56 protein-coding genes are annotated in these 55,840 nt (G+C 70.8%); 33 read left to right on the forward strand and 23 right to left on the reverse strand.

Annotation, left to right across the window (positions count from 1 at the left end; translation table 11 throughout):
* Positions 1-310: 310 nt before the first annotated feature.
* The 4 genes from IEZ06_RS23655 to IEZ06_RS23670 all read left to right on the forward strand — a co-directional run bounded on the left by IEZ06_RS23655 (position 311) and on the right by IEZ06_RS23670 (position 4,119).
* Positions 311-1,228, forward strand: coding sequence for a hypothetical protein (locus IEZ06_RS23655; protein ID WP_153054399.1), 918 nt, complete (start codon positions 311-313; stop codon positions 1,226-1,228).
* 551 nt (positions 1,229-1,779) lie between these two features.
* Complete coding sequence (locus IEZ06_RS23660) at positions 1,780-2,511, forward strand: Rv1352/Rv1906c domain-containing protein (RefSeq protein ID WP_189238883.1); 732 nt, start codon at positions 1,780-1,782, stop codon at positions 2,509-2,511.
* A gap of 181 nt (positions 2,512-2,692) precedes the next feature.
* Positions 2,693-3,277, forward strand: coding sequence for an SHOCT domain-containing protein (locus tag IEZ06_RS36565; protein WP_203872096.1), 585 nt, complete (start codon positions 2,693-2,695; stop codon positions 3,275-3,277).
* A gap of 569 nt (positions 3,278-3,846) precedes the next feature.
* Positions 3,847-4,119, forward strand: coding sequence for a hypothetical protein (locus IEZ06_RS23670; protein ID WP_189238884.1), 273 nt, complete (start codon positions 3,847-3,849; stop codon positions 4,117-4,119).
* A 178-nt stretch (positions 4,120-4,297) separates the two neighbouring features.
* Here IEZ06_RS23670 and IEZ06_RS23675 read toward each other — a convergent pair whose 3' ends face one another.
* Both IEZ06_RS23675 and IEZ06_RS23680 read right to left on the reverse strand, forming a co-directional pair.
* Entirely contained in the window at positions 4,298-4,855 is a 558-nt protein-coding gene (locus IEZ06_RS23675; RefSeq protein ID WP_189238885.1) for a hypothetical protein, read from the reverse strand.
* Between the two features lie 219 nt (positions 4,856-5,074).
* Positions 5,075-5,452: a hypothetical protein gene (locus IEZ06_RS23680; protein ID WP_189238886.1), complete on the reverse strand. Its 378-nt coding sequence runs from the start codon at positions 5,450-5,452 to the stop codon at positions 5,075-5,077.
* Positions 5,453-6,048: 596 nt separating this feature from the next.
* On the opposite strand from IEZ06_RS23680, the gene IEZ06_RS23685 reads away from it, so the two are divergent.
* The gene (locus IEZ06_RS23685; protein ID WP_189238887.1) at positions 6,049-6,765 is read left to right on the forward strand and encodes a hypothetical protein; all 717 of its coding nucleotides are present in this window, start codon (positions 6,049-6,051) and stop codon (positions 6,763-6,765) included.
* A gap of 223 nt (positions 6,766-6,988) precedes the next feature.
* Here IEZ06_RS23685 and ltrA read toward each other — a convergent pair whose 3' ends face one another.
* On the reverse strand, positions 6,989-8,380 hold the full coding sequence (ltrA, locus tag IEZ06_RS23690; protein WP_189238888.1) for a group II intron reverse transcriptase/maturase: 1,392 nt from the start codon (positions 8,378-8,380) through the stop codon (positions 6,989-6,991).
* A 680-nt stretch (positions 8,381-9,060) separates the two neighbouring features.
* Complete coding sequence (locus tag IEZ06_RS23695) at positions 9,061-9,264, reverse strand: hypothetical protein (protein WP_189238889.1); 204 nt, start codon at positions 9,262-9,264, stop codon at positions 9,061-9,063.
* 450 nt (positions 9,265-9,714) lie between these two features.
* Here IEZ06_RS23695 and IEZ06_RS23700 point away from each other — a divergent pair, with 450 nt between their 5' ends.
* Together IEZ06_RS23700 and IEZ06_RS37700 are read left to right on the forward strand one after the other, a co-directional pair.
* Positions 9,715-10,629: a thermonuclease family protein gene (locus tag IEZ06_RS23700; protein WP_189238890.1), complete on the forward strand. Its 915-nt coding sequence runs from the start codon at positions 9,715-9,717 to the stop codon at positions 10,627-10,629.
* Positions 10,630-10,664: 35 nt separating this feature from the next.
* Positions 10,665-10,907, forward strand: coding sequence for a hypothetical protein (locus IEZ06_RS37700; RefSeq protein WP_189238891.1), 243 nt, complete (start codon positions 10,665-10,667; stop codon positions 10,905-10,907).
* A gap of 135 nt (positions 10,908-11,042) precedes the next feature.
* On the opposite strand, the gene IEZ06_RS23710 is transcribed toward IEZ06_RS37700, so the two are convergent.
* On the reverse strand, positions 11,043-11,432 hold the full coding sequence (locus IEZ06_RS23710; RefSeq protein WP_189238892.1) for a hypothetical protein: 390 nt from the start codon (positions 11,430-11,432) through the stop codon (positions 11,043-11,045).
* Between the two features lie 621 nt (positions 11,433-12,053).
* On the opposite strand from IEZ06_RS23710, the gene IEZ06_RS23715 reads away from it, so the two are divergent.
* Positions 12,054-12,389, forward strand: coding sequence for a histone-like nucleoid-structuring protein Lsr2 (locus tag IEZ06_RS23715; RefSeq protein ID WP_189238893.1), 336 nt, complete (start codon positions 12,054-12,056; stop codon positions 12,387-12,389).
* Positions 12,390-12,910: 521 nt separating this feature from the next.
* Here IEZ06_RS23715 and mobF read toward each other — a convergent pair.
* A complete protein-coding gene (gene mobF, locus IEZ06_RS23720) occupies positions 12,911-14,443 on the reverse strand; it encodes a MobF family relaxase (protein ID WP_189238894.1) in 1,533 nt (510 codons plus the stop codon).
* Positions 14,444-14,460: 17 nt separating this feature from the next.
* Complete coding sequence (locus tag IEZ06_RS23725; RefSeq protein WP_189238895.1) at positions 14,461-15,318, reverse strand: hypothetical protein; 858 nt, start codon at positions 15,316-15,318, stop codon at positions 14,461-14,463.
* Between the two features lie 835 nt (positions 15,319-16,153).
* On the opposite strand from IEZ06_RS23725, the gene IEZ06_RS23730 reads away from it, so the two are divergent.
* From IEZ06_RS23730 to IEZ06_RS23740, 3 genes are all read left to right on the forward strand, one after another.
* Positions 16,154-16,948 (forward strand): 2,3-dihydro-2,3-dihydroxybenzoate dehydrogenase, encoded by a 795-nt coding sequence (locus tag IEZ06_RS23730; RefSeq protein WP_189238896.1) that lies wholly within the window; start codon positions 16,154-16,156, stop codon positions 16,946-16,948.
* A 103-nt stretch (positions 16,949-17,051) separates the two neighbouring features.
* Positions 17,052-18,215 (forward strand): isochorismate synthase, encoded by a 1,164-nt coding sequence (locus IEZ06_RS23735; RefSeq protein ID WP_189238897.1) that lies wholly within the window; start codon positions 17,052-17,054, stop codon positions 18,213-18,215.
* Between the two features lie 84 nt (positions 18,216-18,299).
* Positions 18,300-18,941: an isochorismatase family protein gene (locus tag IEZ06_RS23740; protein WP_189238898.1), complete on the forward strand. Its 642-nt coding sequence runs from the start codon at positions 18,300-18,302 to the stop codon at positions 18,939-18,941.
* A 401-nt stretch (positions 18,942-19,342) separates the two neighbouring features.
* Here the strand turns inward: IEZ06_RS23740 and IEZ06_RS23745 are convergent, their stop codons facing one another.
* Genes IEZ06_RS23745 through IEZ06_RS23765 form a run of 6 tightly spaced genes read right to left on the reverse strand, consistent with a single transcriptional unit; the run spans position 19,343 to position 24,478 of the window.
* Positions 19,343-20,497, reverse strand: a complete 1,155-nt coding sequence (locus tag IEZ06_RS23745; protein WP_307811740.1) for a cytochrome P450 family protein — start codon at positions 20,495-20,497, stop codon at positions 19,343-19,345.
* The gene (locus IEZ06_RS36575) at positions 20,461-21,891 is read right to left on the reverse strand and encodes a cytochrome P450 (protein WP_229798596.1); all 1,431 of its coding nucleotides are present in this window, start codon (positions 21,889-21,891) and stop codon (positions 20,461-20,463) included. Before IEZ06_RS36575 ends, IEZ06_RS23745 begins: the two co-directional genes overlap by 37 nt.
* The gene (locus IEZ06_RS23750; RefSeq protein WP_189238900.1) at positions 21,888-22,499 is read right to left on the reverse strand and encodes a GTP-binding protein; all 612 of its coding nucleotides are present in this window, start codon (positions 22,497-22,499) and stop codon (positions 21,888-21,890) included. The genes IEZ06_RS36575 and IEZ06_RS23750 overlap by 4 nt, the downstream gene beginning before the upstream one ends.
* A complete protein-coding gene (locus IEZ06_RS23755) occupies positions 22,474-22,842 on the reverse strand; it encodes a DUF742 domain-containing protein (RefSeq protein WP_068899731.1) in 369 nt (122 codons plus the stop codon). Before IEZ06_RS23755 ends, IEZ06_RS23750 begins: the two co-directional genes overlap by 26 nt.
* Positions 22,839-23,240: a roadblock/LC7 domain-containing protein gene (locus IEZ06_RS23760; RefSeq protein WP_189238901.1), complete on the reverse strand. Its 402-nt coding sequence runs from the start codon at positions 23,238-23,240 to the stop codon at positions 22,839-22,841. The genes IEZ06_RS23755 and IEZ06_RS23760 overlap by 4 nt, the downstream gene beginning before the upstream one ends.
* Complete coding sequence (locus tag IEZ06_RS23765; RefSeq protein WP_189238902.1) at positions 23,237-24,478, reverse strand: ATP-binding protein; 1,242 nt, start codon at positions 24,476-24,478, stop codon at positions 23,237-23,239. The genes IEZ06_RS23760 and IEZ06_RS23765 overlap by 4 nt, the downstream gene beginning before the upstream one ends.
* 1,199 nt (positions 24,479-25,677) lie before the next feature.
* Between IEZ06_RS23765 and IEZ06_RS23770 the strand changes: the two genes are divergently transcribed.
* Positions 25,678-25,968 carry a UTRA domain-containing protein gene (locus IEZ06_RS23770; protein ID WP_189238903.1) on the forward strand — a complete coding sequence of 97 codons (291 nt, stop codon included), beginning with the start codon at positions 25,678-25,680 and terminating at the stop codon, positions 25,966-25,968.
* 4 nt (positions 25,969-25,972) lie between these two features.
* On the forward strand, positions 25,973-26,884 hold the full coding sequence (locus tag IEZ06_RS23775; RefSeq protein ID WP_189238904.1) for a 1-aminocyclopropane-1-carboxylate deaminase/D-cysteine desulfhydrase: 912 nt from the start codon (positions 25,973-25,975) through the stop codon (positions 26,882-26,884).
* Between the two features lie 7 nt (positions 26,885-26,891).
* Here the strand turns inward: IEZ06_RS23775 and IEZ06_RS23780 are convergent, their stop codons facing one another.
* The 3 genes from IEZ06_RS23780 to IEZ06_RS23790 form a co-directional block, all read right to left on the reverse strand.
* Positions 26,892-27,161 (reverse strand): hypothetical protein, encoded by a 270-nt coding sequence (locus IEZ06_RS23780; protein ID WP_189238905.1) that lies wholly within the window; start codon positions 27,159-27,161, stop codon positions 26,892-26,894.
* Positions 27,162-27,272: 111 nt separating this feature from the next.
* Entirely contained in the window at positions 27,273-27,896 is a 624-nt protein-coding gene (locus IEZ06_RS23785; protein ID WP_203872097.1) for a 2'-5' RNA ligase family protein, read from the reverse strand.
* A 12-nt stretch (positions 27,897-27,908) separates the two neighbouring features.
* Positions 27,909-29,378 carry an NsdA family TPR-like regulatory protein gene (locus IEZ06_RS23790; RefSeq protein WP_203872098.1) on the reverse strand — a complete coding sequence of 490 codons (1,470 nt, stop codon included), beginning with the start codon at positions 29,376-29,378 and terminating at the stop codon, positions 27,909-27,911.
* A 240-nt stretch (positions 29,379-29,618) separates the two neighbouring features.
* Between IEZ06_RS23790 and IEZ06_RS23795 the strand changes: the two genes are divergently transcribed.
* The 9 genes from IEZ06_RS23795 to IEZ06_RS23835 all read left to right on the forward strand — a co-directional run bounded on the left by IEZ06_RS23795 (position 29,619) and on the right by IEZ06_RS23835 (position 39,056).
* Entirely contained in the window at positions 29,619-29,810 is a 192-nt protein-coding gene (locus IEZ06_RS23795) for a hypothetical protein (RefSeq protein WP_189238906.1), read from the forward strand.
* Positions 29,803-30,180, forward strand: coding sequence for a hypothetical protein (locus IEZ06_RS23800; protein ID WP_189238907.1), 378 nt, complete (start codon positions 29,803-29,805; stop codon positions 30,178-30,180). Before IEZ06_RS23795 ends, IEZ06_RS23800 begins: the two co-directional genes overlap by 8 nt.
* Positions 30,181-30,572: 392 nt before the next feature.
* Complete coding sequence (locus IEZ06_RS23805) at positions 30,573-30,719, forward strand: hypothetical protein (RefSeq protein ID WP_189238908.1); 147 nt, start codon at positions 30,573-30,575, stop codon at positions 30,717-30,719.
* 422 nt (positions 30,720-31,141) lie between these two features.
* Entirely contained in the window at positions 31,142-32,386 is a 1,245-nt protein-coding gene (gene fxlM / locus IEZ06_RS23810; protein ID WP_189238909.1) for a methyltransferase, FxLD system, read from the forward strand.
* A 57-nt stretch (positions 32,387-32,443) separates the two neighbouring features.
* Positions 32,444-32,629 carry an FxLD family lanthipeptide gene (locus IEZ06_RS23815; RefSeq protein WP_189238910.1) on the forward strand — a complete coding sequence of 62 codons (186 nt, stop codon included), beginning with the start codon at positions 32,444-32,446 and terminating at the stop codon, positions 32,627-32,629.
* Between the two features lie 81 nt (positions 32,630-32,710).
* Positions 32,711-35,791 carry a lantibiotic dehydratase gene (locus tag IEZ06_RS23820; RefSeq protein ID WP_189238911.1) on the forward strand — a complete coding sequence of 1,027 codons (3,081 nt, stop codon included), beginning with the start codon at positions 32,711-32,713 and terminating at the stop codon, positions 35,789-35,791.
* A gap of 23 nt (positions 35,792-35,814) precedes the next feature.
* Positions 35,815-36,957 (forward strand): lanthionine synthetase LanC family protein, encoded by a 1,143-nt coding sequence (locus IEZ06_RS23825; protein ID WP_229798597.1) that lies wholly within the window; start codon positions 35,815-35,817, stop codon positions 36,955-36,957.
* Positions 36,939-37,904 (forward strand): thiopeptide-type bacteriocin biosynthesis protein, encoded by a 966-nt coding sequence (locus IEZ06_RS23830; protein WP_189238912.1) that lies wholly within the window; start codon positions 36,939-36,941, stop codon positions 37,902-37,904. Before IEZ06_RS23825 ends, IEZ06_RS23830 begins: the two co-directional genes overlap by 19 nt.
* Before the next feature lie 3 nt (positions 37,905-37,907).
* On the forward strand, positions 37,908-39,056 hold the full coding sequence (locus tag IEZ06_RS23835; protein ID WP_189238913.1) for a hypothetical protein: 1,149 nt from the start codon (positions 37,908-37,910) through the stop codon (positions 39,054-39,056).
* A gap of 274 nt (positions 39,057-39,330) precedes the next feature.
* Here the strand turns inward: IEZ06_RS23835 and IEZ06_RS23840 are convergent, their stop codons facing one another.
* Both IEZ06_RS23840 and IEZ06_RS23845 read right to left on the reverse strand, forming a co-directional pair.
* A complete protein-coding gene (locus IEZ06_RS23840; RefSeq protein WP_189238914.1) occupies positions 39,331-40,257 on the reverse strand; it encodes a hypothetical protein in 927 nt (308 codons plus the stop codon).
* A 14-nt stretch (positions 40,258-40,271) separates the two neighbouring features.
* The gene (locus IEZ06_RS23845) at positions 40,272-40,481 is read right to left on the reverse strand and encodes a hypothetical protein (RefSeq protein ID WP_189238915.1); all 210 of its coding nucleotides are present in this window, start codon (positions 40,479-40,481) and stop codon (positions 40,272-40,274) included.
* Positions 40,482-40,499: 18 nt separating this feature from the next.
* Here IEZ06_RS23845 and IEZ06_RS23850 point away from each other — a divergent pair, with 18 nt between their 5' ends.
* From IEZ06_RS23850 to IEZ06_RS23860, 3 genes are all read left to right on the forward strand, one after another.
* Positions 40,500-40,853 carry a DegT/DnrJ/EryC1/StrS family aminotransferase gene (locus IEZ06_RS23850; protein ID WP_189238916.1) on the forward strand — a complete coding sequence of 118 codons (354 nt, stop codon included), beginning with the start codon at positions 40,500-40,502 and terminating at the stop codon, positions 40,851-40,853.
* A gap of 136 nt (positions 40,854-40,989) precedes the next feature.
* Positions 40,990-41,202: a hypothetical protein gene (locus IEZ06_RS23855; RefSeq protein ID WP_189238917.1), complete on the forward strand. Its 213-nt coding sequence runs from the start codon at positions 40,990-40,992 to the stop codon at positions 41,200-41,202.
* On the forward strand, positions 41,181-41,876 hold the full coding sequence (locus IEZ06_RS23860) for a 3'-5' exonuclease (protein ID WP_189238918.1): 696 nt from the start codon (positions 41,181-41,183) through the stop codon (positions 41,874-41,876). The genes IEZ06_RS23855 and IEZ06_RS23860 overlap by 22 nt, the downstream gene beginning before the upstream one ends.
* 87 nt (positions 41,877-41,963) lie before the next feature.
* On the opposite strand, the gene IEZ06_RS23865 is transcribed toward IEZ06_RS23860, so the two are convergent.
* Positions 41,964-42,458, reverse strand: a complete 495-nt coding sequence (locus IEZ06_RS23865; RefSeq protein ID WP_189238919.1) for an NUDIX domain-containing protein — start codon at positions 42,456-42,458, stop codon at positions 41,964-41,966.
* A 173-nt stretch (positions 42,459-42,631) separates the two neighbouring features.
* On the opposite strand from IEZ06_RS23865, the gene IEZ06_RS23870 reads away from it, so the two are divergent.
* The 5 genes from IEZ06_RS23870 (at position 42,632) to IEZ06_RS23890 (ending at position 49,341) form a co-directional block, all read left to right on the forward strand.
* Entirely contained in the window at positions 42,632-43,453 is an 822-nt protein-coding gene (locus IEZ06_RS23870; protein ID WP_189238920.1) for a hypothetical protein, read from the forward strand.
* The gene (locus tag IEZ06_RS23875; protein WP_189238921.1) at positions 43,450-45,111 is read left to right on the forward strand and encodes a PEP/pyruvate-binding domain-containing protein; all 1,662 of its coding nucleotides are present in this window, start codon (positions 43,450-43,452) and stop codon (positions 45,109-45,111) included. Before IEZ06_RS23870 ends, IEZ06_RS23875 begins: the two co-directional genes overlap by 4 nt.
* 435 nt (positions 45,112-45,546) lie before the next feature.
* Entirely contained in the window at positions 45,547-47,469 is a 1,923-nt protein-coding gene (locus IEZ06_RS23880; protein ID WP_189238922.1) for an ATP-binding cassette domain-containing protein, read from the forward strand.
* Positions 47,466-48,161, forward strand: coding sequence for a class I SAM-dependent methyltransferase (locus IEZ06_RS23885; protein WP_189238923.1), 696 nt, complete (start codon positions 47,466-47,468; stop codon positions 48,159-48,161). The genes IEZ06_RS23880 and IEZ06_RS23885 overlap by 4 nt, the downstream gene beginning before the upstream one ends.
* 136 nt (positions 48,162-48,297) lie before the next feature.
* The gene (locus IEZ06_RS23890; protein WP_189238924.1) at positions 48,298-49,341 is read left to right on the forward strand and encodes an MFS transporter; all 1,044 of its coding nucleotides are present in this window, start codon (positions 48,298-48,300) and stop codon (positions 49,339-49,341) included.
* 76 nt (positions 49,342-49,417) lie between these two features.
* Here the strand turns inward: IEZ06_RS23890 and IEZ06_RS23895 are convergent, their stop codons facing one another.
* From IEZ06_RS23895 to IEZ06_RS23905, 3 genes are all read right to left on the reverse strand, one after another.
* On the reverse strand, positions 49,418-50,284 hold the full coding sequence (locus IEZ06_RS23895) for an MBL fold metallo-hydrolase (protein WP_189238925.1): 867 nt from the start codon (positions 50,282-50,284) through the stop codon (positions 49,418-49,420).
* 105 nt (positions 50,285-50,389) lie between these two features.
* Positions 50,390-51,031 (reverse strand): TetR/AcrR family transcriptional regulator, encoded by a 642-nt coding sequence (locus IEZ06_RS23900; RefSeq protein ID WP_189238926.1) that lies wholly within the window; start codon positions 51,029-51,031, stop codon positions 50,390-50,392.
* 44 nt (positions 51,032-51,075) lie between these two features.
* Complete coding sequence (locus IEZ06_RS23905) at positions 51,076-51,636, reverse strand: DUF4396 domain-containing protein (RefSeq protein ID WP_189238927.1); 561 nt, start codon at positions 51,634-51,636, stop codon at positions 51,076-51,078.
* A gap of 359 nt (positions 51,637-51,995) precedes the next feature.
* Between IEZ06_RS23905 and IEZ06_RS23910 the strand changes: the two genes are divergently transcribed.
* From IEZ06_RS23910 to IEZ06_RS23920, 3 genes are read left to right on the forward strand one after another with little or no spacing between them, the layout of a single operon-like run.
* Entirely contained in the window at positions 51,996-52,364 is a 369-nt protein-coding gene (locus IEZ06_RS23910; protein ID WP_068903782.1) for a BlaI/MecI/CopY family transcriptional regulator, read from the forward strand.
* A gap of 8 nt (positions 52,365-52,372) precedes the next feature.
* Positions 52,373-53,311, forward strand: a complete 939-nt coding sequence (locus IEZ06_RS23915; RefSeq protein ID WP_189238928.1) for a M56 family metallopeptidase — start codon at positions 52,373-52,375, stop codon at positions 53,309-53,311.
* 50 nt (positions 53,312-53,361) lie between these two features.
* Positions 53,362-54,246 carry a F510_1955 family glycosylhydrolase gene (locus tag IEZ06_RS23920; RefSeq protein WP_189238929.1) on the forward strand — a complete coding sequence of 295 codons (885 nt, stop codon included), beginning with the start codon at positions 53,362-53,364 and terminating at the stop codon, positions 54,244-54,246.
* Between the two features lie 94 nt (positions 54,247-54,340).
* Here the strand turns inward: IEZ06_RS23920 and IEZ06_RS23925 are convergent, their stop codons facing one another.
* Entirely contained in the window at positions 54,341-55,141 is an 801-nt protein-coding gene (locus IEZ06_RS23925; RefSeq protein WP_189238930.1) for a ferric iron reductase, read from the reverse strand.
* Positions 55,142-55,840: the final 699 nt, after the last annotated feature.

Consider the following 55,840-nt stretch of genomic DNA (forward strand, 5'->3'; position numbering starts at 1 on the left):
CGCCAATCCCGACCAGGCCACCCTCATTTACCTGCGAAAACAGGATGGAATCAGCTCAATCACGAAATGTGGGCCAGATCCACATTCGGTGCAGGTGACATGATCCCATCGTGACCGGACGGTGGCGGCGTTCCCAGGTACCGGACGGCTACAGCTCCTTCGCCATCACGAAGTGATCACCGCAGCCGGCCGAGGAAGTGCACAGCACCTGGCGGACAGGGAGGCGGTCCCTGCCGTCGCGGTCCGACGGCGGCTCATCCCGTCGGCATAAACCGGGCGTCGACGGCGTGCGGCGGGATACCGTTGCAGGATGGCGAAATCGCGGCGCCGTCGACAACCGCAGCCGAACGCCCGGACGGTCAGCCGCTCCGGTGATCCCCGGCGTCGGGCCCTGGCCGCTACGGTCAACGCGCACACCGACCCGGTGGAGCGCGCCGCGGCGCGGATAGCGGCGACGGTCGCCGGCCTGGATCCGTCCGACCCGATGCAGGTTCCCTCCCTGCCACCGTTGTTCGTCGACGTGGTCGCGGCCGAATACCTGCTCCCGGCCGAGCGCTGCCTCGACGACTGCATGGCGCTGGCTCATGCCTATGCCCAGCTCGGCATCCCCGCCCAGGTCCGCGCCGCAGAGCTCACCGTCACCGACCGCTCGGCCAAGACCAGCATCACCTACGGCACCCTGGCGCCCCGGTGGGAGAACGGCATGATCCACGGTCACACGGTGGTGTGGCTGCCGACCCTGCGGTGCCTGGTCGACGTCACCGCCGAGCAGTTCCCGCAGATCGCCGTGCTTGACGGCGGTCCCGTCATCATCGTCTGCGGTCCGGACGACGGTGCGGCAGGCCGCATTCAGACCCGCCGCCGCAACACGCTGCTGGCCTACGCCCTGGCGCCGCCGGAGACGACCGCCGCCCTGCTGGAGCATCCGGTACCGCGCGCCGCCGCCGATGACTACCGCCGCCGTGGCCTCAACATCGCCTCTGCGGTGATGACCATCGTGGCCGAGTCCCTGCCGCACGACAGCATCGGGCTGATTCCGCACCGGCGGGCCGCCGCGTTGATCGAGGCCATCCGTCCCCTGCCGCAGCATGAGACCTCCGCCGGAGACCGGTGCTTTCTCCTACCGGGCGCAAACGGCACGCCAACCGTCGCGCGACTGGACCAGATCCCGCTTCCCGCAGGGACCCCTGCCGCTGCCGCCTTCCCTGTCGGCCCGTCTTCACGTTGACGCCGCGCGGCTCAGGTCAGGTTGTTGCATCGTTCGGTGACCGCGCATCGATGCCGTGCCCAGCGCGCATTGGACACGGGTTCGTCTCCCCGGTCGCTCTCTGCGATGGTCTGCTGGGGGCGGCTGTCCTTCGTAGCCGACGGGATGCCCGGGCCTGAGCTTCATCGACCGGCCGTTCGACGCCGTTCCCGCCGAAGCCTCCGCCTCGGTATCCCGAGGAGTGATTGTGCGAGCGGCGAGGTGCTCCGGTGACGCCAGGGCGGTTGGGGGACCTACGCCTTGACCAGGCCACCTCCCGCCTTCTTCATCAGGCGCTCGCGCCGTGCGCGATCCCACCGGGACAGACCTGGGCGGTCGGCTGACAGGCGATGCCTGCGGCCTTGACCTCCGCGGCCGGCCCTGAGGTGCCCGGTGAAATAAGGGAAAGACTCCAGGAAAGAGATTTTGGGCCAACTATACGCGAAGTCCGGCTATCCCTCCCGGATGCAATCTTTCATTAAATTTTCCCAACCATGGGACACATTTGCCATATATGGGCATACGGTGGACATATGAATAGATATTTATGCGCGGCGGCCGCTATATTAACGGCATCGACACTTGGGTGCTCTTCAACAAACGAGCCGCTTGAATCTCAGGCATCCGGAACGCTCACTCCATCAATGTCCCCAACATCGCCTCCAACATGGGAGACCACTTCACCAGAACCCGTCGACCCCTTGGAAAGCTTCAGCGCGGAAGAAAGAGAATACCTGAAGGCTCTCGAAAAGAAGAATCCGGACGACTATCCACTTGAACCGGATTATGTAGTGGAAAGCACTTTAGAGTCCGGTCTCGAAATTTGCGGTGAAGTTGCAAAAGATGTTTACGACGAACCCACCAAGGCGCCAGGAGGGCCAAACATAAATCGACTAATAGAAATAGTAGATGAAATGTCCTACGATAGCGGCGGCGTAGATTCCGATGTCGCAGGACCGGCTTTTAAATACCTGTGCCCCGAACACGCGAAAATGTGGAAGAGGGCTCACTCCGGATTCACCGAAGGCGTCCAGACGGTAGGGGAAGACATTAAGCCGGGAATTTATCATACCGCCTCTGGGCTTTTTCCCCACTCTGGCTCCGGGCTTGTAACCGACTGCTACTGGGAACGATCTACCGACAATGGCGATACGATCGCTAATGACTTCATCAAAAATGCCCCAAAGGGTGTAACCGTCACAATCAGAGCGAGCGATGGGGGATTTACAAGCGAGGGGTGTGGGAATTGGTTGAAGATAGGTTGAGCTCTTGGTTCCTCACTTGAGCAATCATTGCCATAATCGGATTGAGCAGCTCAAGCCGGGGCCGTGCTACCACAGCGAGCGGTAAGCGACAACCTGAATCTACGGATATTGGAACCCTCCAAGGGCTTATGGATTGAGAATAAGACCGTAAGCATCCGGATCGTGACAGGCAGAGGCTGAGATGAAGTGGCCCAATAAGGAAGATCGCGCTAAGAAGCAGGCCGCATCAGCGGCCCGCCGTCAGCAAGAGATAACGAAGTTCGGTCGCGAGGTCGCACGGGAGGCCTTCGGCGGAAAGGTCATTGCCGTCCATGAGCGAGGCTTCGTCAAGATAGGAGGCGTGTTCCAGGAGGGCACATTCGAGCGCTTGGTAGCGATCGAGGCAAGCGCAGATGTCGGGAAGAAGAGCGGGCTAGGCCGTGGCGTAGCTGCGGCGATGACCATGGGCGTCAATCTCCTCGGGTCAAATAAGCGGGGCGATGTCTACTTGACCCTCGTGACCGACTCACAGACCTACGCATTGCGCGAGGCTCCCCCTACCGCCGGAAACATGACACGCTCTAAGAAACTGGAGGCAGCCGGAAATTCAGTCCTGAGGGCCGGTGCGGGCACCGGAAATCGCGTCAGCAGCGGCGCTCGCAAGGCTTCGAGCAGCGGGACCAGTGTACGTGAGCGAATGAACGAGCTGAAGAAATTGCTGACTGAAGGCCTTATCACCGAAGACGAGTTTGAGCAGAAGCGAAAGTCGCTACTTAATGAGCTGTGATCGCCCTCGAATTGATCTGCGGACCGGACAAGGAACGTCACTTCATCAATCCAGCCGATACAATAAAATCTTGCCGGTTCCACTTAGTCATAAGGCTGATTTCAGGTAGCCGCCCTTTCCCCACCTTCATACTTCAAGTCGAGACGGACACTTTCGTTCTCCACGCAGGCTCGTTGTCCCACCACGACGGAGGCGATGACAGCCACTCTGCGACCGCGTGAGTGCCTGCGGCACCGCAGCCCCCTGTCCGGCTTCTGCCACGATGATCCGTTCGGCGGACAGCACGGCTACAGGCTGTCTACGCTGGCTCCGCCCCTACTCCCCCATCGGACAGGTGATCCGTGGACGGTCGTCGCACCCGCAGGGCACCTCGCGCTCCCGTGGTCCACGCCCGCACCCAGGCAATGCGGTCCGAGGCCAGCCGGGCCGAGCCGTTCGACGGTGCGGCGTTCGTCCTTGTCGGCGTCGCCGCGTGCGGCGCGTGCGAGAGGGCCCTGACCGGCCAAGAGCATCCATCAGGCCGCTTCTATGCATGCGATGCCGCCGGGGGCGGCTGCGGGATCGTCCGCGTGGCCGCCGGCCCATTGGAGGACCTGGTCGCCGCGCGGGTGCTGACGGTGATGACGGCGCCGCAGACCCGGGCACGGCTCGTTGAGCTGGGCCAGACCAATGGCCTGGACGCGCTGACGGCCGAGGCGTTCACCCGCTGGTGGCAGAGCGCCGACGGCCCGCACCGGCACGCGATGATCGTGCTGCTGCTCGATCAGGTGCGCATCGCCCCGGCCCTGGGCGGGCGGCTCGCGCCGGTCGACGTGAGCCGGGTGACGTTCACCTGGCGCTAGCGGCTGCCGCAGGGCTCTCGAGCGGCCACCCGTGATGTTCTCGCCGCCGTCGTCACGAGTCGGCCGTGACGTGCTGACTGCCACTACGGTCTATCGCTGCCTCGCCCGGCGCGTCGGCAGGCACCGCACGGGCACCTACCTGCGGGCCGGCACGTCGCGCATGGGAGAGAGCTACGGCTTACGCCGCGGCTGGGCGTCGGTCGACCAGCCGAAGGGCTTCCTGCCAGGCAACCGAGCGGGCCGCTTCCGGGCTGAGCGCGCCGCACGTGGTGCGCCGGCAGCGCCACAGCACCTCAACGGCCCGACGGGCGACGCGCACGTGCTCGATGATCAACAAGGTGAGCGCGGTTTCGGCCTCGATGATGGCGGCCATGGTGGCGGCGATCGCAGGATCGGTGCAGTGGCGGGTGATGCCGTCGGCTTCCTCGACCAGTGCCGACCAGTGGAGTTGGCCCCGGACGGCGGCGCATGCGCGGTCGGCGATCTCGTTTTCCGGCGCGGACCGGTCCGGGTTCAGGTGATCTTCGGCGATCGTCAGGGCAGTGTGCACGCTATGGGCATGGCTCTGGCGCAAGTCGGCGCAGGCCAGGTGCAGGAGCCGGAGACGATCGGCGAGGGCTTTGGCGCTCCAGCCCAGCACGGTCAGATGGCCCTGCCCCTGCTCGACCCGCCAGCCGATGCGACGTAACGCCCGGCACACCCGCTCCCGATCCGGCCACGGCACCACGAGCTGCATCGTCCACGCTGTAGCGCTGGACGAAGCGGGATAGACCTCGACATCGCTGTTGCCGGTCTGCAGACAGAGCCTCCTTATGGCGGAGGCCTGATCGGTGTCGCCGTGTTCGGACCGATGGCGTCGCATTGTCACCGTCTCCTCAAAGCACAGGGGCCCGTGGCGCGTTGGTGTGCCCGGCCGGAGTGGAGGCTGGGCACACTGGATGCGTCGGGCCGAAGGTCAGCAGGTCCCCGCGGGCTCGGAGTACATCCGGGACGGCCAGGAGCTGCTGCGGTAGTAGGGGGAGGAGTACGGCAGCGACAGGGTCTTGGAGCGGCCCCCGCACAGGGTCGTGTAGACCAGGCCGCCGTTGCTGAAGTACACGCCGACCCGGGCGCGCGTGCTGGCCCCGCAGGAGTTGTGCACCGTGATCTTCCCGTTGGTGCGGGTGGCCGGGTTGGCGGGCACGTACCCCCAGTACCCGCCGCAGTTGGCGGCCGCGGCGGTGGCCGAAGTGCTGGCGGTCGAGGCCGAGGCGGCCGGGGCGGTGAAGGCAAGGCTGGCGGCCACGGTGGCGGCGAGGGTGAGAGCGAACCCGATGCGGCGCGGCGTCGTCATGGAAACCTCCGGAATGCAGCAGTGATCTTTTCGGGTCCGCAGCGTAGGTTTGCGTCGCCCGGCAGGTAACCGAGCGATATTTACACGTTATCTTGACAAGCAGTTATGTATATCGTTAGTACGCGATGACCGTTTCCCTGAAGCAACAGAGCGGTTTTCATCCGTCCGGATCACAGGGTTATAGCGTGACCCGCGGGAGGTTTCCGCCGTACCGCGCTCGCAGCCACGGGCCGCCATTGGAGGTTGGAGCGCACCGAGAACGCGCTCGCAGCCGAGCGCACCGCCCACGAGCCGGCCGAGGAGGAAGCCGCACGGGCCCGCACCAAGGCCGTCGCCGAGCGACGGCGCGGGGAAGTTCACCGGTCCGCACGCAGGTCGTCCGGTAGGCCACCAAGCCCGCTGAGCATCGAGCAGTCCAGGCGCCGAACACCACTGCACCCGCCCGGAACCCTTTTCATCCTGGCGATGGAAAGGGTTTGATGTTCGTCGGAGGCCTGAGACGGTAAGCGCCGGCCGGGTTCCTTCAGCCGCCTACCGGCGGTATGCGCAGTGCCCGGCCATGTGCCGTTCCCGTACTCTCCGACGCTGGAGATGATGTGAGCAACCTGGATGAGCCGCCCGCCGCCTGGGAGACGCGACTTCAGGACATGAGCCCGGTCGACGGGCGAGACGGGGAGGAGGAACGCGTTGAGACCGGCCGGCTGGTTGCGCAGCGGGCGAGCTGGCCGATGTTGCACGACGTCGAGGACGGCGCCACGGTGGACATGAGCCAGGTGTGGCCTGTCTTGGGCAAGACCGGACCGCCCGAGCGGGCAACCGCGCTCGTGGAGACCTTGGCCCGGCAGGCCGGCGGGGCGGCTCAGCGCCTGCTGTTCGGGGTGCGCTCGCTGTCCGACCGAAGTGACCACGACATGCTGGTGCACGTCGACGTCGTGACGGGCGACCTGCTGGAGATCGCCGCCTGGTCCCCGGGATGCCCGCTGAATCCTGACCGCAGCTGGTGGTTGCGGTGCACCCTGGCCGTGGAGTCCGCGACCGGGTTCGAAGCAGGCGGGATCAACGGTGTCGATCTGCGTCCCCACAGGACCGCCTTCGCCGTCGGCGGCCAAGACGGGGTGACGGTGTTCCAGGAGGACTTCGGCGGACCGCTGGGGGACATCGCGGCGCGCTTCTACCTCGCATGGGAAGGCCGGCGTGCGCTCGCCGACCGGCTGGGGTGGCGGCGACCCGAGCCTCCATCCAGGACGCTGCCGCTGGCGGAGTTCCTGCAACAGGCACGGAAGCGCGTGTGGCCCTCAGCGGACATGCTGTGAGCTTTTACTGGATGCTCGTGCCGCAGGTCATCGAAGCCGATCACCATTCAGGATGTAGGGTCGGGAGCTGGCGCGGTGGCTTCTCCTGGCGGTAGGGCTCGGGGCCTGTCTTCCGCCGGTTTCCCGGTCGGCTGTGCCTTCCCCGATGACCATGACCAGGTTCGTGGCTCCGTTTCCAGCTCCCGCCGCATCGAACCGGGCGTGCGGTTCTCCCGCACCCGGCTCACCGACGCCGTTCACCGGCGGCATTCGGCCTCACCCGCCAGGGCTTGCCCGCCCTGGGTGCGACGGTGATTCCATACAAGCTGATCAGTCCGAGGTCGATCGGCCGGGCATTGAGCAGTACCTGCCAGCCGAACGCCATGCTGCGGCGGTGTCGTCGGCGCATGAAGTGCGCCAGCCGCCACTGCGCATATCGTCTGATCTTGCTGAGGCGCTGGGCCGAGTGTCCATAGCGGAAATAGGCGGCCCAACCGCGAAGGAAGGCGTTCAACCTCTCCACGATCGCCTCCGGCCACAGCAGCATCCACCGCCGGGAGGTGATCTCCCGGATCCGGTCGCGAGCGTGCTGCATGGCCTTGTCCGCGGGCCAGCGAGCCAGGAACGTCACCTTCGGCTTGCCCCGATCCCCTCGGGAGCGCACCAGCCGATGATGAAAGCCCAGGAAATCGAAGCCGTCACCACCGACCTGCAGGTGGATGATGCGGGTCTTGGCCGCTTTCGGTTCCAAGCCGAGCACGGCCAGCAGTTCAGTCAACCGGGCCAGTGCCCGCATCGCCTGGCTGTGTGACCAGCACATCACGACCACGTCGTCGGCGAACCGCACCATCGCCCCATCACCGTCGTCCCACACCCGATCCATCTGGTGCAGGTAGACGTTGCAGAGCAACGGTGAGACCGGACCGCCTTGCGGGGTTCCGGTGACCGGCCGCCGCACCTGCCCATCCTCCATCGCCCCCGCACGCAGGATCGCGCGCAGCAGCGTGAGCACGGACTGGTCACAGACGCGTTCCTCGATCGCGTGCATCAACTTCTCGTGCGGGATCGCCGAAAAGCAATCGGCGATGTCCGTCTCGACCACCCACCGGCGACCCCGCGCGCACTCATCCACGAGCACCTGCAGGGCATCGTGCGCCGACCGCTTCGGACGGAAGCCGAACGAGCAGTCGGCCATGTCGGCCTCGAAGACCGGCTCGAGCACGATCTTCACGGCCGCCTGCACGATCCGATCGCGAACCGCGGGGATCGACAGCGGGCGGTACTGATCCTTCAGCCCCGGCTTGGGGATCAGCACCCGGCGCGTCGGCAGCGGTCGATAGCGCCGCTCCCGCAGTTCGGCGGCCACCTCGTCCAGGAGCCGGTCGACTCCGTACTCCTCGACCTGGGCCAGGGTGGTCTTGTCGATGCCCGGTGCGCCGTTGTTGGTGCGCACCGCCACCCACGCGCGCTGCAGCACGTCTCTGCGGCAGACCTTGTCGAACAGCGCGTGGAACCTCCGTCCGGGATCGGCCTTGGCCGCCCGGTAAAGCGCATGCTGCAGGGCACGGACCGGATCACGCGGAACTCGTGGTTCCCGTAATCCCGACGCGGCGGGACTAGCCTGACCGGCACTCACCGGGCCCCTCCCTGGTCAGTCGCTGCACATCGACGAAGCAGCGGCCCTTCCCATCGCCGCCGGTTGTGTTGTCCGGTCGGCTCGATCGGTACTACGGCCGCCTCCGACGCCCACCCGGCACGCTGCCCACTTCCCGGCTTCGACCGGTTATAGAGCGCGAGGCTCCGGCAACGAAGCCAAGCTTCCGCAGGTTGCCGGGCCGGGGAGGGCCTCCCCAGTTCCCGTCGTCACTATCGATGCGTTCCGCGCCCCATACGCCGGGGAGTCCTTGACGGCTGCGCTTCCAGGGTCTTCACCGCGTCCATGGCCTTCGCCCCGGTTTCGAGAGGCTCGGCACTCCCTTGTCCCACCACAATGGCGGGCTGAGTAACGACGCCGCAGGCTTCGCTTCATGCTACGGACCGCACCGTCGCTCCCCCATTTACAGGGCCTTCGACGCTGGGCTTCGACCCCGCCCGTTTCCAGACGAAGCCGCCAGCCTGCTACCGGGCCTCCTGGCAGCTACCCGGGCCGGACTTACACCGGCAAGCGACGACGAGCTTACGAACAGCAAGATCCACCGCTATGTCACGGCTTCACCTCCTGCTCTGCTGGGCGCACGAAAAAGCCTCATTGGTAATGCCTCGGTGCGCGGGGATGGGAGGCGTGGAAAGGGCCGGGTAACTCAGTTGGCATGCGGCTTAAACGGTGACGTAGGGGCCGAAAGCAAATACGACGAAGAGCAGGCAGGCCAGGAGAAACAGTCCTGTGGCCACACGTGTGCCGCTACGGCGCTCGCTCTCGGTTCGATGAGGCAGGTTGGCGGTGATCAGCCATGTCGAGGAGAAGACGACCAGGGAGATCGCGATCGGGAACAAGGCATGGGCGATCAGCATGGCCAGCATGAAGGAAGCATCTCAGTCTCACGGCGGGATAGGCGGGTGGGAGCGGCTGGTCTGGTGTGTCTTGGCCTTCGCATGGGCCGGGATGGCGTTTTCTCTTGGCAACGGCGGACCCGGGCGGTCAGCCGAACCACGCTGAGCGGCGCAGGCGATGCGCATGCCGTACAGGGCCTCGACGCCCCCCAGCACTCGTTCTTCCTGGGAGAAGGTGCATTCGTCCTCAGGCGCAGACGAGACCGGGGTCAGCGGCCGCCGCGGCGGGACTGTCCCGCGAGGCCCGGACCGGCCTTAGGCCTTGATCGTGCGGCTGCGGTGTCGCCGTGAGCACAGTGCGCTCCCCATACTCCAGTGCAGCCAGGAAGATGGCCGGGCTCGGGAAACGCCTGCGCCGGGCACGAGCGCTCTGCGACGGTGGAAGCCGTCGGCTCTCCAGCCCGCCGCCAGGAGGCAGCCATGGTCGATCTCGGTTTCACCGGCCCCAGCAGGCCCGCCAACGACTACCGGTTCGTCAAGGTCAGCGACGGCGACACCCCCACCGTCGAGATGCCCATCCGCATGGTGTCCATCGACACCCCCGAAACCAGCTACGGCGGCAGTCCCACCACCGCCCAGGCCGCCCTCGAGCGCGCCAAGACCCGGCTGGCCGACGGCACCTACGACGCGCTGCCGCCGGACCTGCGCGACTACCTCATCGCCCGCATCACCCCGGACGCCGCACAGCGCCACCAGGCCGCCGGCAAAGCCGCCGCCCAGGCGCACACCGCGATGGTGGCCGAGCGCCTGACCCGCCCCGACGGCTCGCAGCGCAAGATGGCGGTGCTGGCCACCGGAGAGCTCATCGAACGCAACGGCCGCCTGCTGGCCTACACCGCGCCCTGGTACACCGGCACCGTCTCCGACCCGCTGCCGCCCCGCGACGATCCGCGGCGGCGCACCTTCAACCTCGACATGGTCGCTGCTGGCTGGGCCGCGACCTTCGTCATCTACCCCTCGATCCCGCCCGCCCCGGACCTGAATCTGCTGCTGGCCGAAGCCGAAGCGGCGTGGAGCGAGCAGCGCGGCGCCTGGGCGGCCTTCGGCACCGATCTGCTGCTGGGATACGAGTACCGGGCGTGCATCAAACTCGGCACCGCCGACCTGGTCCTCCCCGGCACCGGCGGCGTTTCGGGCGCGGCCGGTGCGCGGGCCGCGACCCCGGAGCAGGTGATCGGCGAGGCGTTCTCCCGGGTGTGCGTGGACCTGCGGACCCTGACCGAGGTCGGCCTGTACGGCTACCACCGTATCCCGCCCGCGCAGCGGTTGTGGATCTGGGCCACCGACCTGGACCAGGCCCGAAAAGACCTGCCCATCACGTCCGCCACCGGCTGAACGACAACGAAAGGTCCTTGCGACAACGCGACGGCATGACGCTGAACCGTCAGCCAGGAGCGCAGATCCGCCCTACCGTCGTCGGACGCGTCCTGGATGGCATGCTCCTCGGCATCGGCCGGCTGGCCGATGATGCGCCGTACTCCTCCGGAAAACACCACCGGCACGGGGTGAACGTCCGGATCGTATTGCTGCTCGAGCAGGTGCGCGTCGCCCCGGCCCTGGGCGGGCGGCTCGCGCCGGTCGACGTGAGCCGGGTGACGTTCACCTGGCGCTAGCGGCTGCCGCAGGGCTCTCGAGCGGCCACCCGTGATGTTCTCGCCGCCGTCGTCGCGAGCGGCCGTGACGTGCTGACTGCCGCTACGGTCTATCGCTGTCCTCACCTGGCGCGTCAGCGGGCACCGCATGGGCGCCTACCCGCAGGCCGGCCTCGCGGGAGCAGGGCGGTACTGCTGCAGGAACCGCTGGGCCGCCGTACAACCTGGCTGCGTGGCCTGGCATTCCGGGCATCGGCACCGATACTTGGCGTAGGTCCAGGCCCGGCCGTGCCGCAGGTCAGGGTTCCTACCATCCAAGAGCGCACTGTGGAGATGGCGCTCCCAGTCGCCGTCCCAGCGGGCCCGCCCATAGGCCACCTCATCGGATAGGCCGTGCTTTTCCATGGCCTGCTTCAACGGTGTGCCCTGGCTCACCGCGGCGAGGACCTGCGCGCGTACCTCGGGTGGGAAGACCTCGTCCATGACGCCGTGACGCCAGGGGGTGGAGCGGTGCTGATGCATGATGTCCTCGTAGCTGTTGATCACTGTCACTAGGTGACGACCCCTCAAAGGGGCGATGAGTGCTTCGCGCAGCGGTGCCAGCGCATGTGATCGCGACGACCCCTCGAAGGGGCGATGAGGACTACAGGGCACGACGCTACAGCGCAGGTCTCCAGCCGGGCAAGACCATCCGCCCATCGAGTCCGGTCGCTCTACCGGCCGAGCCTCGTCGACGGCGCGATCGGAGGCGGCGGCTGAAGGTGAAAGGCCGGCGCATCGGCGGGGACCGATGGCGAAAGACGCCCAGGCCTCCGGTCCGGTCGCACCCCGATGGCGTGCCGCGCAAGCGGCGTGAGCCATGGCGAGCACGGCCACGATTGCTTCTCCTCGGCTGGGTATGCCGCAGGGACGATCGCGGAGATTTCCGCTGCGTACCGCCGTCGTCGAACGTGACGGGGCAGTCTTCCGGTGTTGCCTGGCAGAGGATGTCCTGCGGCCGCTTCTTCATCACGGTTTAACAGCTCTGCGGCCGGTCAGTCCTCTTTCCCGTTCGCCGCGATGCGGCGTCATCGCATCTCAGTCGGCGAAACACCGGGTTATTTTCACGCCATCGACGCCCGGACCGGCTATCGTGAATCATGTTCGGTTTGATTAAAGGAGTCCATCATGGCAAAGCAGATCCAGGAAATCCTCATCGACGACCTCGACGGAGGTGAGGCTACCCAGACGGTCTCCTTCGCAATTGACGGCACCAGCTATGAAATCGACCTGAGTGATGTCAATGCCAAGAAGCTCCGCGAGCATCTGGCGCCCTTCGTGGCCAGTGCCCGCCGGGATCTGAGCGCCGGCGCGCCCAAGCGCCGACGCGGTGGTGCCACTCGGGCGCTCAGCCGGGAGAAGAGCGCCGACATTCGCGCCTGGGCCAAGCAGCACGGGCACCCTGTCAGCGAGCGGGGCCGCATCGCCAGCAAGATCGTGGAGCAGTACGAGGCCGCGCACTGACCCACCGCGGGAAAGGCCGGTGCGGTCTTGGCTTCCTCGCAAGGGGAGGCACGCGCTGAAGTCCGGCTCTGGTGTTCTCACCGCAACATGGGGAAATGGCGCCAGGAGCCGCGCGGTTGAACCGTGCCCGTCGGCGCTTACCGGCGGGCACCATTGCACACGGCCAGGGAAAGGCAGGGCGTACGCACCGGCGCGTCCATCGCCGGCCGCATCACCGCCCGGGTGCGACGGTCCACCCGGGAGCGTCGATCTCGTGAGCGGGCAATGAAGCCTTCGAACCCCTCGCCGTAGAGAGCCGCGTACCGCTGCCGGAAAAGTCTGCTTTCAACGGCGGTTCAACACCGACTTTGCTCCCTCGGCGGAACCGGTAGTCCGATCGCTGCCAGGGCGGCGACGGCGGCCGACGGGTTCTCCGTCTGGTGATGTCCGGCACGGGTCACCGCGTCGCGCGAGGACTTCGTGCGCGGCTCTGCCGCGGCAGGGGGCACCGAGCGACCCGCAGGGACTGGCGGCGCCTGTGGTCAGAACGCCACCGTATAGCGTTCGTGGTTGGTCAGCGTGCTGGCCGCCGCCGTGGGCAGCGCCACCACGCCCGGGCAGTTCACGACCTGCCGGACGAGGTGCTCGGCATCGCTCACCGCCGCCAAGCCGCCGGGCAGCGCATCGATGACCGCCGCAAGGACCTGCGCGCGGCTCCAGATGCTCGGATCGGTGTCGGTATCGGTGTCCAGTGGAGCAGCGAAGACCTGCGCGGCGAGCTGATCGGCCGGTGGCACCGGCGGCGGCGTGCGGGAGCCGGTCAGGCAGGCGGCGACCAGCGCGCGCGGGTCCACGCCGAGGTCGCGGCTCTGCTGTCGCCAGGCCTGGCGCAGCCGGTGCGGCGCCGCGGACGCGGTCAGCTCCTCCACGGTGTGCAACCGCGCGGCGGCCCGCGCGCCGGTCTCCGCCGTGGCGGGATCATGGCCGTGCTCGTTCAGGTAGGCCGCCACCCGATTGCGGCGTTTGGAAAAACGATCACGCAGGTGCGCGGGGATCCGGCTGATCTCCCACGCTCCGGTCACCGGGGCCACCTCCAAGGTGATGGCGCAGCGCTCGATGAGCAGCCTGCGCAGGCGGGCTTTGACCACTCGGTCGGCGGCCAGGGCATGCCGGTAGACGTCCCTGCCTCCCGATCCCGGGGCCGACCAACGCCCGTCCTGGCCGCGCACCATGTTGGCGATCACGACCCGGGCATGCAGGTGCGGATCAGGGACCTGCCCGTCGACGGCGTGGGCCGTCTGGCCGAAACGCACCCAGCCCAGCAGGCCGGTGCCGGGCATGCGGCGGGCGCGGTGGCCCTCCCCGTTTTTGCCGCGCAGCCCGTACCCGGCCCAGCCGCTCAACGCCTCGACCGCGTCATGGACGGCGATCGTGAAGGCCTCAAGGATCTGCTCGGCCAGCGGCGCATCCGCCAGCCCGTAGAGCACGGAGATGCTTTTCGGCAGGTCGAACAGCAGCTCATAGCCGCGGTTGCCGATGCGGACCCGGCGGGTGCGCTCCCGCAGGGCGCAGGCGATCTGCTGGGCGTCGTACAGCCGCTCCAGGCCGGTGCCGGCCGCCGCGGCCAGTCGGCGAGCCTCGTCGACGGGCAGCCGGAGGCCGGGACCACGGCGTTCCAGGGCGCGCTGCAGCCGCAGCGCGCGCTGCGCCGCCCACTGATTGCCGATGAGGCTGTCGGGCACGGTGAGACCGTGACGTTCGGCGCGCTCGACCAAGACCTGCAGGAGGGGCGCGGCCGGAAGCATCGCATCGGGATGGGTGCGCATCGCCGGGGCGACCAGCTGCCGGCCGGTACGCGGGTCGCGGCCGCTCATCAGGTCCCGGGCCATACCGTGCTGGTCCCAGGTCACGGGGGCACCTGCGGTGAGGCCGACCTCGGCCAGGCCGGAGCCGATCCACCACAGGGCGGCACCGCCCAGCGGCACGACGGGAACCGCGGACGCTGCGAGCTCGGCGGGCGCGGCGGGATCGTCCGGGAACTCCCCGGTGCGCAGCCGCTGGTCGATCGCGCTCATCGCCGGTCCCAGAACCGTCACCCACCCCACGACGGTTCCCCGCTGCCGGTGAGCACGGTGGTGCGGGCGGGCGCCGGCCGTACACCCGGCGGACGAGAGTGCGGCGGGCCCGGCCGTTCGCTGCGCGGGCGCACCATGACCGGCGGGGCCGACTCGATTGGCGGCCGCGCGGCCTGCAGCAGCGCCTGCCAATCCCGGCGCTGGGCGTGGATGGCGGCCAGCTGCTCGGCGCGGTGGCGATGGGCGCCCAGCCGCACCGCCGCCTCATCCAGCGAGCAGGTGCTCCGCTTCCAGCCCGCGGGACCTCGGACGGCCAGTCCCGCGGCCGCCAGGGTGCGCAGCGCCTTGGTCGTAGTGCTGCGCGACAGCAGCGCTTGCCGCGCCAGCTGGCTGGAGCCGACGTCGGTAGCCGACAGCGTCTCGTACAGCAGCGCGGCGGATGCGCCGAGGTAGCTCACCGCGGGATGAACGGTTTCGACATGCGTGGAGCGCCACGCCCACGCGCCGAGGTGGTGCTTGTAGGCCTGCGGTGTCCGCAGGCGGTAGCGGTCGCCGTACTTGCCGCGCCCGACGACCGTGCGCACGAGGAGCGGGTCGTCCTCCTGGCGCAGCAGGGCCAGATTCAGGGCGACGGTGGAGGGATGCAGGCCGGTCATCAGCGACAGCGACCGGACGCCGAACGCCGGCGCCATGGTGGTGCCCAGGCGCGCGGCCACGGCGATGGCCCGCAGCAGCACCCGCACACCTGCCGATCCCTTGCCCCAGCCAGCGCGGCGCTCGGGGTCGGACTCGGCGGTCCACACCACGGTGAGCCACCGGGAGGCGCCGCGGCGCGCAGCGGGGTCGGCCTCCTCAAGAGGGGGCGGCCCGGGCAAGGCCAGCGGTGGGGCGCAGGCCTGCAGCGGGAACGGCGGCAGGGACGCTGCTCGTCGGGGCGCGGGATGAAGCTCCGGGCGCGAGGACGAACTCGCCGCCGTGGGAGGTACCGACGCCAGGGGCATTGCCATATGTCACCTCAAAGGACAGGGGTCGGGAGGCGGTGCGGGGCGGGGTGGGCCCGCGCCGTGAGTGACCTGCCGGGTTCCAGTAGCAGGGGGCCGCCACCTCCAGCGCGCTTACTATGTCATATGACAGATGTCAGGAAAATAGTAAATATTGGAATGAGGGGAACTCGCATTCCTTCGCCACCGGCAGCGAGGGGATTCGGCCGGTCGGCAGCACGTCCCCCTGCCTGCGCCGCCCTGTCGGGCCGCACCGGCCCCTTCTCGCCGGTGCGACGGATGACCGGCGGCAGATTCCGTACCTTTTCACCAGCATGGCGATCGCACCCGGCCCCGCAGACGAGGCCCGCTGCAGGACCTGACAGAACCAGTCAAGGCGACGGTGTCAGGGGTGAAGAATGCCCCGCAGCTTTCAACTCCGCTTTCAGTCGCCCGCTCTGTCCACGTGACGCCCGGCAGGCACCCGGCGCGCGACAGGAGTCAAGGGAGCTGCGATGAGCTGCAGGAATACTCCCGACGTGAGGCTTCTGCATCACCGCCCCGCCCTGCATATAACGAACAGATCACGCTATGGAATCGGGGATGTCACGCCCATTCCGCACACCTCGATCTTGACTCTACATTGACAAGCCTTGTCAATACGATGGCGGTCCACCACCGGACGCCACCACCACCCCGCGCCACCAGATCCCACCCACGGAGCCGCCCCATGCCCACCTCCACCGCCCCCGCCCCCGGTATCGCCGGACAGATCGCGGTCGTCACCGGCGCCGCCCAGGGCATCGGCGCCGCCGTCTGCACCGCCCTGGCCACCGCAGGCGCAAAAATCGCCGCCCTCGACATCGACGCCCGCCTGCAGCAACTCGCCGACAGCCTGCCCGGCACCCACCCCTACCATCTCGACGTCCGCGACGGCCCGGCCGTCACCGCCACGATCGACGCCATCGAACGGGAGATCGGCCCCATCGGCATCCTGGTCAACGTCGCCGGCGTCCTGCACACCGGCCCCGTCGCCACCATCACCGATGAGGACTGGCACCAGACCTTCGCCGTCAACACCGACGGCGTCCTGCACACCTGCCGCGCCACCGCCCCCCACATGATCACCCGCCGCACCGGAGCGATCGTCACCGTCGCCTCCAACGCCGCCTCGGTGCCGCGGATCGGCATGGCCGCCTACGCCGCCTCCAAGGCCGCCAGCGCCGCCTTCACCCGCTGCCTCGGCCTGGAGCTGGCCCCCTACGGCATCCGCTGCAACACCGTCTCCCCCGGCTCCACCGACACCGCCATGCTGCGCGCGCTCGCCGCAGACCGCGATCCCCAGAACGCACGCAACGCCGTCGTCAACGGCGACCCCGCCGCCTTCCGGATCGGCATCCCGCTGGGCCGCATCGCCACCCCCGGCGACATCGCCGACGCCGTCCTCTTCCTGGCCTCCGACCAGGCCCGGCACATCACCCTGCAGGAGCTGTTCGTCGACGGCGGCGCCTCCCTGCGCCCCTGACCCGACCCCACCTCACCTGCCACCCCCCGCGCTCCTACTCCCCGGCCCCTTCTTCTCACCCACCCGGCGTACCACCCGCCGACCCACCTTCCGGAGCATCCCCATGGCCCCCTCCACCCTGTCCACCCGGCGCCGCCTGGCTCCGCCGGCCGCCGCACCCGCAGCAGCGCCCACCCTGACCGGCTACCGGCCCGGCACCTCGGTGCTGTTCACCGCGCCCGGCCAGACCCTGCTCACCCAGGGCCACCGCGACCTCATCACCGCCCCCTTGCCCGACCTACCCGACCGCGTCGCCACCGCCCTGGCCGACGCCCCCGCCGGATCGCTCGCGACCGGCGCCATCACCTTCGACGGCGCCACCTCCCACCTCATCGTCCCCGAGCACGTGACCTGGTCCGGCCCATTTCCCTCGGTCCGGACCCGCCGCTCGCCCGCCGCCTGGACCATCACCCCGGTGCCCACCGCCGAGCACTACCTCACCAGCGTCCAGCGCGCCCTGGACCTCATCACCGGCGGCTCCCTCGACAAGGTCGTGCTCGCCCGCGCCCTGGACCTGCACGCCGACCAGCCCATCGACGTCCGCGACCTGCTCGCGCGCCTGACCGGCCGCGGCCGCCACGTCTTCGCCGTCCCCCTGCCCGACCAGCGCACCCTCCTGGGCGCCAGCCCCGAGCTGCTGATCTCGCGCCACGGCCGCCAGATCACCACCATGCCCCTGGCCGGCTCGGCCGCCCGCTCGACCGACCCGCTCACCGACCGCCAGCGCGCCCAGCAGCTGCAGCGCTCGGTCAAGGACCGCCACGAGCACCGCCTGGTCATCGACGCCATCGCCGACGCCCTCCAGCCGTACTGCACTTACCTGCACGTCCCCTACGAGCCGACGCTGCTGCCCACCCCCACCATGTGGCACCTGGCCACCACCATCACCGGCCGCCTGCGCGACGAGGTCCCCAGCCTCACTCTGGCCGCCGCCCTGCACCCCACCCCCGCCATCTGCGGCACGCCCACCGCCGCCGCCCGCACCGCCCTCACCGACCTCGAACTCCTCGACCGCGGCTTCTACGGCGGACTGGTCGGCTGGACCGACGCGACCGGCGACGGCGAATGGGCCCTGACCATCCGCTGCGCCGAGACCCGAGGCCGCACCCTGCGGCTGTGGGCCGGAGCCGGCATCGTCACCGGCTCCGACCCCGAACACGAGCTCGCCGAGACCTCCGCCAAGTTCCGCACCCTGCTGCAAGGCCTCGGCGTGACCGCCTTCGTCTGACCCGCCGCTTCACCGCCCGACGGCCCGCTCACCCGGGTCGACCGGCGCCACCGCACCCGACCGACCGCACCCAGGAGACCCCTCGTGGCCATTCCCGCCATCACGCCCTACCCCATGCCCACCCACGCCCCGGCCTCGCCGCTGCCCTGGCAGCTGGACCCCCGCCACGCCGCCCTGCTCATCCACGACATGCAGACCTACTTCCTGACCCCCTACCAGGGCCACTCCCCCGCCCCCGACCTGCTCGCCAACATCGCGCGACTCCGCGAACACTGCACCGACCTGCACATCCCGGTCATCTACTCCGCCCAGCCCGCCGCCCAGACCCGCGCCGAGCGCGGCCTGCTGCAGGATCTGTGGGGGCCCGGCATCCGCACCGCCGCCGAGGCCGCCATCACCGGCGCCCTGGCGCCCCGCGACGGCGACATCGTGATCACCAAGCGGCGCTACAGCGCCTTCCAGCGCACGCCCCTGGCCGAACTCCTGATCGAACGCGGTTGCGACCAGCTGATCGTCTGCGGCGTCTACGGCCACATCGGCATCGCGGCCACCGCGACCGAGGCGTTCATGCGCGACGTGCAGCCGTTCCTGGCCGTCGACGCGATCGCCGACTTCACCGCCGCCGACCACGAGCAGACTCTGCGGCATGCCGCCGCCCGCTGCGCCGCCACCCTGACTACCAGCGACATCGTGCACGCGCTGACGGCGGCCGAGTTGCTGCTGTAGGGGCACCGGTGCCGGTGTTGATCTTGCTATGGCTGTTTGTTTTAATCGAAGACATTTCCTTTACGATGTAGATTTATCTCGGGAGCTCTGGAGGCTTGCCACCGGGAAACCCGCCGCACAGCTCCAATCGCACAAGAGGTCTTCCGGGCGACAACGAACGTAAGCGCGCGGACCCGCACGCCTCCCCCCACGATCCGCCACGCGAGGAGAACACCCCTCCCCCGCCCTGCTCCATCAGGCGACGTTCGCCTATCCGCGGATGAGCCATAGCGGCGGGCCGAGTGCCTGGCGGGCGACCCCGCCCACAGAAGCGGCGCCGCCCACCAGGCACCCGGCCCGGACCTATCTGACTCGATGATCAGGCCCGCATCCCACTCACTGCTGAGCGGCGGGCGCTCCACTCAGCCGACGTGGGCCGGTCGCAGGATGACCGGCAGGGTGCGGGGGCCGTTGGCGATGAAGGAGTCCAGCGGTTGCAGGTCCTCGGAGCGAATGGCCAAGGTGAGGTCGGGGAAGCGGCCGAACAGCGCGTCCAGGCCGGTGCTGGCCTCCAATTGGGCCAGGGATGCGCCCAGGCAGTAGTGCACGCCGTAGCCGAACGCCAGGTGTTCGGCGCGGGTGGCGCGGGTGAGGTCGAAGGCGTCGGCGTTCTCGCCGTGCTGGATCGTGTCCCGGCCGGCGGCGGCGTATCCGGCGAGGATCGGCTCCCCCTTGCCGATCGTGATGCCGTGCTCCTGCAGGACGATGTCCTCGACCGCGTACCGCAGGGGCAGACTGGCCACGGGCGCCTGCCAGCGCAGGGTTTCCTCGATCGCGTCCGTCCAGGAGGCGCGGCCGGTGCGGACGGCCTCCAGCTGGTCGGGATGGGTGAGCAGGGCGACCAGGGTGTTGGCGATGAGGTTGACGGTGGTCTCGTGCCCGGCGGCGATCATGAGGAACAGGGTGTCGACGAGCTCGGCCTCGCTCAGCCGCGAATCGCCGTCCTCGTCCCGGGCGGCGATCAGGTCGCTGGTCATGTCGTCGCCGGGCTTCTCCCGTTTGGCGGCGATCAGGCCGGTCAGCAGGGTGTAGGCGTCGCGCTGGGTGGCGAGGATCTCTTCGGGGTCGGCGCTGGTGTGGAAGACGCTGTCGACGACGCGGCGGATGTCGTCGCGGGAGGATTCGGGCAGCCCGAACAGCTCGGCGATGACCTGCATGGGCAGCTGGTAGGCGAAGGCCTCGCGCAGGTCCACGGTCTGGCCGGGCGGGACAGCGGCCAGAGTGTCGAGCAGGCCGGTGGTGATCTGCTCGACACGGGGGCGCAGCGCCTGGATGCGGCGCGGGGTGAACGCCGGGGAGATCAGCCGGCGCAGCCGCCGGTGCTCGGGACCGTAGGCGGTGAACATGTTGGTGACGGCCACCCACGTGTACAGGGGCCAGTCCTGCGGGACCTCACCGGCGGCGAAGGCGGGCCAGTGCTGGCGCGGGTCCTTGGAGACGCGCGGGTCGGCCAGCAGAGTGCGCAACAGCTTGGAGTCGGTCACCGCCCATGCCTGGATGCCGCCCGGAAGTTCCACCAGCGTCGCCGGGCCGGCGGCGCGGAGGCGGGCGGCCTCGCCGTGGATGTCGGCGCCGGTGGCGTCGATGCGGTAGGGGCAGGCGGGGGCGGTGTCCATGCGGGCTCTCCAATGACAGGCGGGCAGACGGGGGTGAAGTGCACGGGCAGGGCGGTCAAGGCGCGATGGAACGGGCCTTGGCGCCATTGCAGGTCGGCGGCGGCCACGGCCGATCGCACGTCGGGCAGGCGGTCCAGGAGCCGTTCGATGGCGACGGTGGCGATCAGACGGGAGGGGTCTTTGGCGGGGCAGGCGTGCGGCCCTGCGGAGAACGCCAGGTGGGCGCGGTTGCCGACCCGGCTGGTGGCGGCGTTCAGCTTCGGGTCGGTGTTGGCGGCGGCCAGGCTGACGACGACCGGGTCACCGGCGCGCAGGGGAACCCCGCGCAGGGCGACGTCGTGCCGGGGGTAGTGGACGGCGTAGTTGGCCATGGGCGGGTCCAGCCACAGCACCTCTTCCAGGGCCGCGTCGACAGGGGTGGTGCCGCCGGACAGGTTGCCGGCGAAGCGGTCATCGGCCAGCAGCAGCCACAGGGCGTTTCCGATCAGGTTCTGCACCGGTTCGGTGCCGGCCGCGATCAGCAACGTGCACTGGTGGATCATCTCCTCGTCGCTCAGCCGGGCCGGGTGGGCCATCAGCCAGGACGTCACGTCCGGGCCCGGCTGGGCGCGTTTGGCGCCGATCAGGTCGACCATGTACCGGGTGAACAGCGCGTCGCCTTCGATGGCGCCGTCGCCGCCCTCGAACATCTTGGCCAGGGCGGCCAGCAGCCGGGTGCCGGCGTCGTCGGCCTGGCCGAACAGGGCGTTGATGGTGAGCACCGGCAGGACGGCGGCGTAGTCGCCCAACAGGTCGGCCTGGCCGCGGGGGGCGAAGGCGTCGATGAGCCGGTCGGCGGTGCGGGCGACGGAGCCGTGCAGGACGTGCGGGTCGACGCGGGCCAGGCTGTCGGTGATCGCCTGGCGGTAGCGGCTGTGCGCCGGTTGATCGGAGAACAAGGCGTTGGGCCGGTAGCCCATCATCGGGACGACGGAGCTGTCGGCGGGAACCTCACCGCAGGCCAGCGCGCGCCAGTTGCGCGGGTCCTTGGAGTACAGGTGCGGGCTGCGCAGCACCTCCAGCGCGGCGTAGTAGTCGAGCACCAGCCAGGCGTACACGCCGGGGGCGAGTTCGACCGGGGCGACGGGTCCGCGGGAGCGGCGCAGCCGGTCGTAGACCTCGTGGGGGTCGGCGGCGAATTCCGGTCCGTACAGCGGCGTGATCGGCGGCTGGCCGACGTCGCGGACGGCCGAAGGCGGGCCGGTGTCGCCCGGTGGGACGGCGGGAGGCGGGATGCGGTGGCGGGCGGAGGTCATGCGGGCTCCTTGGTGGCGCGGGTCAGCAGGTACTGCACGAGGGTGATCAGCGCCTGGGCCGCGGAGGGACGGTGGCGGGCGTCGCAGACGACCAGGGGGGTCTCCTCCAGCAGGTCCAGGGCGCCGCGCAGGGCCGCCAGGTCCACCTCGGGGGCGTCGTCGAACCGGTTGACGGCCACGGCGTAGGGCAGGCCGTGTTCTTCGACCATGTCCATCACCGGGAAGCAGGCCTCCAGGCGGCGCGGGTCGGCCAGGACCAGCGCGCCGAGCGCTCCGTAGGCCAGGTCGCGCCACAGGGGGTGGAAGCGTTGCTGCCCGGGGGCGCCGAACAGGTACAGCACCAGGCTGCGGTTGAGGCTCAGCCGGCCGAAGTCCATCGCCACGGTGGTGGTGTTCTTGCTGCTTGCTCCGGCCAGGTCGTCGACGACGGCGCCGGCCTGCGTCATGATCTCTTCGGTGCGCAGCGGTTCGATCTCCGATATGGCGCCCACCAGGGTGGTCTTGCCGACGCCGAAGTTGCCTGCGATGAGGATCTTCACCGAGCGTTCCACCGCGGCGTCGAGATAGGCCGTCTCGTGGCGTTCAGACGACCAGGGCGCGGAGCCCATCTAATACCTCCTGCAGCAGTTGGATGTCGGGGCCGTGGGTGGTGGACGCGGGCGGGCGGGTGGCCAGGAGCCCGGCGTCGACCAGGTCTGCGAGGAGGACCTTGGTGATGCTGACGGGCAACGCCAGGTGGGCGGCGATCTCGGCCACCGACAGGGCGCCGCCGCGGCACAGTGCCAGCATCCGGCGTTTTTCCGGGCCGGTGGCGGGGTCGCCTCTGCTGGCGGGGGCATCGGCGACGGTGACCACCAGCGTCACCAGGTCGAGGGGGATACGGGGGTGCGCGCGGCCGCCGGTCACCACATACGGCCGTACCAGGTCGCTGTCGCGGCGGGCCCCGGTCATGGGCGAGGTGCGGTGCCGTTGCGGGGCGGATTGGTCATCTCCCGGCCCAGCCGGTCGACGAGCTGGTGCAGGCGGTGGCTGATCATCGGCAGGTCCACGTCGCTCGTGCAGGAGACCGCCAGGTAGGAGCCCGTTCCGGCCGCCGTGGTGAGCAGGTAGCCGGTGTCGAACTCGACCAGGGTCTGCTGCCAGGGGGCGTGCGGGCTGTCGGCGCAGAATTCCGCGGTGCTGCGGCTGAGGGACTGCAGTCCCGCCAGGGCGGCGGCGAACTTGTCGGCCGCGTCCCGGGGGATGCCGGCCGAGTGGACGTCCACCAGGCCGTCGGCGGTCAGCACGATCGCGTGCCGGACACCGGGCAGGTTGACGAGGTCGTTGAGCATCCAGGCAGGGGTGGTCATGAGAGCGGGTTTCCTTCTCGATCGGGCGAGGCGGCGGTGCGGGCGGCGCGCGGGGCCTGCTGGAAGGCGGCCGCGACCGCGGCGGCCTGTTCCGGGCTGCGTGGCGGCGCGCCTGTCACGGCGGGCTGGGGCTGCTGAAGCACCGGATCGGCGGCCCGGCGGCGGCGCTGAGGGTAGAGCCCCGCAGGCGGCGACTGGGCGGGAGCCGAGACCGGCGGTGGAGGCAGGGCGGGGGCGTCCTGAGCGCTCGGGTGGGCCAGCAGCGCGGTGGGCAGCAGGATGACGGCGCGCACGCCCCCGTAGGGGGATTGGGAGTCCACCGTGACCTGGAAGCCGTAGCGGCGGGCCAGTGCCCCGATGACGGGGAACCCGATCTTCGGGGGGTCACCGAGCCGGGTGATGTCCACCGGCTGGGCTCCGGACAGGATCTCGGTGGCCTTCTGCTTGTCCTGCTCGTGCATGCCGATGCCGCCGTCGTCGATCACGATGGCCGCGCCGTTGTGCACCCACTTGATGCTCACCTCGACGCCGGTGGTGGGCGGCGAGTGGCGGGTGGCGTTGTCCAGCAGCTCGGCCACGGCCAGCACCACCGGTTCGACCACCCGGCCGACCACCAGCTGGTCGGTTTGCGCGGCGGTCTGCACCCGCAGGAAGTCACGGACACGCGAGATGGCGCCCCGTACGACGTCCTCCAGCGCGACGTCGCCGCGCTGCTGTCCCGGCCAGGCGCCGCACAGCACCGCGACCGCCTGGGCGCGCCGGCTGATCTGGGCGTTCATGTGATCGATCCCCAGCAGCGCGTCCAGGATGCCCGGATGGTCGTAGCGGCTTTGCATGTCGGAGATGGCGCGGCGCTGCTCGCTGGTCAGGCCCTGCAGGCCCCGCATCGTGGCCTGCAGGGTGGCGCGTGCGGCCTGGTCGGCGCGGGCCAGCGCGGAGCGGACGTGGTGGTCCAGCTGTTGCATCGCCGCCTGCATGCTGTGGCCGTATTCGGTGGCGGCCAGGTGTGCGTGCAGCGGTCCGGGCACCGGTACCAACGGCTGGAACAGGGATTCGGCCAGCGCGGGGAGCCGGACCTCCACCAGGTGGCGGGCTTCCTCATCGCGGGCGCGCAGTTCACCGAGCAGGGCGGTGTGCTGGTGGCGCAGGGCGGCGGCCACGCGCCACTGGTGCACCGCGATCGCCACAGCGGCTACCAGGCACAGCGCGAGGAGCACCTCGATCAGGGGGTGCGGCATGGCAGGTCCTCAAGGGGTCGGGGGCGGCAGGCGCGTCGTGGATGTTCCAGCAAGGGGCGCTCCCTGGCGCTCCGGAGTTGTGCGGACCGACCGGCACCGTGAGGGAGGTACTGGCCGGCCCGCACGCGCACACCCTGAGAGCCGATCCTGTCGGGGGTGTGCGGGTAAGGGGAGCGCGGTGGTCCGCGCCGGTTGGAGAGCTGGTCGCCGCGCTGGTCTGGGGGTCGGGCCAGCGCGGTGCAGCAGACGAACTGGAGGGATCTTCCCCGGGGTGTCCTGGGGCGGACGGCACGGCTCCGGCCTTCCTGACCCCGGGAAACAGGAGCAGGTCCCGATCAGGCGGCCCTCCTTGATTCAGTCCGCAGGGAATCCCCCGGCATTCGTGTGCGTCAGATCGCACCTGAGGGAGATTTCCGGCATGTTTCGGTCAAACGCACGTTTACTGCCATCCGGGCATGGAACAGAGGTTCGCTGTTCGGATGTGCGGTCGTCATTGATGCCTCTATTGCGTCAGGGAGGGAAGTCAAGGACAGAGAAGGGGCGAACCTCGGAGTCCGCAACGCGAACACACGGTGGACAATGTGACTGACTGCGTTCAACGGAACACGCCAGGGCATCGAGACATGCGAACAAGGAGAAGTCATCACCGTCGGGGCTCGGCTGCGTCCGAGGAGGCCCCGCCGCACCCGCACCCTCTTAGGCGTCAATCGGACCTGCGGGCGCACGCTTCGCCGTACTGCACGTTGATTCATGCGAACCCTCCCATGCCTGCACGCACCAGGTGATCATGCTGTCCAGGTAGCGATTATGGACCATACGCAAACCCGCATGAAAGACGAATACACAACAAATATCAGAAAGCTCGCGACATATCTTCTTGCCATGTGGACCGGCAAGCTCCCATCGGCCGGTCACAGCACTACGGCAGCCGCGTTAATCACCGATGGAGGACGCGCTACGACTTGATGGGCGCATAGGGTCAATGACCTGGTCAAGCCGACACAGTGATGCCACGAACTGCGAGATAGCCGGAGCGGTATCGATGGGCCACACGTCACGCGGAGAGGCATCATCCGGATGTGTTGCTATCCAACGCCGCGAACGCGCTCGGGTTTGGGATTGTTCATCGCAGCCGACGCAGGCTTATCGTCGAGCGCACCATCTACATCGAGCGCGTCACCTATCCGTAAGCCCTCGTCGTGGGCACCGAGCTGGCCCTCACCAGCAGATCCACCACCGAAACCCACATCCTGCCGGCCGTGTGCAACCTGATCGACCTCAACACCGCGCGCATCGCTCAGTACGTCAACGCCCGTGCCGCCACTGATGATGAGGCCGAAACGCTGAAGGTCCGTGACACCGTCTCCGTGCTCGAGTTCACCCGCATCACCAGCGCGGCCGACGGCCGACCCGTCGAACTGCTGCACCGCGTCTACAACGGCGACCGGGGCCGCATCGTCACGGAGCCGCCGGGCGCCGTGGCATCCTGAGATCATGACCCGACCCGGGCATGATCTGAGCGAACTCGACTGGATTCCCTACTCCCCTCTGGTCGAGCTGCACGACGCTCGGCTCACCCGCTTCGGCATCCGCGTGCTCCTGAAACGCGACGACCTGATCCATCCCCTGCTGCCGGGCAACAAGTGGCGCAAGCTGAAACACAATCTGACGCGGGCCGCCGCTCTCGGGCACGACACCCTGCTCACCTTCGGCGGCGCCTACTCCAACCATGTGCGGGCCGTCGCAGCCGCCGGCGACCGCTTCGGGTTCAGGACCATCGGCGTCATCCGCGGTGAGGAGCACCTCCCGCTCAACGATGTCCTCACCTTCGCCACCGGCTGCGGGATGAGGCTGACCTACCTGGACCGCACCACCTACCGCACCAAGCACACCACGGCCGTCACCGAGGAGCTTCGACGGTGCTTCGGCTCGTTCTACCTGCTTCCGGAGGGCGGCAGCAACGACCTGGCCGTGCGCGGCTGCGCCGAGCTTCCCGCAGAGATCGACGTGCCGTTCGACATCATCTGCTGCCCGGTCGGCACTGGCGGCACACTGGCCGGGATCGCCGCCGGCCTGGCCTCTGACCAGCGCGCTCTCGGATTCTCCGTGCTGAAAGGCGGCCGGTTCCTCGCGGATGACGTCGCCCGGCTCCAGATGGACGCTTACGGCCGCACCTTCACCAACTGGGAGATCGACCACGGCTTCCACGCCGGCGGCTACGCCAAGCGCAGCGCCGACCTGGAGGTGTTCATCGCCGACTTCGCCGACCGGCACGGGATACTGCTGGACTGGATCTACGCAGCGAAGATGATGCGGGGTATCTTCACCCTCGCCGAGCAGGGCGCGTTTCCTCCCCAGAGCGTGATCGTCGCGGTGATCACCGGGCCGGTGGAGAAAGTACCGTAAGCGCAGTTCAGAGCTTGTGGTGGTACTGGCGCAGGTCGCGGGCCGACAGCGGCCGGTCCACCCACGACAGCTCCCACTCCCCAGAATTGACCTTGAAGTTCTTGCCGAATCCGAGCCACTTGCCGTGCATCGCCCGGCCCATCGGATCCACGAGCATCTGAAGTGTTCCGTGGTAGGTCGCGCCCTTGTAGTAACCGGTCGGCGAGGTCTGCTCCGTCCAGGTGCCGGGGGCGATCATGCCGTTCGCCGACAACTCCAGGCTCAGGCGCGACCTCATCGGGTGTGTCGCGCATCGTTACAGGAAGTTGATCTTCGGTGGACCTACCCGCGGGTCACGGGTACGCCGCTTCGCCCTGGTGGTTTCCAAGGCGAAACGGCGATCACTCGTCTATCTCTGCAGCAGCGGCACGGTGGCGTAGGTCTCCCACTCGTACATGCGCCGATCGCGGTTCAGCACGATCAGCTCCGCGCTGCGGATCTCCGCTACCGCAGGAGCAGCATCAACCGCGTCCAGAGCCGCCGCGACCGGCGAGGCAGGCCCATCCGCGTTGCTGTAGGCGATCGTCACGTGCGGAGCGAACCCTTCGGCCGGTTCAGGGACCTGCTCCCACACCTCGCCGATCGCCTCACGGATCGCCGAACGTACGGCGGCCGCCGGCGCGGCGGGGGTTCCTTCCCAGCGGATCGCCTCGGGGGTGATCTGCGGCCGGTCGAGCGTCAGCTCGAACGCCCGGATCGCGGCCAGGCGGGTGGCGGCCGCGGAAACAATCGCCTGCACGTCGTCCTCGGACACCTCGTCGACGAACCCGAGCCCTTGCATGGTCAGGTGCAGCCACCGATCCGGCACCAGATCCAGGCCGTCCACGCCCTTCAGTCCCTGGCGGTACTGCTCGGCGATCCGATGCACGTCCGGCGCATCGGTGAAGGTCATATGCCAGGTGTAGAAGCGGCGCCTCTGGCTCCAGCCGGGCCGCCACCACCAGTGATCCGCCATCCGCTGTTCATCGCTCATGCGGCCATCCCATCAAATCGCTTCCTCTCCCCGCGAGAGGGCAAGTACCCGCGGGGCTGACTCCAGGCACCATTCCTGAATCGCCGCCTGCAGACCGACCGCCGGCGTGCTGTCGGCCATGGCGGAGCGAGCCAGGGCAGCGCCCAGCTCCTGGACCCGGCGGGTCACCGGCTCCAGTCGTTGCTGCGGGGGCAGCGCGAAGACCGAGCGCAGCACCTCGGCCGCGCCGTCCGGTTGGCGCAACGTCAGGTGCGCGGCTGCCTGGACGATGCGGACCTGCGCGGCGGTGCCGTAGGCGCGCGGTTCCCGGCGGGCGAACGCCGCTTCGGCTTCGCGCAGCGCTTCGTCCGGCGAGCCGATGCGCAGCAGCACCGCCGAGGCGTAGTTCGCGCGGCGGAACTCCGGGCAGGCGAAGATCCCGCCGACCTCGTCGGTGCCGACCGCGTGATCGCGGGCGTCGGCGGCGCGTAGGACCGCCGTGCGGGCCTCCTCGGCGGCGCCCAGCAGGGACCAGGCGTCCGCCTCCTGGGAGGCGAGCATCACGCCCACGCTGCCCTGGGGGTTGTAGGTGGCGCCGCGGCGGGCGTAGGTGATGGCTTCTCGCAGCCGCCCGTCCCACATGGCGATCTTGCTGCGGGTGGACAGCACCCACGCCCGCAGTTCGTTGTTACCGGCGAGCTCGGCACACAGCCAGGCGGTACGGCCCTGGGTGTCGGCCCCTTGCATCTGGCCCAGGTCGGAGCTGATCCACGCCAGCAGCGCGCACAGGTACCCGGCCGCGGCGTACAGCTCGGTGGCCTGCCGCGGGTACTGGTGTCCCTCCAGCAGGGCGAACACCTGGTCACGGAGGCGACGGGCCTGAGTGAACACCGTCAGCGGGTCCTCGCTGAGGTAGGCGGTGGCCAGCGTTCGCGTGTCGGCGAGCAGCTGCTCCAGGGCGAAGTCCCCGACGTTCGTGGTCTCGGCCCAGGCCGCCCACACAGCGGACTCCGATGCCGCGGCGCGCACCAGCTCGGCCCCGGCGGGCGGCGGGCTTTCCGGCTCGGTCTCGGCCGGGGCGGGAGGGGGTCCGGTAGGCGGCTCGGGCCGCTGGAGCAAGAGGAGTTCCTCGGCCGGGAACGCCTGCCGGTCTTCCAGGTCGAGCAGGTCCTCGACCGCGCACCCGTAGACGTCGGCCATCAGGGTGAGCACCCGCAGCGTGGGCCGGCGTCCGGCCCGGTCAGGCCAGCGTTCCCATTTGCCGACCAGGGAGGCGTCACAGGCCAGCGCGCTGCCGGGGCGGGCGGCGGCGGCCGCGTCGATCCGGTCGGCGACCTGCTGGAGGGTCCAGCCGTAGGCGTGGCGCCACGCCTCCCGGGGGCGCATCCGCCAGCGTGTCCGCATCTCGGTGACGATCTCGGCCAGGCTGCACCCGGCCTCCTGCATCTCCTGGCGCAGAGCCTCACGCACGGCCTTGGCGCCGGGCTTGGCACGTGCTGACATCGGCCGCTCCCTGTAGCGGTGGCATCTGGCATCACGGTAACCGGGTACGGCCCGGCGTGACCGGGCCCGCTGAGAACGGAGTGTCCAAACCTCGCGCCGCAGCGCTTGGTTTCCGCAGGTGAAGGCTTCAGCGCGTGTCCAAAAGATATGGACACCACCGTCCGTGACCTTCCGTAGCAGAGATGGAACCGTAGGAGCATCCCCGCTCACGCACTTCCGATCCTCGAGGAAGTCCTCACGATGATCTCCGGCTCCGCCCCTCAGCAGTCCTCCTGCCCGACGCATGTGTCGGGTCACGGCATGTTCATGAGGCTGAACGCCACCGGCAGCGATGCCACGACGGTGTGGGTCAGCGACGGCGGCGTGATCCTCTACGGGCCGGACGGATCGCAGTCGGCGACGTTCACCGGGAGAGGGGGCCGCGATGCCTGAGCGGGACGCCGTCGCCGTGGCGGCCGAACAGACAGCCCGCCAGCTCACCGAGCTCCTGCGGAGCAGCCATCACGTCTCCGCGGATGTGCACCTGCTCGCGTCCGGCCACGCCCTGATCTCGGTATGGCACGGTCTGGTCGCCCGGACAGACGGCCGCGCCATCTGGTGGACCGCCCCCGCGGCCGCCATCCCGGGCAGGGACCGGCCGCTCCTCGTCCTGACCTTCACAGCCCAGGGCGCGGCCGCGCGGCTCACCAAGCACCGCGCCGCGCTCCGGGCCGACATCGTGGCACGTATCCGCGCGGGCACCGCCGGCACCCTCGCTGACCTCTACCTGGAAGAGATGACTTCTCATGCCGCGCCCGTATGACGCCGCCCATGCCGCCACAGCCCGCGAGCTTCAAGCCCGCACCGGAGGCCGCTGGGCGATCATGTGGGGACCATGGAGTGGCCGCTTCACCGCTTGGTATCTCTGCGACCCCGATGACTGCCCCACGGTCCATGACCGCACCCTCGAAGGCCTCTGGGACCGCATGGTCCGGGCCGAGGACGACCTCTGGCAGGCGCGCATGCTCCCCACGGCGCGCCTCCGGCCGACCACACCCATCAGGCCGGTGACGGGCGCCTGCCAGATCACCCCCCGCGGCCTCGGCAGTGACCACTCGGTGAAGGGGAGCGCAGTCCCCCAGCACCGACGCAGGTCTCGCCGAGGCCGCGGGCAAGCTTCATCCGTTTCCGCCGATCACCATGCTGGAGCCTGACATGCCCGAGAACTACATCCCCGCGCCCGTGTCCAGCGACCCCGCCGGCGAGCCCTCCACCGAGAAGGCTCCCCTGCCGCTGTCGGTACACCAGCTCCTCGGCGCGATGCCGGGCTTCGCAGGGATCCCCCCGCAGGCCGATCGGTGATCACACGCCGGAGCTTCCTCACCCTGCGGTGGATCCGTAGGCGCCTCCGGCAGCAGTCCGCGGCGGCCCGGCTCGTACACCGGTGGAACCTGCTGCCGGAAGACCTCACCACGGCGGCCGACCGGCTCAGCGTCCCGGGCCCTCCATGAGCCGGCGCGGCAGCGCGGGAACCCATTCGCCTCCTGCGCTGTCGCGCCGATCCACCCCCTGCGGGCACCGGGAGCCCGCAGGGCGCACAACGGCCGGACGGCACCAGGGCATGGAGCCGTCGAACCACGGCCGCCGGGTGCCTCCGGCAGGCGATTGCCCATCGGAGGCACCCGGACCACCTGAGGTATCTATGCTCGCGGCTCTGGCCGATCGCGAACCCGACCTGAACAACCGCACCGCAGGACCGCACCTACGACCGAAGGAACCCGCAGATGACCATGGAAACGAACGCCGACGTCACCCCCTCCGCCGAGCTGCTGCGCGAGGCCCTCGTCCAGCAGCTCCGCAAGCAGGGGATGATCGTCAGCGACCGGGTCGCTGACGCCTTCTCCACGGTGGAGCGGCACCGGTTCGTGCCAGAGGAAACACCACTGGAGGTCGCGTACAACGCGAACGACGCAGTGGCGACCAAGCGGGACGAACACGGGGCGATCATCTCCTCGGTCTCCGCGCCGTTCATCCAGGCCCAGATGATCGAGCAGGCCGAACTCAAACCTGGCATGAGCGTTCTGGAGATCGGCAGCGGCGGCTACAACGCCGCGCTCCTGGCCGAGGTCGTCGGCACCAAGGGCCGCGTCGTCAGCATGGACATCGACCCGGAGGTGACCGACCGGGCCAGCGCCCTGCTGGACGCGGCCGGATACGGCAGCCGGGTGGAGGTCGTGCTGGCCGACGCCGAGCACGGCGTGCCCGCCTCCGAGCCGTTCGACGCAATCGTGGTCACCGTGGGGGTCTGGGACATTCCCCCAGCGTGGCTGGAGCAGCTCACTCCGGACGGCCGCCTGGTCGTACCGCTGCGCATGAACGGGATCACCCGCTCGATCGGGTTCCGCCGGGAGGGCGACCACCTGGTGAGCACCTCAGCCGAGGTGTGCGGTTTCGTCGCGGTCCAGGGGGACGGCGAACACCCCGACCGGATCTTCCAGCTCCCCGATGGCCATGGCCGCCACATCAGTCTGCGGTTCGACACCGGCGCCCCGGAGGACCCGGCCCTGCTGAACGGGGTGCTGGCGACCGAACGCACGACCGCGTGGTCCGGCGTCACGACCAAGCACGGCGTCTCGTTCGCCGACCTGCACCTGTGGTTCGCGTCCTTCCTGCCCGGCTTCTGCCGGGTCGCCGCCGACGACGGCACCGACCTGGCCGCCGAGCGCGGCACCTGGTTCCCCTACGGGGTCGTACACAAGGACGCGTTCGCCTACCTGGCGGTGCGCCCGGCCCTGGAGGGCCGCGGCGCGGAGTTCGGGGCAGGTGCCTACGGGCCGCCAGCCTCCGCGCAGGAGGCGGCGACCGCGATGGTCGAGCAGATCCAGGCATGGGACCGCCACGCCCGCAGGAGTTCCCCCACGTTCGCTTTCTGGCCGAACGGCAGCGACCCCACCCAGATCCCGAAGGACGCGGTCGTTCTTCCCAAGGCCCACGGCCTGGTCACGATCTCCTGGCCCGCGATGAGCTGACCGCCACGCGAGCCAGGCGCACCACACCCAACCCCCAAGTGAGGAGTGTGATCGGCAATGGCACCACTGACCCTCGACCCCACGGTCGAGGACCCCACCGTCGGCGACGACGAGTTCGTGCTGGACATGCAGGTAGTGGAGTCCACCACCCCGCTCGTCATCATGATGTGCGACACGAGTGACGGCTGCGGCCAGTCGTGCAGCACCACCGCGTGCACCACCAGCTCGCTCGACCCGTCCTGACCCACCCCGTACCGCCGGCGCCTTCACCTCGGGCGCCGGCGGTACGGCTTCCGGCTCGGGGGGACAAGGAGGTGCACCACCATGATCACGTTCACGCGCTACCAGCACACCGGCCTGGCCCTGGTACGCGCAACGACAGACCCCGGCGGCCTGGAACCGCCGACGCACCTGGACCTGTCCGACCCGGCCGTAACCGATCGGGACGGCCGGGAATGGCTAGCGGCGGTGTGGTCGCGCAGAGAGGTCCGTGAGGCCTTGCAGATGGCCAGCCCCGCCCTCGCGGCGCGAACCGCTCAGCTCCTGGGCTCCGGCACCGCATCGGTCAAGGACCTGCGCCGCGCCATCACATCCGTGAGCTCCTACCTGCTGCGCTGGCAGCGCCGCGCCACCCCGTTCGGCCTGTTCGCCGGAGTCGCCGCCGCGACCATCGGGCCCGCGGCGGCGAAGGTCGGCACCGATCACCGCGTCCTGGTCCGCGCGGACGCCGAATGGGTGCAGGAGCTGGTTGACCGGCTCGAATCGCATCCGGGCCTGCGCCCGGCCCTGACGGTGGTGGCCGACAGTACCGCGATCGTCCGCGACGGCCGTATCATCGTGGCCCGGCAGGCGGAGATCGGCGCCCGCACGCCGGGGCCGCCCCGGGAGGTCTCCACCCGCCACACCCGGCCCGTGCAAGTCGCGATGGCTGCCGCCGCCGCGCCGATCCGCTTCGACGCCCTGGCCGCCCACCTGGCCGCATACTTTCCCGCCGCCGCGCTGGAGAAGATCTCCGGCCTGCTGCACGCGCTGGTTGACCAGCGCATCCTGATCACGAGCCTGCGCCCGCCGATGACGGCCGCTGACCCCCTGACCCACCTGATCAGTGCGCTGCGCGCGGCCGGAGCCGCCCACGTGAGTGACGTCGCGGCGGTCCTGGCCGAGCTGGAGGACATCAGCGCCCGCTTGACCCGCCACAACACCAGCCCCGACCCGCAGCAGGCCGTACGGCTTCGGACCTCGGCCGCCGAGCAGATGACCGCGCTGGCCCCCGGCACCGGGCCGGTCCTGGCCGCCGATGTCCTGCTGGACGCCCGCGTCAGCATCCCCGAGCGGGTGCTGGAGGAGGCCGCACTCGCCGCCGGGGTCCTGCTGCGCATCGGCACCAAGCCCTTCGGGACGGCGGCGTGGCTGGACTACCACGCCCGGTTCCGCGCCCGCTACGGGCCCGGCGCCCTGGTGCCGGTGCGGGAACTGGTCGCCGACTCCGGGCTCGGCTACCCCGGCGGGTACCTCGGGGCGCCGCGGGCCCGGCCCACCTGGCGGACGTTGACGGAGCGCGATACCACCATGCTGGCGCTGATCCAGCGGGCCGCCCTGAACGGCGCGCAGGAGATCGCCCTGACCGACGCCGACGTGCAGGCGCTGACCGTGGGCGATCACGGTGACATGGTGCCGCCGCAGCGCATCGAGTTCGGCGCCGCCCTGCATGCCGCTTCCACCGCGGCGATCGACGCCGGACAGTTCGAGCTGTGGGTCACCGCCTCGCCCCGCGCGTACACGAGCATGGCCGGACGGTTCGCGCCGCTGCTCGACGGCGCCGACCGCGACCGGCTGGCCGCCTCCTACGCCGCCGCCGGCGACGATGACGCGGTGGTGGTGCAGGTGTCGTTCCCTCCCCGGCGCCCGCACAACGCCAACGTCACCCGCGTCCCCCGGCTCGTCCCTGCGGTGGTGTCCCTGGCCGAGCACCCGGACGGCGACGGGCAGGTGATCGGTGTGGACGACCTGGCGGTCACCGCGGATGCCGCCCACATGTACCTGGTGCAGCGCTCCACCGGGCGGCGGGTCATCCCCCGGATCCCGCACGCGCTGGACACCGCGGTCCAGAGCCCGCCGTTGGCGCGGTTCATCGCCGAGGTCGCCGACGCCCGCAGCGCGGTGTTCGGCCCGCTCGACTTCGGGGCCGCCCGCGTCCTGCCGTACATCCCGCGCATCCGCTACCGGCGCACCGTGCTGGCTGCTGCCCGCTGGACTCCCACCAGCAGCGACCTGCCGACCTCCCCTACCGGCCGGGACTGGGAGAGCGTGCTCGGGGCTTGGCGGGGCCGGTGGCAGGTGCCGGCGCGGGTCGTATTGTGCGCCGGGGAGCTGCGCCTGCCCCTCGATCTGGACCAGCCGCTCGATCGTGCTCTGCTGCGGGCACGGCTGGAGCGCACCGGCCGGATCGAGCTGACCGAGGACGGCGGGCAGGCCGGGCAGGGATGGATCGGGCGGCCGGCCGAGCTGCTGATCCCGATGACGCTGGTGTCCCCGCCGCCGCGGCGCTTACCGGTGATGGCGGCGCCGGGCGCGCTCCTTCGGCCCGGGGCTTCCCCGCTGGTGCATGCGCAGCTCGTCGGTAACCCGGCGCGGTTCGACGAGCTCCTCACCCGCCGCCTGCCCGCCTTCGTCGCCGGTCTCGACGGCCTGGTGCAGCGCTGGTGGGTGTCTCGGTACCGGAACATGGTCCGCCCGGAAGCCGATCAGTATCTCGCGGTGACCCTGCGGTTGGCCGACCCCGCCCTGTACGGGCCGGTCGCGGAGCGGTTGGCGGCCTTCGCCGCCGACCTGCACGCGCGTGGTCTGCCCGCGCACCTGACCTTGGCGTCTTTGCCGCAGCATCCGGCCCGCTACGGCGACGGTCCGGCTCTGGAGGCGGCCGAGCAGGTGTTCGCCGCTGACACGGCCGCCGCCGTCGCCCAGCTGGCCGTGGCCGGAGCCTCCGGGTTGCCCGCCCAGGCGCTGGCCGCCGCGTCGATGGCGCACCTGGCCGCGCACTTCACCACCGATCCCGTATCCGGGTACCGGGCGCTGCTCGACTGCCTGCCCCAGCAGACCGGGCCGCTGGAACGCGCCCTGCGCGACCACGTCCTTCGCCTGGCCGCCCCGGGCGAGGAGTTCCCGGTGGTGCGGGCCCTGCCCGGCGGTGATGCCGTGGCGGCCGCGTGGCAGGTCCGGCAGGCGGCGCTGGCCGCCTACCATCACGCCCTGGCCGCCCAGCGTGACCCGGCCACCGTGCTGCGCACTCTGCTGCACGAACACCACGTGCGCGCGGTCGGGGTCGATCCCGAAACGGAGAAGGTGACCGGCCGACTGGCGCGTGCCGCAGCGCTGCGCGCCCTGGCCCTGGCCGGTGCCCTGTGACCGGCGCGGCCACCGGCCCAGTGGTGCTCACCGCCCAGGAGACGGCCCGGCAATCCCTGGCGGCCGGGATGGCCGGAACGGCGCTCCTGCCCATCGAGTGCGCCCTGGCCGGGACCGGCGACTGGGCAAGCGCGCACGCCCGCATCCGGCAGGCGACGGCCGGTCCGGTCGATGCCGCCGCGCATGCCGGCCTGTACTACGGGGTGCCCGCCCTCGCGTTCGTGCTGCACGCCGCGGCCTCCGGCGGGCACCCCGGCTACCGGTCGGCGGCCGAAGCCCTGGACGGGCACGTGCACCGCCTGACCCGGCGGCGCCTGACGGCCGCCACCGGCCGGATGCGAAACGCCAAACCGGCGACGTTCCGCGAGTACGACCTGTTCTACGGGTTGGCCGGGCTCGGCGCCCTGTTGCTGCTCCGGGCGCCCGGCAGCGACACGCTCGCCGACGTCTTGGACTACGTCGTCCAGCTGACCGAGCCGCGCCGCGACGGGCTGCCGGGCTGGTGGGTGGATCACAACCCGGACCCGATCCGGCCGACCCCAGGCGGGCACGCGAACTCCGGCATGGCGCACGGCGCGGCCGGGCTGCTCGCTCTGCTCGCCCTCGCCCTGCGCCGCGGCTGCGTGGTCGGCGGCCAACGCGAGGCGATCGAGCACCTGTGCGGTTGGTTCGACCGGTGGGAACAGGAGTCGGTGGACGGTCCGTGGTGGCCGGAGTGGGTCACCCGGCAGGAAATCCGCGCCGGCCGTCCCGCCCAGCCTGGCCCCGGGCGGCCGTCGTGGTGCTACGGGGCGCTCAGCATCGCCCGCGCCCAGCAGCTCGCCGCCCTCGCCACCGGCGACCACGCGCGGCGCACGGCCGCCGAGGAGGCCCTGGCCGCGTGCCTGACCGACCGGCAGCTCAACCGCATCACCGATGCGGGTCTGTGCCACGGCATGGCCGGGGTGTATCAGACCGCCTACCGGGCCGCCCTCGACGCCCAGGGCCCCGCGATCAGCCGGCGGCTCCCCGCGGTGGCCGCCGCACTGGCCCAGCACGCGCAGGCCGCCCCGGACGGTGAGGCCGGGCTGCTGACCGGAGCCACCGGGGTGGGCCTGGCCTTGGAGACCGTACGGCGCAGCGCGCCGCCGCACTCGGGATGGGACGCATGCCTACTGATCACCTGACCACCGCCCCGCCGCACGAGCTCGCCGCCGGGGTGCTCGCCGTCCTGGCGGGCGCGGACCCGGTGGCCACCGCCGCCGACCTCGGCATCGACCGCGCGGATCTCGATGACGCCGTGGAGGCGTACCAGGCGGCCGGGCTCGCCGCGCTGGAGCGACGCGCCGAACGGGAGTGCTACCAGGTGCGGGTCGAGTTCGCCGGCTGGGACACCGCGGAGACGGTCGGCGCCCGGCGGCTCGGGCCGCGCCTGGATGAGCTCCACGCCTCCGGGTCCGTGGCCGGCTGGTGGTTCCTGCGCAAGCATCCCTGCTGGCGGGTGCGGCTGCACGGCGCGGACACCGCAGCAGTGGACCAGGTGCTCGATGAGCTGACCGCCGGCGGGCTGGTAGCCCGCTGGTGGCCGACCGTGTACGAGCCGGAGACCGCGGCCTTCGGCGGACCTGCCGCCATGGACATCACCCACACGCTGTTCTGCGCCGACAGCCACGGCGTGCTGGACTACGCGCGGCAGAAGACGCCGGGCCTGGGCCGCCGCGAGTTGTCCGTCCTGCTGGTCAACGCCCTGCTGGGCGCGGCCGGGCTGGACTTCTTCGAGCGCGGCGACGTCTTCGCCCGGGTGGCGAAGATCCGGCCCGCGCCCTCGGCCGCCGACCACGCCCGCCTCACCGACCTGGTGAGCGGCCTGCGCACCCTGCTGTCCGTCCCGGCGATGGGCAGCGCCCTGTTCGCGCCCGGCGGGCCGGTCGCGTTCGCCGCGCCCTGGCTCGCCGCATTCGAGACGGCCGGCCGCCGGCTCGGTGAGGCGGCGGCCGCGGGCCGCTTGGACCGCGGGGTGCGCGCCCTCCTGGTCCACGTCGTGATCTTCCACTGGAACCGGTTCGGCTTGTCCGCCGCCACCCAAGGCGTCCTCGCTCGCGCGGCGAGTACCGCCGTCCTCCCGAGGAGTTGACCTGTGGACACCACCACGTTGCACGCCGCCGTGCGCCGCTTCCCGCTGCTCGGCCGGCCCCGGCCCGCCTGCCCGGCGCTTGCCGCCCGGGTCACGGAGATCGGCGAGCTTGCCGAACTCGCCGCCACCCCCGGACTGTCGGAGGCGGAGGTGATGGCCGAGGCGGCGCACGCGCTCAACAAGGCCGCGCTGCTGGCCAGCGACTGCGGTCTGCCCGACCTCGCCCGTGACCTGTGCTGGCAGCACATCGACGTCTACCGAGCGGTCGAGCCTCCGCTGACCGTGTTGCAGGCCCGGTACATGCTGGAGCCCGCCCTCAACCTCGCCCGCCTGCAGATCCGCGCCGAGGCCGGGGAGCGGGCGCTGCGGCTGATGGAGGCGATGTATCGGGCCGTCACCTCCGGGACCGACCTGGTCGTCGACGGGCGCACGCTGCCGCTGGCCACCCTCACCGGCACACGGCAGGAGCACCACAAACTCCGGGAATGGGTGTGGCTGCAGTACCTCGCCGATGGGATCCGTGCTCTGGCGCTCGCGGGGCGCTGGGAGGAGGCGGTCGCGCACGCCACCGCGAACAAGGGCATCGGCCTGCACCTCATGGAAGGCCGCCAAGCCATGATCATCTCTCGCTGTCTGAGCGGCGCGCTGCCGGCGGCGCGCGCGGTGCTGGAGGCGAGCGCGGTGACGGAGCCGTGGGAGCGGCAGGTCGCGGCCTGCCTGGCGGTGATGTGCGCGGAGAAGAACAGCACCTCGGCCGATCGGGACATCCCGGCGATGGCGGACGGCTTCCTCGGGCAGCCGCCGGTGCCGGTGCCGGGGTATGCCGTCTTCCGGGCTCGGCTCGGGCTGACCGTGGCGACCCTCGCCGGTGACGTAGATGCGGAAACGGCCGATCGCGTCCTCGCGCAGGCCGCCGTGGAGGTGGTCGAGGCCGGGGACGGGTATGCCGCACGCGAGGTGCTCGGATACCGCAGCCCTGTGACGGAGTTGACCACCGTGCAGCGCAAGGCGCTGTCGACGGTGGTGACCGCCTCCGGCCTGGGAGCCGGGACGATGCCGGAGTCTGCGCTCACCTCTCTCGTCGGGGCGGCGCAGATTGCGGAAGACGCGTTGGCCGCATCGATGCTACGGCCAGAAGCCCTCACCACCTGAAAGCGGCGAGGGCTTCATGACGTCTTCCCGCCGTCGCTACCCTGACGGAGCAGCGGGTACGGACCGTACTGCCGCCCGGTCATGGATTCTTGATGACCGCGCCGCTGTTGAACCATTGCATGATCGGCACCGCGGCGTGCACGGCGACCTCCGCCTCCCCTTGCGTGGTCGGCATGCAGGACATCCCGGTCGGCCGGATGGGCGCTGAGCACGTTGGATCGGCGCCCAGAAGAGTCAGGTGAGGCGATCGGTCAACGTCCGCAGGCCTATGACGTCACCAGCGTTGGATGCGGTAGGCATCCACCAGGTCGTCGCTGTAGGGGTCCCGCCCGGTTCCGACAGTGGCAGGGGCCGAGATGGACGCCTTCACGTCCCAGCTGTACCGGGTGGCGGCGGTGGCCCCCTGCAGCCGGTAACCGGTGCCCAGCCGCCGCCAGGCGGTGATGACCGTCACCGGCACGCCCCTGCGGTCGGTGTGCACGCCCCACATGAAGGAGATCTTGCCGACCTGCGGGTCGAGCCGGCCGCCGAGCATGTCGCGGAACGGCTTGGAGGCACGGAACAGCGCGGCGAAGGTGGTCTCGCCCCGGTAGTCCCAGGACTTGCTGATCCGGCGACCGTCGGCATCGTGCTGCGGGGCGCCGGGCCGGTTGATGGTCGCTGTCCTGACGAGGAACTTCAGGGTGTCCAGGTCGAAGGGGTCGATGATCTGGTCGCCGTAGAGCGCCGCGCCGGCGGGCGCCTTGCCGAGCGTGCGCCACCCGGTGCCGCCGCCGTAGGCGGGTCCCGAAACGTAGAGGCGGCCGCCGACCGTGCGCATCCGGTGCACCGCTGAGGCGATCTTTACCTGGTCGGCCGCCCGCTGGTCGCCGTTGGCGGCGTCCTCCTTCAGGAACCGCAGAGCGCATTCGGAGGTTTCCACCTGGCGTTTCATGTCGGCGGCCACCACGCCGCCCCGGCCCAGCCTGGCCAGACCGGTCACCACGGGCGCGTCGGCCCGCCGCCCGCACCCCCGCATGGGCAGTGCCTCCACGCGTGGGTCCTGCGGCCAGCCTGCACCGGTTCTTTGGGAGATCTTCACCGAGGCCCCCTGGCTCTGGAGCCGCTTGACGGCGGCCACCACATCCACCGCAGTTGCCTGCGCGGGGGCGGGCAGTGCGGTCAGTCCCAGCACTATCACCGGTATCGCTTGCCATCTCATGGTGGGCGATCATGTCACAGCACGACGATAGGCGGCTTCGTGAGGCCCTGCGCGGTGGACGGAGACCGCAACCATTGCTGATGGATCTTGCTGGTCGGGGCGATCAGAGCAAGGGGACCGATCTGGTCGGACAGTTCGACCGGCACCGGCTGTGTCAGTGGGCGTAATGAATGCTCCGCATAGGGTGAGCGAAGCAGATCGGAGTCCCAGAAAAGGATGGGCACGTCAGCAGGGTCCTCTCCTTGCAACTGCGGATGGGCGAGGGTGGGGACGAGGACGTCGTACGGGGCGCCGATCAGGCCCAGGGCGGTCTCCATCACGAGCAGGCCGCCGGAACCGTCGGCGGCGTCGGCTGCTTCAGCCTCAAGGACGGCAAACTCCACGCCGCCGGTGAGGGCGGCTACCTGCTCACCGGCAATCCGATCATCGCCGCCCGCGCGGCGGCCTACCTCACCCACTGGGCCGTCGGTGCGCCCGGGATGCCCGCCCGCAGCCGTCTGGGTCGCAACTACCGGTTGTCGGCCGCCGTGGCCGCCACCGGCTGTCCGGCTTTCCGGCGGCGCTGGCCCGCCGCCGCGCCCAGTCCGCCGCCCTGATCGAATGCGTCAGTGACTTGCCCGGCCTGGACGTGATCGGCCCCGGGCCGAGGAGGAGCCCAACGGCTACAGCCCGCTGTGGTCCATCACCCTGCCCGAACCCCGCGCGTTCGCCCGCCGCCTGGCCGATGCTGGAGTGCCCAACAGCGTCGGCACGTTCGGGCTGTGCGCCGCCCCGCTCCACCCGGCCTGCCGCCTGCTGGACCCGGCGCCCTGCCCGGCCGCCGCCGACCGGCTCGACCGGCTGCTCGCCGTGGTGGTGGGCGCCAAGGACACCGAAGCCGATCTGCGCGCCTACGCGCGGATCATCCAGAAAGAGGCCCTGGCATGGACCGAGCAGAGCACCTGACCCCGCCGGGCGGGGCGGGGCTGGCCGCCGATCCGGATTTTGCCCGCCACACCTACCTGGTCATCGACTTCGAGGCGCTGACCCCGGCCGGTCGCCCGCCGGTGCCGACCGAGGTCGCGGCCCTGGCGTTGGAGGCCAAGAACGGCGAACTGGTGGAGGTCTGGCGGTTTCAGGCGCTGATCCGGCCGCCGTGCGAGGTGCCGGTGACCGACTTCGACGTGCGCCAGACCGGCATCACCGCCGCCATGCTGGCGCAGGCGGCCGGACCCGAGCACGTCATGGCCGCCCTGGACGCCCTGCTGACCGCGCCGCCGTACCGGCTCATCGCCCACCACGCCGCGACCGAAGCGGGGCTGATCGCCCACCAGGGCGCGTACTGCCCGGCGCTGGCGGCCGTCCCGCTGCTGGACACCGTCCGCCTGGCCCGCCTCATCTACCCGGAGCTGTCCTCCCACAGTCTGGACGCGCTGCTGCGCTACCTGCGCATCCCGATCCCGGCCGACCGGCACCGGGCGATGCCCGACGTGGAGGCCACCGCGCAGGTGCTGCGGCGCATGCTGGCCGAGAACGCCACCGCGCGCCGGTGGACCACCCTGCACGCGATGGACGCCGCCGCCGGCCTGCCGCCCAAACGGTTGCCCGCCGCCGAAGGCGCCCAGGAAGGACTCTTCTGACCCCGCCGCCCTCACCCGCGGGAGGCCTCTCCCCTGTGAGGCGGGCCGCCCGCGGGTGAGGGCGGCGGGGATCGGGACGCGCACCCCCTACTGCGGGAGGACCACGTGACCGGAGGCGATCAGCTCGAGGACTTCCTTGGCCTGCAGCCGCGAGTCCTCGGCGACGGCGTCGGCCTCACCGAGCTGGCTGCGGGTGAACCAGCGCACCCGGTGGTCGGCCTCCTGCACCGGCGTACTGTCCGCGGCCCAGGCCAGGAACACGTTGTCGACGTGGACGTGCGGAACGGCAGTGTGATTGTCGGGTCCGGCGTTCATCTCCACGATCCACCAGGGCGCCGCCACCGCGGTGTGCGGGAACCCCGCGGGCAGCGCGACGGCCGGCGCCGGGATCAGCTGCGTCACCAGACCGGTCTCCTCCCGGATCTCCCGGAGCGCGGCCTCGGCCGGGTGCTCCTCGGCCTCCACATGCCCACCGGCGGCCATCCACTCCTCCATCCGCGGATGCCACACCAGCGCGATCTCCACCTCCCCGCGCTCGGTACGGCGCAGCACGAACGCGCTCGCGGTGGCCTCTTTGATCATCTGCGCTCTCTCCTTCGTCTCGGCTCGCACCCCTCACGTGAGGCCCACCGGCCCCAGGCGTCCGAGCCTGGCACACCGCTCCCCGGGCCGACCGGCGATGCGGCGAAACCGGTCCCCGCCTGCCCTGCCCGCCCCCATCCCCGCGAGCACGACCCCGCCGGAAGGACACCCGTATGGACGAGATCTGGAACGGCACCCGCACCGCTGACTACGAACACACCCGCCCCACCGGCACGCTCCTGGAATGGGAGCTGTACACGCGCTCCCTGATCGCCTGGCCCCACGTTCTGATGGACGAGCCGGCCCCCTACGGGCGGCTGCGCCGCCCCGGCATCGTGGACATCGACGAGACCGTCCACCAGCACCTGGTCGGCGCCTGGCACGCCCGCCTGAATGATCCGGTCTACGCCGCCGACCTGATCACCCGCACCGAAGGGGCCCGCGCCCGCACCGCCGCCGCCCTGCAAGGACTGGAGGCGGCGCTGGAGGCCGGTGACCCGGCCGCGGCAGCGGCGGCGCTGACCGAGGCCACCGGCCGCCTGCTGGAGGTGATGTCGACCCACATCGTCAACTGGCTGCTGCCCGAGACCGCCTGGCAGGACCTGCTGACCGACCTGCTGGGCGGCCCGGCGGCAGCGTCGGCGTGCGGCTCGGCCCTGATGACGCCGACCGCTCCCGGGCGGCTGCTGACCACCCACCTGTCCCCCGGCCCCACACCGTCCGCGACCGAGGCGCCCGCCGCCCGCCAGCGGGCCCTGCAGGCCGCCCACGCCTGGGCACTGGCCCTGACCTTGACCGCCGCCGGGGACGCCTCCCGCCTGACCGCGGCCCGACTCGTGATCACCCTCAGCCGGTGGGCCGCCGACAGCGAGGAACGCCGCGCCGAGCTGCGTGACCGCTACCTGGCCGCCGTCCCCCGGTGGGCCGCCCTGACCGGCACCGATCCCACCCGGCTGACCGTGGCCGACCTGACCTGCAGCGGAGCCGCCCGATGACCACCCCACCCGCCGCCTGCCCCCTCATCGCCCTGGCCGACGCCGATGACCCGGCCTCCTGCGGCGGCAAGGCCGCCGCCCTGGCCCGCCTGCACCACGCGGGCCTGCCGGTCCCGGACGGCGTCGTCGTCCCCACCTCTACGAGCACCGGTGACCTTCCCGGCGTACTCGCCGCGATCCTGTCCTGGGCGGCCGGGCGCGCGCCGTACGGGCTGATCGCCCGCTCCTCGGCCCCGCACGAAGACGGGACGCTCGCCTCCTTCGCCGGCCTGTACACCTCCGTCTTCACCCCCGCCGAACCCGCACCGCTCCTGGCCGCCCTGCACCGGGTCCGTACCTCCGCCGCAGGCGCCGCCGCCGCCTACGCCCGCGCCCGCGGCGTCGCCTGCTCACCGGCGATGGCCGTGCTCGTCCAGCCCGCGCTACGCCCGTACGCCTCCGGCGTCCTGGCCATCGAACGAGATGACGACCCGGCGCGCTGGCGCGTCGAGGCCGTCCACGGCCTGGCCGAACCGCTGGTCAGCGGACGGCAGACCGGGGAGATCCACACCGGCCCGCCCCCGGCCCCGCCCCGCCCGTGCGGGCAGAGTGTGATCGCGCTGCCCGGCACGGCCGCAGAACTCCGGCTTCCCCCCGGGGAGTGGACCACTCTGCACGACGCCGACGGCGCCCTCCACCGGGCCAAGGTGCACCTGTCCGGCGACGGCCTCGTCCACCTGCACCGGCCGGCGGCATGGGCCGACCGGCCGGTCCTGACCGCCGAGCAGGTCCACGCCCTGATCACGGTCGGCTCCCGTGCTGCCGCGGCGCTGGGCTGGGATCGCATCGACGTCGAATGGGCGCTGACCCGCGGCGGCTTGCACCTGGTCCAAGCCCGCCCGCTGACCGCCCCGCTGCCGCCCGCCTCCGGCCGGGCGCCCGGCGCCGGGGCGGGCTGGGAGGGGATCGCGGCCGTGCCGGGCACCGGCATCGGCCCGGCGCTGCACCTGGAACCGGCCGCCGCCCACGCCTTGGACCCGCAGGCCGTCACCGGCGCGGTCCTCATCTGCCAGGCACTCGGCCCCCAGACCGTGCACCTGCTGCACCACCGGCCCAGCGCGATCGTCGCCGCCACCGGCGGCCCGCTGTCCCACACCGCGATCCTGGCCCGCGAGTTCGGCATCCCCTGCGTCACCGCCGTCACCGATGCCCTGGCCACCATCGGCCCGGGAACCCGCCTCCTTGTCGATGGCACCGCGGGAACCGTCACCACCGTCACCCCGGCCGCCTCCGGCACGACCCCGGCCGCTGACAGCACCGACCTGCGCGACAGCGCCGTCCTGGTCGCCTCCCCACCGGCCACCCCACCCGGCGACGGCCGGGCCGCGACCCTGCTGCTGTGCGAGCCCACCGCGGCGGATGTCGCCCGCCTGCCGGCCTGGTTCACCGAGCCGGCGGCCGCGCCCGGGGCGGCCCCGGCCGGGCTGCTGCGCCTGGGATCCGACACGCCGCTGCCCGGCCTGCCGGAGGGATACCGCGACATCCCCCTGCCCGGGATGGGCCGGTTGGTCTGGCCGCGGGACGCACCGCTGCCTGCCCGCGTCGTGGTCCTCGGCCCGGACGGCACGGTCCTGCTGGGCCGCGCCACCGATCCACACCCCGGGGAGGCACCCCGATGACCCGCACCTCGATGAACCGCACACCTGAACCCTCTGGTGGCGGCCCGGCCCGCTCCTGCGCCCGCCACGATGATCGGCGCCCTGCCCCGGCACGCCCGCGCACACCGTGCTGCTGGCAGCCGGGAAGACCGCGAGCGGCGGCGCAGCCACCGGACCGGTTCGCAGGAACCGGTCGCGCCCGGTGGCGTAACTGTCAGTGGCGTCTGGGATCGTCACGGAAAGCTCACAAGTGAAAGCCATCCGTCACATCAGGGGGAGGTGGTGCGCCACGTACGCCGACCGGGCACCGCCAGGACGTCGGCCGCTTCCCTCCGCCGGCCCCGGCCCCGCACCAGGCACCACACGCTTCCCGCTTCTCCCCTCGATCAGGACACCCCGCCCCGCCCGCCGAGCCGGCACGCGGGGTGTCCCCGGCCTTGAACAGGAGCCGCCGACGTGGCTGACCAGACCGCCGTCACCGACACCGACGCCACCTCCCGACCGCACAGCGAAGAGCTGGAGTTCGTCTACAACGGCGGCGACAGCGCCGAGCTGGCCCGGCACCTGACCTGGCGCAGCTTGATCAGCCGCCTGCCCAAACTGGTGCGCCGCTCCTTCGCCCTGGCCTGGGCCGTGGACCGGCGCTCGACGATCGCCCTGCTGGCCTGCCAGGTGATCTCCGGCCTGCTGGAGGCACTCGGCCTGTTCGCCACCACCGCGGCGCTCAGCGCACTGATCCAGTCCGCCAGCGATCCCGCGCACCTGACCGCGGCCCTGCCGTCCGTGCTGATGCTGGCCGCAACAGCCGGGCTGCGCGCGATCCTGGGCATCGCGATTCAAGGGTTGTCGAACCGGCTGGGGCCGCGGATCTCCCGGGAGGCCGAATACCGCATGCTCCATGCGGCCACCGGCGCGGAGATGGCCGCCTACGACCACCCCGGATTCGACGACCGCTACGACAAGGCCGACCGGGGCGTCGAGGTCAGCCGGGACATGATCGGCGAGTCGCAGAACCTGGTCTCCTCGGCGGCCACGCTGATCGCCGCGGCCGTGGTCGTCGCCGCGCTGGCGCCGGTCCTGCTGCCGCTGCTGGTGCTGACCGCCCTGCCGCAGGCGCTGGCGTCCGTCGCGGGTGAGCGCGTCACCTACCTGGCGACGCTGCGCACGTTCCGCGACCGCCGGATGCTGAACATGCTGCGCTGGTACCTGTCCCACAAGGACCAGGCCGACCAGATCCGCACCGACACCCTGGCCTCCTACCTGCTGGACAAGTACCGGGCCAGCGGCGTCCGGGTGGACCGCACCGTCGACGAGGCCACCTGGCAGCACGCCAAGATCAGCCTGGTGGGCTCAGCCGTCAGCGGCCTGGCCGCCGCCCTGATGTGGGCCGGGGTGATGGTGCTGCTGGGCACCGGGCACATCGGCGCGGCCGCCGCCGGCACGCTGGTGTTCGCGCTGCGCTCGGCCTCCGGCGGCCTGCACGGCATCGTCGGCTACGGCGCCGACCTGATGCGCACCGGCCGCTACATGGACGACTGGGAGTCCTTCATCGACGAGGCCGCCGGGCAGCGCCTGGACCGCGGTGCCCTCACCCCGGACCGGCCCCGGCAGGTCGCCCTGCACCAGGTCACCTACCGCTATCCCGAGGCCGAGTCCGACACCTTGCGCAAGGTCGACTTCGAGGTCCGCCAAGGTGAGATCGTCGCCGTGGTGGGCGAGAACGGCTCCGGCAAGACCACCCTGATGAAGCTTTTGTGCGGCCTCAACCTGCCCACGGCCGGGGTGGTCACCTGGGACGGGATCAGCACCCGGGATCTGGACCCGTACGCGCTGTGGAAGGAGTGCGCGGTCGTACCGCAGGAGTTCGCCCGCTGGCCGATGACCGCCCGGGAGAACATCACCCTCGGCCAGCCCCAACCGGACGGGGATGCGGCCGTGCACCGCGCGGCGGCCGCCAGCGGCGCCGACGCGGTGATCACGGTGCTGCGCAGCGGCCTGGGCACGCTGCTGGCGCGGGAATGGTGGAACGGCCAGGCCCTGTCCTCGGGCCAGTGGCAGCGCATCGCGGTCGCTCGCGCGATCCATCGCGACGCCGGTCTGCTGGTGATGGACGAACCCACCTCCGACCTGGACGCGCGCGCCGAGCACCTGATCTTCACCGGGCTGCGCGCGCTCGCGAAAGACCGGGCGGTCGTGCTGGTCACCCACAACCTGGCCAACACCGCGGTCGCCGACCGGATCGTCGTCATGGAGGGCGGGCGCGTCACCGCGCAGGGGACGTTCGCCGAGCTGACGGCCCGGCCGGGGCTGTTTCGCGACCTGTGGCTCCTGCAGCAAGATCGCATGACGCCCGCGGCTCAGGAGGACGCGGCGCGATGAGTGAACCTCGAGTGGCCAACGGCCGAGCGTGGGACCGCTACGGCCGCCACCACCTGGCCCAGAGGACGGCCGTCCCGGTTCCGGACACCATCGCCTGGGGCTTCGGCAACCCCGGGCCCGGCACCGCGGTACTCGGGCAGCTGGCCGGCCGCCGGGTGCTGGAGTTGGGCTGCGGCACCGGCCGCTACGCCGCCCACCTGGCCCGCGACCATCACGCCCGCGTCACCGGCGTCGAAAGCTCACCCTCGCAGTACGAGCGCGCCGTCGCCGCCTACGGCACGCTCCCCGGGTTGACGCTGGTGCACGCCGACGCGGTCGACTACCTGCAGCATGCCGGGGACTTCGACGTGATCGTCAGCGTGCACGGGGCGCTCTGCTTCACCTCACCGGATCTCCTGCTTCCAACCGTCTTCGCGGCGCTGCGGCCGGGCGGCCTGCTGGTGGCCTCGGTGCTGCACACCAACTACCTCGGCGACGGACCGTCACAGGTGGTGGAGCCGTCACCGCAGCGGCTGCAGCTCGGCGGCGGTGAACTGGAGACGGTGTACCGGTGGGTGCTGGCGCCCCGGCTGTGGCGGCGTCTGCTCGCCGAGCACGGCTTCACCGGCATCGTCATCGACCGCCTCGACAGCCAGACCGACGGCGATCCGACCTCCTGCTGTCTGATCCGCGCCACCCGGGAGCCGCGATGACCGCACCCACCACCGCCGCACCCGCGGCGGACCACCAGCCGGTGCGGTCGCCGCACGGCCCCTCTGGGTCGGCCACCGTCCTTGTAGCCCGTCGGCGCGGTGCGGCGGGCCGTTCACTCCGGCTGTGGAGGAGAGCGTGATCCCCCGGCGTCTGGCCGGTTCGGTGGAGCTGCTGCGCAGCAACGCGCCCTACCGCCGCTACGCCGCGGCCCGCCTGTCGTCGACCTTGGGCACGACGGTCGCCCCGCTCGGGCTGGCCTTCGCGGTGATCGCCGGAGGGGGCGGCGCCGGAGCTCTCAGCGGTGTCCTGCTGGCCGAACTCCTGGCGTTCCTCGCGGTGACACCGGTGGCCGGGGTGCTGGCCGACCGGCTGCCGCGCAAGAGGATCATCATCGCGGCGCAGGTCGCCAACGCCTGCCTGCAGACGGCGGCGGCGGTGCTGGTGGCCACCGGAACCGCCACGGTGGCGGCGCTGGCCGGACTGGGAGTGATCGCGGGCGCCACCGCGGCCTGTTTCCAGCCGGCGATGAAGAGCGTGCTGGCCGCCCTGGTGGCCCCCGAGGCGCTGGTCGAGGCGAACGCCCTGATCCAGATCGGCAGCAATCTGGTCGCCATCGGCGGACCCGCTCTGGCCGGGCTCGTGATCACGGTCGGCGGGGCGCACTGGGTGCTGGCCTGGGACGCCTTCACGTATGCCGTCGCCGCCGTGGTGTTTCGCACGCTACGGCTTCCTCCCACAGACCGTGCACGGCGTCCGCGGTTCTGGACGGACCTGACCGAGGGCTGGACGGCGTTCACCGGCCGCCGCTGGCTGTGGGTGCTCACCATGTTGAGCATGGTCACCTCGGCGTGCTGGGCCGCCCTGACGGTGCTGGGGCCGATCTACAGCGTGCGGTATCTGGACGGCGCCATCAGCTGGGGGCTGATCAACTCATCGATCGGGATCGGGCTGATCACCGGCGCGGTGACCGCGCTGCTGCTGCGCCCGGCCCGGGTCGGCGTCGTCGTCTGCGCGGCCGCGATCCCCGAAGGGCTGCTGCTGGTGAGTCTGGCCGCCGGGGCGCCGCTGCCGGTGATCGCGGCGGCCGCCGGGGCGACCGGCGCCGCCGGGACGATCCAGCTCGTGACCTGGTTCCCCGGAAAACAGCCGTGTTGTCGATTCTCGTGGTGCGTCGCGTGATCAACGATGTCGCTCAGACGGGGCGCTGCCGGCTGGGAAGTCTACGAAACCGCGGGATGAGCAGATGCCTCCCGAGTCACAGCGGCCGGTCGGCGCGCGGGAAAGCTCCTCGAAGGGCGAAGCCGTCGCCGTGCCGGTGGATTCTTCCGGCATGGAGGAGATGGGTGGCCAGCAGGACACCGGAACGCTCGGCGAGGTCGTTCAGTACGCGACGGCGGGATTCGGCAGCTTGGACGGGATCCTCGCAAAGAGACGAGGAGACGTCCGGGCGGATCAATTGCAGAGGATGGTGGAGCAGGTCGCCTGCGATCATCGCGGTCTGACCGCTGTCGGTGATCTCCACGACGAGATGGCCGGGGGAATGCCCGGGAGCGGGGAGTAGCCGTACGCCCTCATCGATCCGGTGGACCCCGGTGATCAGGTCCAGCAGGCCGGCCGCCTCCAGCGGCAGGACGCATGCGCCGATCCGGTCGGCGTGCCGGGCGCGACCGGCGGCGAAGCGCTCGTACTCCGCTGCGGCCAGTAGGTAGCGCGCACGGGGGAAGGCCGGTTTCAGGTCGTCGGTGGTGTTCCAGCCGACGTGGTCGTGGTGCAGGTGGGTGTTGACCACGGTGTCCACGGTGGCGGGCTCGATGCCGGCCTCGGTGAGGGTGGTCATCCATCGGGAGGTGAAGCCGGGGAAGGGACCTCTTCTCCCCTGCTTGCCGCCGCCGAGGCAGGTGTCGACCAGGATCGTGGTTCCGGCACCCAGGATGGCGAAGCCGGTGACGACCATCGGCTCGCGCATGCCGTCCATCGCGAGCAACCGTTCGAGGTCCGCCGCCGGCAGGTCGGGGAACAGGCGCTCGGGCGGCAGGACGTGACCGGCCGCGTCGATCAGCGGGACGACGGTGCGCCGCCCGACGGTGACGGGCGCGGGCTGGGGCGGGACGTACAACGACATGGGCTGCTCCTGATCCGGTGGGGGTTCCTCGGCCGAACCGAGGTGTCCAGATAGGGGTTACCGGTCGTCAGGGGTGACGGCAATCGCCGAACAGGTCCTGATCGTTCACAAGCGCACACTTCGCGGTTGTCTGTTCGGAACCGGGATCCGCTGCGCGGAGGGCTGCTGCTCCACCGAGGGGGCGCCTTCCAGCGCCGCCGCGACGCCTTTCGTCAGCACCGTACGGAAGACGGTGTCCATCCGCGCGGGAGTCTCGGCCGTGCCGTCCTCCACCCAGCGGGTGAGCAGGGCCATGAACGCGCCGGCGGCGCAGGTGACGGCCAGGTCCAGGTCGGCGGGGGCACGGGTGTCCGGCGGCAGGGCGGTCAGCAGTTCGGCGCGGATGATCGATGACAGGACGTATCGGATGCGGGCGTGCACGGCCGCTCCGCCGCGCGGCCCCAGCAGGGCGCGGACCAGGTGCCGCTGCTCGTCGACGTGCTCCAGCAGGGGAAGGCTGAAGGCGAACATCTCCTCCGGCGCAGTCGGCCGGGCGGATCCCAGCCGGTCGACGAGTTCGTCGATGGTGTGGAACAGGACGTCCTGCTTGCCGGTGAAGTGGGAGTAGAAGGTCGAGCGGCCGATGTCGGCTCGCTCGATCAGGTCGGTGACGGTGACGGCGTCGTAGCCCTTGTCCACGATCGCGTCGACCAGAGCGTCCTGTACGGCTCGCCGGGTGCGGCGCACCCGGCGGTCGAGCCCGTCCATGGAGAATCTCCGTCTCCTCGTCGGCCGGTCGGGGATCAGGGGGATCAGTGGTGGTAGGCGTGGACGACGGCGTGCCCCTTGCCCCGGCCGATGATCCACTTGTTGACCGGGGTGGTGACGAGGAAGGCCACCAGGAAGGCGAAGGCCAGGGCACCCCAGAACAGGCCGGTGGTCAGACCGGCGTCCATGGCGCCGGGGATCACCAGCATGACGCCGTTGTCGACGATCTCCATGACGATGATGGAGACGGTGTCGGCGGCCAGGGCCAGCTTGATCGCGGCGCCCCAGGCGACGCCGGCCCGGCGCAGCGGGATCAGGGTGAGCAGGTAGCCGAAGAAGAAGGCCAGGACGACGGCCAGGACGATGGTGGGCGCGGTGGCCCAGCCCAGCGCGGTGCCGATGACCAGGCCGAGGACCTCGCCGATCGCGCAGCCGGTGAGGCAGTGCAGGGTGGCCGAGGCGGCCATCCGCCAGGTGGTCTTTGAGGCGTGGCCCGCGTGGGCGTGATGGTCATGTCCTCCGTGTTCGCCGTGTCCGTGGTGCCCCTCCGGCCGCCCGTGACCGTGGTGCATCTCGTGTCCCGAGTGGTGCGTCGGTTCCGACATGGTGAGCTCCTTCGTCGATCAGGACTGACATGCGTCAATTTATACCCTAGGGGGGTATATCGCAAGGTGATCTTTCCCCGAGAGGTCTGACCGGCGGATTCGCTGCCCGCCGATGGCCGGACCGGGGCAGGATCCCGGCGAGCGGGAAATCTACTATGGAGGATCACAGATGGGCCGACAATGGCCGGTGATCGCCGCGCCGCCGGGTTCGCGAGCGGCGCGCGGCCTAGCCTGTTCCGTTGCAGCGGATCGTCCAGATTCCCTCATGCCGCCTTCTCCTGCGGAGGATCGAGCACCTGCCGGCACCTACGACGGCCGGTAGCATCGAACTATCCGCAGGCAGAGGGGAGACGCACGTGATGCGTGGTCTGGGAGACCTGGAGTCCGCGATCATGGATCGTCTGTGGTCGTATCACCGGCCCGCGTCGGTCAGGGACGTGCTCGACGATCTGCGCCGCGACCGGGAGATCGCCTACACGACGGTCATGACGGTGATGGACAAGCTGCACACCAAGGGCCTGCTGCGCCGTAAGCAGGTCGGCCGGGCGTATGTCTACGAGACGGTGGCCAGCAAGGAGGCCTACACCGCCGAGCTGATGCGTGCCACGCTCACCTCCGGCGGCAACCAGGCGGCCACGCTGGTGCACTTCCTGGAGCGGCTGTCTCCGGAGGAGTCCGAAGCGCTCGAGGCCGCGCTCAAGGTGTATCCGCCCAAGGGCCGCGCATGATCGCCGCCGTGATCCTGACGCTGTACGCCGTCGTCGCCGCGCTCTGGTTGCCCCGGCTGCTCGACCGCGGCGCGTGGGCCGAGCGCGCTCCGCGGCTGGCGATCTCCGTATGGCTGGCCGCGTGCGTCTCGGTGGTCGCCTCCGGTCTCTTCGCGGCGTTCGCCGCCGCGGTTCCGGCCTCCGTGGTCGGGCATGGGCTGGCCGCGTTCTTCCAGGCATGCGCGGAGCTGCTCACCGATGGACAAGCCGCCATCTCCACGGGCGCCCGCGCCGCTTTGCTCGGTGCCGCCCTGGTCGCGGGCAGGGTCGTCTACTGCGGGGCGGCCGTGCTCGTCCGTGCACAGCGCGAACGCCGGCGGCACGCCGACATGCTGAACATCCTCGGCCGCCACGACGGTGAGCTGGAAGCGGTGGTGCTGGAGCACGACGAGGCCGCGGCCTACTGCCTGCCCGGGCGGCAGGGCAAGACGGTCATCACGACGGCGGCTCTGCAGTCCCTGGCTCCCGAGCAGATCGCCGCCGTGCTCGCCCACGAGCGGGCCCATCTGCGGGGGCGTCACCATCTCGTGCTGGCCGCCGCCGAAGCCTTCTTTGCCGCCTTCCCCCGCCTGCCGCTGTTCGCCCGGGCCCGTACCGAGGCCGCCCGGCTGGTCGAGTTGCTCGCCGACGACGTCGCGGCCCGTCAGCATCCGCGCATCCACATCGCCGCCGCCCTGGTACGGCTGGCCACCGGCCGGACTCCGGCGTTCATGCTGGGCGCGGGTGGCGAGACGGCGCTGACCCGCGTCAAGCGCATGCTCAGTCCGGCCGCTCCCCTCGGCCGCAAGGAGCGCCTGGCCGGTTTGGCCGCTGTCGCTCTGCTGCTCGCCGGTCCTGCGGTCGTGGCCGCGATCCCGGGTGTGGCGTCGCTGCTGGCCCACCACTGCCACACGCTGTCGATCTTCTAGACACCACACCTTCTACGATGATGAATAGTAGAAGGCGGTAGCATCAGGCCATGATCCCGATCGACCGGCATCGTCGCGTGCGCGCAGGCGCCGTCCTGGCGCTCGCGCTGCTGTCCGGGACGGCATGCGCCGCCCAGCCGTCCACGCGGACCACCGATGCCGCTGATCCCGGGATCGGTCACGTTCACGGGCTGGGAGTCGACCCGGCCGACGGCACGATCTACATCGCCGGGCACTACGGCCTGTTCCAGGTCCGTTCCACCGACACTGCCCGGCGGGTCGCCGATCGCGTTCAGGATCACATGGGCTTCACTGTGATCGGGCCGAAGGCCTTCCTGGCCAGCGGGCACCCCGCGGCGAAGGACGTCCCATCCGGCGGGTCCCCTCACCTGGGCCTGATCCGCACCACGGACGCCGGCCTCACCTGGAACACGGTCTCGCAGGCAGGCATCGCCGACTTCCACGCCCTCGCACCGGCGGGGACGACCCTGTACGCCTACGACAGCCAGAGCGGGCAGGTGTGGCGCAGCGGCGATGAAGGCCAAGGCTGGGTGCCGGGAGCCGCACTGCAGGTGATCGACTTGGCCGCTCACGAGGAGGAGCCGAAGCGAGTCCACGCGACCACTCCCGAGGGAGTGCAGGTCAGCAAGGACGGCGGCCTGACCTTCGCCGGGCTCGCCGGCTCCCCTTTGTTGTCCCACCTTGACGCGCTCGGCGAAGACGACCTGGTGGGGGTCGGCGCCGATGGCCGTGTGCACGCCAGCGCCGACGGCGGCGCAACGTGGCAGGCCGCAGGCCGCCTGCCCGGCCAGGCCGCGGCGTTCACCGCCGTCGACCGGCAGCGTCTGCTTGCGGCGCTGCAGGACGGGACCGTTCTGGAGTCAACGGACGGAGGACGCGGTTTCTCCGTCGTCTACCGGCCCGCCCTCAGCTGAGCCGCACGCCCGCACCTTCTCCGGCCGCCCCCGTCCCGTCCGCGGGCGCTGCGCCGTCGCTGACCGAAGCCGGGGGCCGGGGGCCGGGGCAGGATCAGTGTGGGCTCGCCGCGCCGGCGAGGACCCGGCGGTAGGCGCAGACGCGGTCCTCGACACTGTCCAGGCAGCAGCTGGCGCACTTTTCTCCATGGACGGCGGTGTAGAACAGACAGCACGTCCGGCGCAGGTAGAACAAGCCCTCCCTGCCGCCCTCGGAGAGCCGGACCAGCTCCCCCAGCCCGCCCAGCTCCGGCGGGCAGGCGGTGAGGAAGGCGTCGTAGGAACGGTGCAGCAGATCGACGTCGGCCCCGGGCGTCCTGCTCGCGGCGCCGAACGCCGCCGCGCACCCCTGGGCGATGCCGCCGTACAGCTGACGCCGGCCCGCGCGGCTGCGCACCCGCAGCGCCTCGGCGAGCGGGAACAGGTGCTCATCGAGCACCTGGCCGACCAGCAGCGCCAGCCGTTCATCCGCGGTCATCGGCGAGGTCTCGGCCAGCCGAGGCCGGCGCAGCGCGACGGCCCCGAACCCGTGATGGTCGTCGAGCCGGAGCGCCACGTTGCCCGGTCGCGCGTCCAGCACCTGGTCGTACAGCGCCCAGGCCAGCAGGGCGGGAGCCGTGACCGTGCCCGCATAGACGGCCATCACGGTCAGCGCCGTGGCGTGCGCCGACACCTGTCCGCTGGCGGTCCGCTCGGCCTCCAGCACCCGGGTTAGCTCCTCGGAGGCGGGGTCGGCCAGCCGGTCGGCGGCGATCCAGTCCTCACCCGCGTCCAGACCGTCCTGCAGCCGGTAGCGCTCGCCGTAGCCGGCCAGCGCGGTGAGCACGGCTGCGGGATCGGCGGGCGGATGCGACACGATGGGGAGCTCCTTGCGTGAGGGACGGCGTCGTCCGCGCACCATTGTGGGCCATCGGCGCAGCAGGCCGACGTGGCGGGTCTTTCGCTTGCACGGAAAAGCCGCATCGGCCGCATTCAGCCCGGCGGCGCGCCTTTGGGGCGTGCCTGATCGCATGCGGTCGGAGTTCTTCTAAACGGCCACCGCGCGGTGGCGGCCCGGTGATCTGCGGTGCCGCCTTCCGGCCGCACCTTCGGACGGGTCGCGGTCTTTGGCCCGCCTGGCGAGGACGGCGCCGCCCAGCAGGGCAGCCGCCACCGCTACGGGAATCACGGCCTCCTGCACGGCGGACGCCTCATCGGCGGGGTAGTCCTGGCGGGTTCCCGGCCTCCCGCGGCGGAGAGTCTTCGCCGGCGCGGGATGCGACGGCAGACGGGGCGCCTTCCCGTTGAAGGCAGATCACCATCCATGACGATGCTACGTAGTAGACCCACGCTGGAAGGCTGAACACAACGTCGCATAAAGACCAGAAGATCTAGCTCGAGCGCTGTTGCCCGTAAGATCTTCTGGCCGCGCGGCCGCAGGGTCTCGCCCGTCCGGCTGCCCCGGTTCCCGATCGCGCCCGCACCCGCCCGCGATGCGCCTCCATCTGCGCATACAAGAGTCTTTCCACCTGCTCACGATAGTTGCAGCAGGGGTGCGGGACAGCGTCGGCTTCGG

Origin of the sequence: Planomonospora antibiotica (assembly GCF_014647955.1) — a bacterium.
In the GTDB taxonomy this organism is placed as follows: Bacteria; Actinomycetota; Actinomycetes; order Streptosporangiales; family Streptosporangiaceae; genus Planomonospora; species Planomonospora parontospora.

Bases quoted from the DNA above. Each gene is read 5' to 3' on its own strand.
- IEZ06_RS23860 (WP_189238918.1), top strand. From the start codon at position 41,181: ATGGACCGAGCAGAGCACCTGACCCCGCCGGGCGGGGCGGGGCTGGCC.
- IEZ06_RS23730 (WP_189238896.1), top strand. From the start codon at position 16,154: ATGCCCACCTCCACCGCCCCCGCCCCCGGTATCGCCGGACAGATCGCG.
- fxlM (WP_189238909.1), top strand. From the start codon at position 31,142: ATGACCATGGAAACGAACGCCGACGTCACCCCCTCCGCCGAGCTGCTG.
- IEZ06_RS23755 (WP_068899731.1), bottom strand. From the start codon at position 22,842: ATGACCGGGGCCCGCCGCGACAGCGACCTGGTACGGCCGTATGTGGTG.
- IEZ06_RS23885 (WP_189238923.1), top strand. From the start codon at position 47,466: ATGAGTGAACCTCGAGTGGCCAACGGCCGAGCGTGGGACCGCTACGGC.
- IEZ06_RS23805 (WP_189238908.1), top strand. From the start codon at position 30,573: ATGCCCGAGAACTACATCCCCGCGCCCGTGTCCAGCGACCCCGCCGGC.
- IEZ06_RS23680 (WP_189238886.1), bottom strand. From the start codon at position 5,452: ATGACGACGCCGCGCCGCATCGGGTTCGCTCTCACCCTCGCCGCCACC.
- IEZ06_RS23830 (WP_189238912.1), top strand. From the start codon at position 36,939: ATGCCTACTGATCACCTGACCACCGCCCCGCCGCACGAGCTCGCCGCC.
- IEZ06_RS23750 (WP_189238900.1), bottom strand. From the start codon at position 22,499: ATGGGCTCCGCGCCCTGGTCGTCTGAACGCCACGAGACGGCCTATCTC.
- IEZ06_RS23735 (WP_189238897.1), top strand. From the start codon at position 17,052: ATGGCCCCCTCCACCCTGTCCACCCGGCGCCGCCTGGCTCCGCCGGCC.
- IEZ06_RS37700 (WP_189238891.1), top strand. From the start codon at position 10,665: ATGACGCTGAACCGTCAGCCAGGAGCGCAGATCCGCCCTACCGTCGTC.
- IEZ06_RS23715 (WP_189238893.1), top strand. From the start codon at position 12,054: ATGGCAAAGCAGATCCAGGAAATCCTCATCGACGACCTCGACGGAGGT.
- IEZ06_RS23800 (WP_189238907.1), top strand. From the start codon at position 29,803: ATGCCTGAGCGGGACGCCGTCGCCGTGGCGGCCGAACAGACAGCCCGC.
- IEZ06_RS23920 (WP_189238929.1), top strand. From the start codon at position 53,362: ATGATCCCGATCGACCGGCATCGTCGCGTGCGCGCAGGCGCCGTCCTG.
- IEZ06_RS23865 (WP_189238919.1), bottom strand. From the start codon at position 42,458: ATGATCAAAGAGGCCACCGCGAGCGCGTTCGTGCTGCGCCGTACCGAG.
- mobF (WP_189238894.1), bottom strand. From the start codon at position 14,443: ATGAGCGCGATCGACCAGCGGCTGCGCACCGGGGAGTTCCCGGACGAT.
- IEZ06_RS23820 (WP_189238911.1), top strand. From the start codon at position 32,711: ATGATCACGTTCACGCGCTACCAGCACACCGGCCTGGCCCTGGTACGC.
- IEZ06_RS23660 (WP_189238883.1), top strand. From the start codon at position 1,780: ATGAATAGATATTTATGCGCGGCGGCCGCTATATTAACGGCATCGACA.
- IEZ06_RS23765 (WP_189238902.1), bottom strand. From the start codon at position 24,478: ATGCCGCACCCCCTGATCGAGGTGCTCCTCGCGCTGTGCCTGGTAGCC.
- IEZ06_RS23775 (WP_189238904.1), top strand. From the start codon at position 25,973: ATGACCCGACCCGGGCATGATCTGAGCGAACTCGACTGGATTCCCTAC.
- IEZ06_RS23815 (WP_189238910.1), top strand. From the start codon at position 32,444: ATGGCACCACTGACCCTCGACCCCACGGTCGAGGACCCCACCGTCGGC.
- IEZ06_RS36565 (WP_203872096.1), top strand. From the start codon at position 2,693: ATGAAGTGGCCCAATAAGGAAGATCGCGCTAAGAAGCAGGCCGCATCA.
- IEZ06_RS23700 (WP_189238890.1), top strand. From the start codon at position 9,715: ATGGTCGATCTCGGTTTCACCGGCCCCAGCAGGCCCGCCAACGACTAC.
- IEZ06_RS23910 (WP_068903782.1), top strand. From the start codon at position 51,996: ATGCGTGGTCTGGGAGACCTGGAGTCCGCGATCATGGATCGTCTGTGG.
- IEZ06_RS23795 (WP_189238906.1), top strand. From the start codon at position 29,619: ATGATCTCCGGCTCCGCCCCTCAGCAGTCCTCCTGCCCGACGCATGTG.
- IEZ06_RS23780 (WP_189238905.1), bottom strand. From the start codon at position 27,161: ATGAGGTCGCGCCTGAGCCTGGAGTTGTCGGCGAACGGCATGATCGCC.
- IEZ06_RS23905 (WP_189238927.1), bottom strand. From the start codon at position 51,636: ATGTCGGAACCGACGCACCACTCGGGACACGAGATGCACCACGGTCAC.
- IEZ06_RS23870 (WP_189238920.1), top strand. From the start codon at position 42,632: ATGGACGAGATCTGGAACGGCACCCGCACCGCTGACTACGAACACACC.
- IEZ06_RS23785 (WP_203872097.1), bottom strand. From the start codon at position 27,896: ATGAGCGATGAACAGCGGATGGCGGATCACTGGTGGTGGCGGCCCGGC.
- IEZ06_RS23840 (WP_189238914.1), bottom strand. From the start codon at position 40,257: ATGAGATGGCAAGCGATACCGGTGATAGTGCTGGGACTGACCGCACTG.
- IEZ06_RS23875 (WP_189238921.1), top strand. From the start codon at position 43,450: ATGACCACCCCACCCGCCGCCTGCCCCCTCATCGCCCTGGCCGACGCC.
- IEZ06_RS36575 (WP_229798596.1), bottom strand. From the start codon at position 21,891: ATGACCTCCGCCCGCCACCGCATCCCGCCTCCCGCCGTCCCACCGGGC.
- IEZ06_RS23655 (WP_153054399.1), top strand. From the start codon at position 311: ATGGCGAAATCGCGGCGCCGTCGACAACCGCAGCCGAACGCCCGGACG.
- IEZ06_RS23895 (WP_189238925.1), bottom strand. From the start codon at position 50,284: ATGTCGTTGTACGTCCCGCCCCAGCCCGCGCCCGTCACCGTCGGGCGG.
- IEZ06_RS23695 (WP_189238889.1), bottom strand. From the start codon at position 9,264: ATGCTGGCCATGCTGATCGCCCATGCCTTGTTCCCGATCGCGATCTCC.
- IEZ06_RS23675 (WP_189238885.1), bottom strand. From the start codon at position 4,855: ATGCAGCTCGTGGTGCCGTGGCCGGATCGGGAGCGGGTGTGCCGGGCG.
- IEZ06_RS23790 (WP_203872098.1), bottom strand. From the start codon at position 29,378: ATGTCAGCACGTGCCAAGCCCGGCGCCAAGGCCGTGCGTGAGGCTCTG.
- IEZ06_RS23760 (WP_189238901.1), bottom strand. From the start codon at position 23,240: ATGACCACCCCTGCCTGGATGCTCAACGACCTCGTCAACCTGCCCGGT.
- IEZ06_RS23900 (WP_189238926.1), bottom strand. From the start codon at position 51,031: ATGGACGGGCTCGACCGCCGGGTGCGCCGCACCCGGCGAGCCGTACAG.